50 protein-coding genes and 2 tRNA genes (1 of these 52 running past the window's edge) are annotated in these 57,671 nt (G+C 37.1%); 25 read left to right on the plus strand and 27 right to left on the minus strand.

Annotated elements, in window-relative coordinates:
• The coding region (locus REI64_RS13085; RefSeq protein ID WP_308850583.1) for an SDR family NAD(P)-dependent oxidoreductase at nucleotides 1-328 on the minus strand (328 nt) is incomplete at its 3' end.
• Between the two features lie 166 nt (nucleotides 329-494).
• On the opposite strand from REI64_RS13085, the gene lpdA reads away from it, so the two are divergent.
• From lpdA to REI64_RS13105, 4 genes are all read left to right on the plus strand, one after another.
• Nucleotides 495-1,883: a dihydrolipoyl dehydrogenase gene (gene lpdA / locus REI64_RS13090; RefSeq protein ID WP_308850584.1), complete on the plus strand. Its 1,389-nt coding sequence runs from the start codon at nucleotides 495-497 to the stop codon at nucleotides 1,881-1,883.
• A 118-nt stretch (nucleotides 1,884-2,001) separates the two neighbouring features.
• On the plus strand, nucleotides 2,002-2,844 hold the full coding sequence (locus REI64_RS13095; protein ID WP_308850585.1) for an MBL fold metallo-hydrolase: 843 nt from the start codon (nucleotides 2,002-2,004) through the stop codon (nucleotides 2,842-2,844).
• A 389-nt stretch (nucleotides 2,845-3,233) separates the two neighbouring features.
• Nucleotides 3,234-4,094 carry an RNA polymerase sigma factor RpoD/SigA gene (locus REI64_RS13100; protein WP_055130013.1) on the plus strand — a complete coding sequence of 287 codons (861 nt, stop codon included), beginning with the start codon at nucleotides 3,234-3,236 and terminating at the stop codon, nucleotides 4,092-4,094.
• A 137-nt stretch (nucleotides 4,095-4,231) separates the two neighbouring features.
• Nucleotides 4,232-5,680 (plus strand): glyceraldehyde-3-phosphate dehydrogenase, encoded by a 1,449-nt coding sequence (locus REI64_RS13105; protein WP_308850586.1) that lies wholly within the window; start codon nucleotides 4,232-4,234, stop codon nucleotides 5,678-5,680.
• Nucleotides 5,681-5,812: 132 nt separating this feature from the next.
• Here REI64_RS13105 and REI64_RS13110 read toward each other — a convergent pair whose 3' ends face one another.
• Complete coding sequence (locus REI64_RS13110) at nucleotides 5,813-6,559, minus strand: LytTR family DNA-binding domain-containing protein (protein ID WP_308850587.1); 747 nt, start codon at nucleotides 6,557-6,559, stop codon at nucleotides 5,813-5,815.
• A 3-nt stretch (nucleotides 6,560-6,562) separates the two neighbouring features.
• Complete coding sequence (locus REI64_RS13115; RefSeq protein WP_308850588.1) at nucleotides 6,563-9,445, minus strand: histidine kinase; 2,883 nt, start codon at nucleotides 9,443-9,445, stop codon at nucleotides 6,563-6,565.
• Between the two features lie 300 nt (nucleotides 9,446-9,745).
• On the opposite strand from REI64_RS13115, the gene REI64_RS13120 reads away from it, so the two are divergent.
• The gene (locus tag REI64_RS13120) at nucleotides 9,746-12,172 is read left to right on the plus strand and encodes a LamG-like jellyroll fold domain-containing protein (protein ID WP_308850589.1); all 2,427 of its coding nucleotides are present in this window, start codon (nucleotides 9,746-9,748) and stop codon (nucleotides 12,170-12,172) included.
• 66 nt (nucleotides 12,173-12,238) lie between these two features.
• On the opposite strand, the gene REI64_RS13125 is transcribed toward REI64_RS13120, so the two are convergent.
• Complete coding sequence (locus tag REI64_RS13125; protein WP_308850590.1) at nucleotides 12,239-13,222, minus strand: aldo/keto reductase; 984 nt, start codon at nucleotides 13,220-13,222, stop codon at nucleotides 12,239-12,241.
• Between the two features lie 123 nt (nucleotides 13,223-13,345).
• Here REI64_RS13125 and REI64_RS13130 point away from each other — a divergent pair, with 123 nt between their 5' ends.
• A complete protein-coding gene (locus tag REI64_RS13130; protein WP_308850591.1) occupies nucleotides 13,346-14,281 on the plus strand; it encodes a M20/M25/M40 family metallo-hydrolase in 936 nt (311 codons plus the stop codon).
• Nucleotides 14,282-14,315: 34 nt separating this feature from the next.
• Here the strand turns inward: REI64_RS13130 and REI64_RS13135 are convergent, their stop codons facing one another.
• The 5 genes from REI64_RS13135 to REI64_RS13155 all read right to left on the minus strand — a co-directional run bounded on the left by REI64_RS13135 (nucleotide 14,316) and on the right by REI64_RS13155 (nucleotide 18,288).
• Nucleotides 14,316-14,582, minus strand: coding sequence for a hypothetical protein (locus tag REI64_RS13135; protein WP_308850592.1), 267 nt, complete (start codon nucleotides 14,580-14,582; stop codon nucleotides 14,316-14,318).
• Nucleotides 14,583-14,726: 144 nt separating this feature from the next.
• Nucleotides 14,727-16,391 carry a S41 family peptidase gene (locus tag REI64_RS13140; protein WP_308850593.1) on the minus strand — a complete coding sequence of 555 codons (1,665 nt, stop codon included), beginning with the start codon at nucleotides 16,389-16,391 and terminating at the stop codon, nucleotides 14,727-14,729.
• Between the two features lie 38 nt (nucleotides 16,392-16,429).
• On the minus strand, nucleotides 16,430-17,035 hold the full coding sequence (locus REI64_RS13145) for a haloacid dehalogenase (protein WP_308850594.1): 606 nt from the start codon (nucleotides 17,033-17,035) through the stop codon (nucleotides 16,430-16,432).
• Between the two features lie 33 nt (nucleotides 17,036-17,068).
• Nucleotides 17,069-17,542: a hypothetical protein gene (locus REI64_RS13150; protein WP_308850595.1), complete on the minus strand. Its 474-nt coding sequence runs from the start codon at nucleotides 17,540-17,542 to the stop codon at nucleotides 17,069-17,071.
• 83 nt (nucleotides 17,543-17,625) lie between these two features.
• On the minus strand, nucleotides 17,626-18,288 hold the full coding sequence (locus tag REI64_RS13155; protein ID WP_308850596.1) for an ABC transporter ATP-binding protein: 663 nt from the start codon (nucleotides 18,286-18,288) through the stop codon (nucleotides 17,626-17,628).
• Between the two features lie 148 nt (nucleotides 18,289-18,436).
• Here REI64_RS13155 and REI64_RS13160 point away from each other — a divergent pair, with 148 nt between their 5' ends.
• From REI64_RS13160 to REI64_RS13200, 9 genes are all read left to right on the plus strand, one after another.
• Complete coding sequence (locus REI64_RS13160; RefSeq protein ID WP_308850597.1) at nucleotides 18,437-19,063, plus strand: hypothetical protein; 627 nt, start codon at nucleotides 18,437-18,439, stop codon at nucleotides 19,061-19,063.
• A 73-nt stretch (nucleotides 19,064-19,136) separates the two neighbouring features.
• Nucleotides 19,137-19,433, plus strand: coding sequence for a transcriptional regulator (locus REI64_RS13165; protein ID WP_308850598.1), 297 nt, complete (start codon nucleotides 19,137-19,139; stop codon nucleotides 19,431-19,433).
• Between the two features lie 61 nt (nucleotides 19,434-19,494).
• Entirely contained in the window at nucleotides 19,495-19,806 is a 312-nt protein-coding gene (locus REI64_RS13170) for a hypothetical protein (protein WP_308850599.1), read from the plus strand.
• 400 nt (nucleotides 19,807-20,206) lie between these two features.
• Nucleotides 20,207-21,880: a DUF4173 domain-containing protein gene (locus REI64_RS13175; RefSeq protein WP_308850600.1), complete on the plus strand. Its 1,674-nt coding sequence runs from the start codon at nucleotides 20,207-20,209 to the stop codon at nucleotides 21,878-21,880.
• A gap of 20 nt (nucleotides 21,881-21,900) precedes the next feature.
• Entirely contained in the window at nucleotides 21,901-22,479 is a 579-nt protein-coding gene (locus REI64_RS13180) for a hypothetical protein (RefSeq protein ID WP_308850601.1), read from the plus strand.
• A gap of 349 nt (nucleotides 22,480-22,828) precedes the next feature.
• Nucleotides 22,829-24,022, plus strand: coding sequence for an ADP-forming succinate--CoA ligase subunit beta (gene sucC, locus REI64_RS13185; RefSeq protein ID WP_308850602.1), 1,194 nt, complete (start codon nucleotides 22,829-22,831; stop codon nucleotides 24,020-24,022).
• 814 nt (nucleotides 24,023-24,836) lie between these two features.
• Nucleotides 24,837-25,127 carry a hypothetical protein gene (locus tag REI64_RS13190; RefSeq protein ID WP_308850603.1) on the plus strand — a complete coding sequence of 97 codons (291 nt, stop codon included), beginning with the start codon at nucleotides 24,837-24,839 and terminating at the stop codon, nucleotides 25,125-25,127.
• The gene (locus REI64_RS13195) at nucleotides 25,128-25,760 is read left to right on the plus strand and encodes a methyltransferase domain-containing protein (protein ID WP_308850604.1); all 633 of its coding nucleotides are present in this window, start codon (nucleotides 25,128-25,130) and stop codon (nucleotides 25,758-25,760) included. It begins immediately after the preceding gene.
• 652 nt (nucleotides 25,761-26,412) lie between these two features.
• The gene (locus REI64_RS13200) at nucleotides 26,413-27,330 is read left to right on the plus strand and encodes a GAF domain-containing sensor histidine kinase (RefSeq protein ID WP_308850605.1); all 918 of its coding nucleotides are present in this window, start codon (nucleotides 26,413-26,415) and stop codon (nucleotides 27,328-27,330) included.
• Here REI64_RS13200 and REI64_RS13205 read toward each other — a convergent pair.
• On the minus strand, nucleotides 27,297-28,652 hold the full coding sequence (locus REI64_RS13205) for a HAMP domain-containing sensor histidine kinase (protein ID WP_308850606.1): 1,356 nt from the start codon (nucleotides 28,650-28,652) through the stop codon (nucleotides 27,297-27,299). The genes REI64_RS13200 and REI64_RS13205 overlap by 34 nt on opposite strands.
• 139 nt (nucleotides 28,653-28,791) lie before the next feature.
• Here REI64_RS13205 and asnS point away from each other — a divergent pair, with 139 nt between their 5' ends.
• Nucleotides 28,792-30,228, plus strand: a complete 1,437-nt coding sequence (asnS, locus tag REI64_RS13210; protein WP_308850607.1) for an asparagine--tRNA ligase — start codon at nucleotides 28,792-28,794, stop codon at nucleotides 30,226-30,228.
• Nucleotides 30,229-30,707: 479 nt separating this feature from the next.
• Here asnS and REI64_RS13215 read toward each other — a convergent pair whose 3' ends face one another.
• Entirely contained in the window at nucleotides 30,708-32,348 is a 1,641-nt protein-coding gene (locus tag REI64_RS13215; RefSeq protein WP_308850608.1) for an FMN-binding glutamate synthase family protein, read from the minus strand.
• 181 nt (nucleotides 32,349-32,529) lie between these two features.
• Between REI64_RS13215 and REI64_RS13220 the strand changes: the two genes are divergently transcribed.
• The 3 genes from REI64_RS13220 to REI64_RS13230 all read left to right on the plus strand — a co-directional run bounded on the left by REI64_RS13220 (nucleotide 32,530) and on the right by REI64_RS13230 (nucleotide 35,132).
• Nucleotides 32,530-33,150, plus strand: a complete 621-nt coding sequence (locus REI64_RS13220; protein ID WP_308850609.1) for an L-threonylcarbamoyladenylate synthase — start codon at nucleotides 32,530-32,532, stop codon at nucleotides 33,148-33,150.
• A 24-nt stretch (nucleotides 33,151-33,174) separates the two neighbouring features.
• Nucleotides 33,175-34,356 carry a Na+/H+ antiporter NhaA gene (gene nhaA / locus REI64_RS13225; RefSeq protein WP_308850610.1) on the plus strand — a complete coding sequence of 394 codons (1,182 nt, stop codon included), beginning with the start codon at nucleotides 33,175-33,177 and terminating at the stop codon, nucleotides 34,354-34,356.
• A 236-nt stretch (nucleotides 34,357-34,592) separates the two neighbouring features.
• Nucleotides 34,593-35,132, plus strand: a complete 540-nt coding sequence (locus tag REI64_RS13230; protein WP_308850611.1) for a GNAT family N-acetyltransferase — start codon at nucleotides 34,593-34,595, stop codon at nucleotides 35,130-35,132.
• Nucleotides 35,133-35,237: 105 nt separating this feature from the next.
• On the opposite strand, the gene trpA is transcribed toward REI64_RS13230, so the two are convergent.
• The 7 genes from trpA to recR all read right to left on the minus strand — a co-directional run bounded on the left by trpA (nucleotide 35,238) and on the right by recR (nucleotide 42,735).
• Entirely contained in the window at nucleotides 35,238-36,005 is a 768-nt protein-coding gene (gene trpA / locus REI64_RS13235; RefSeq protein WP_308850612.1) for a tryptophan synthase subunit alpha, read from the minus strand.
• Nucleotides 36,006-36,079: 74 nt separating this feature from the next.
• Nucleotides 36,080-37,261 (minus strand): tryptophan synthase subunit beta, encoded by a 1,182-nt coding sequence (gene trpB, locus REI64_RS13240; RefSeq protein ID WP_308850613.1) that lies wholly within the window; start codon nucleotides 37,259-37,261, stop codon nucleotides 36,080-36,082.
• A gap of 120 nt (nucleotides 37,262-37,381) precedes the next feature.
• On the minus strand, nucleotides 37,382-38,005 hold the full coding sequence (locus REI64_RS13245; protein WP_308850614.1) for a phosphoribosylanthranilate isomerase: 624 nt from the start codon (nucleotides 38,003-38,005) through the stop codon (nucleotides 37,382-37,384).
• 81 nt (nucleotides 38,006-38,086) lie between these two features.
• Entirely contained in the window at nucleotides 38,087-39,076 is a 990-nt protein-coding gene (gene trpD, locus REI64_RS13250; protein ID WP_308850615.1) for an anthranilate phosphoribosyltransferase, read from the minus strand.
• A 188-nt stretch (nucleotides 39,077-39,264) separates the two neighbouring features.
• Entirely contained in the window at nucleotides 39,265-41,244 is a 1,980-nt protein-coding gene (locus tag REI64_RS13255) for a tetratricopeptide repeat-containing sensor histidine kinase (RefSeq protein ID WP_308850616.1), read from the minus strand.
• The gene (locus REI64_RS13260) at nucleotides 41,244-42,059 is read right to left on the minus strand and encodes an SDR family oxidoreductase (RefSeq protein ID WP_308850717.1); all 816 of its coding nucleotides are present in this window, start codon (nucleotides 42,057-42,059) and stop codon (nucleotides 41,244-41,246) included. The genes REI64_RS13255 and REI64_RS13260 overlap by 1 nt, the downstream gene beginning before the upstream one ends.
• Nucleotides 42,060-42,117: 58 nt before the next feature.
• Nucleotides 42,118-42,735 carry a recombination mediator RecR gene (gene recR, locus REI64_RS13265; protein WP_308850617.1) on the minus strand — a complete coding sequence of 206 codons (618 nt, stop codon included), beginning with the start codon at nucleotides 42,733-42,735 and terminating at the stop codon, nucleotides 42,118-42,120.
• Nucleotides 42,736-42,943: 208 nt separating this feature from the next.
• Here recR and REI64_RS13270 point away from each other — a divergent pair, with 208 nt between their 5' ends.
• From REI64_RS13270 to REI64_RS13280, 3 genes are all read left to right on the plus strand, one after another.
• On the plus strand, nucleotides 42,944-44,452 hold the full coding sequence (locus REI64_RS13270; protein WP_308850618.1) for a sodium:solute symporter: 1,509 nt from the start codon (nucleotides 42,944-42,946) through the stop codon (nucleotides 44,450-44,452).
• A gap of 15 nt (nucleotides 44,453-44,467) precedes the next feature.
• Complete coding sequence (locus tag REI64_RS13275) at nucleotides 44,468-45,175, plus strand: TIGR00730 family Rossman fold protein (protein ID WP_308850619.1); 708 nt, start codon at nucleotides 44,468-44,470, stop codon at nucleotides 45,173-45,175.
• A gap of 683 nt (nucleotides 45,176-45,858) precedes the next feature.
• Entirely contained in the window at nucleotides 45,859-46,353 is a 495-nt protein-coding gene (locus REI64_RS13280; RefSeq protein WP_308850620.1) for a hypothetical protein, read from the plus strand.
• Here the strand turns inward: REI64_RS13280 and REI64_RS13285 are convergent.
• A complete protein-coding gene (locus REI64_RS13285; RefSeq protein ID WP_308850621.1) occupies nucleotides 46,350-46,940 on the minus strand; it encodes a DUF502 domain-containing protein in 591 nt (196 codons plus the stop codon). The two genes, REI64_RS13280 and REI64_RS13285, sit on opposite strands and share 4 nt — an antisense overlap.
• Nucleotides 46,941-47,060: 120 nt before the next feature.
• Nucleotides 47,061-49,517, minus strand: coding sequence for a bifunctional UDP-N-acetylmuramoyl-tripeptide:D-alanyl-D-alanine ligase/alanine racemase (locus REI64_RS13290; protein WP_308850622.1), 2,457 nt, complete (start codon nucleotides 49,515-49,517; stop codon nucleotides 47,061-47,063).
• A 147-nt stretch (nucleotides 49,518-49,664) separates the two neighbouring features.
• On the opposite strand from REI64_RS13290, the gene REI64_RS13295 reads away from it, so the two are divergent.
• The 3 genes from REI64_RS13295 (at nucleotide 49,665) to REI64_RS13305 (ending at nucleotide 50,575) form a co-directional block, all read left to right on the plus strand.
• The gene (locus tag REI64_RS13295) at nucleotides 49,665-50,144 is read left to right on the plus strand and encodes a RecX family transcriptional regulator (RefSeq protein WP_308850623.1); all 480 of its coding nucleotides are present in this window, start codon (nucleotides 49,665-49,667) and stop codon (nucleotides 50,142-50,144) included.
• Nucleotides 50,145-50,365: 221 nt separating this feature from the next.
• Nucleotides 50,366-50,438: transfer RNA gene (locus tag REI64_RS13300), tRNA-Gly, on the plus strand.
• 52 nt (nucleotides 50,439-50,490) lie between these two features.
• Nucleotides 50,491-50,575, plus strand: a tRNA-Leu gene (locus REI64_RS13305).
• Nucleotides 50,576-50,689: 114 nt separating this feature from the next.
• On the opposite strand, the gene REI64_RS13310 is transcribed toward REI64_RS13305, so the two are convergent.
• The 7 genes in view from REI64_RS13310 to dgoD are tightly spaced (at most 56 nt apart) and all read right to left on the minus strand, a layout consistent with a single transcriptional unit that may run on beyond the window.
• The gene (locus REI64_RS13310) at nucleotides 50,690-51,541 is read right to left on the minus strand and encodes a fumarylacetoacetate hydrolase family protein (RefSeq protein WP_308850624.1); all 852 of its coding nucleotides are present in this window, start codon (nucleotides 51,539-51,541) and stop codon (nucleotides 50,690-50,692) included.
• 56 nt (nucleotides 51,542-51,597) lie between these two features.
• A complete protein-coding gene (locus REI64_RS13315; RefSeq protein WP_308850625.1) occupies nucleotides 51,598-52,566 on the minus strand; it encodes a Gfo/Idh/MocA family oxidoreductase in 969 nt (322 codons plus the stop codon).
• Complete coding sequence (locus REI64_RS13320) at nucleotides 52,559-53,767, minus strand: amidohydrolase (RefSeq protein WP_308850626.1); 1,209 nt, start codon at nucleotides 53,765-53,767, stop codon at nucleotides 52,559-52,561. Before REI64_RS13320 ends, REI64_RS13315 begins: the two co-directional genes overlap by 8 nt.
• Before the next feature lie 5 nt (nucleotides 53,768-53,772).
• Nucleotides 53,773-55,341, minus strand: a complete 1,569-nt coding sequence (locus REI64_RS13325; protein ID WP_308850627.1) for a sodium/solute symporter — start codon at nucleotides 55,339-55,341, stop codon at nucleotides 53,773-53,775.
• Between the two features lie 32 nt (nucleotides 55,342-55,373).
• Nucleotides 55,374-56,741, minus strand: coding sequence for a hypothetical protein (locus REI64_RS13330; protein ID WP_308850628.1), 1,368 nt, complete (start codon nucleotides 56,739-56,741; stop codon nucleotides 55,374-55,376).
• Between the two features lie 15 nt (nucleotides 56,742-56,756).
• A complete protein-coding gene (locus REI64_RS13335) occupies nucleotides 56,757-57,524 on the minus strand; it encodes an SDR family oxidoreductase (protein ID WP_308850629.1) in 768 nt (255 codons plus the stop codon).
• 9 nt (nucleotides 57,525-57,533) lie between these two features.
• A protein-coding gene (gene dgoD / locus REI64_RS13340) for a galactonate dehydratase (RefSeq protein WP_308850630.1) crosses the window boundary here: on the minus strand, nucleotides 57,534-57,671 show its end. Its footprint extends 1,041 nt past the window's final position; only the last 138 of its 1,179 coding nucleotides appear in the window; the start codon falls outside the window, past its right edge; it ends in the stop codon at nucleotides 57,534-57,536.

Consider the following 57,671-nt stretch of genomic DNA (forward strand, 5'->3'; position numbering starts at 1 on the left):
GCATAATACGGTCAATAGTTTCGCTGGAGCTTTGAGTAATCGCAGCGGTGCCCCCAATACCTGCGTTATTTATGATAAAATTGACCTCATAAAGATCACGGATCAGGTTAATGTGCTCCCGTAGCAGAATGCTGTCTGTAAGATCAAACTCATAAACCTGGATGTCGACACCGTATTCTAGCCTAAGCTCGTGCGCAAGGGAATCGGTATTACTGTTGGGCAGTGCAATCATGATCAGATTCATTTTTCGCTCTGCACACTGCATACAAAATTCCCGACCGAGTCCGGAACTTGCGCCTGTGATCAGGGTGTATTTAACGGCCTTCATCGTTTGTCTGGTTTGGTTCACCGCTAATATAAATATTTATCGGCAGCGAAGTACAGTTCTTTTTCAGCTTGTGATGCTATTGTAAAAGAAAAGGGTAACCTGGGTTAAATCAACATTTTTATTAATTTTGAACCGTATTAAACTTGAAATTCCATTATTTAAAGATATGAACTACGATTTAATTGTGTTAGGTAGCGGTCCCGGCGGATATGTTACTGCCATTAGAGCGTCTCAGTTAGGAATGAAAGTTGCTATTGTAGAACGCGAATCATTAGGTGGAATTTGCCTAAACTGGGGCTGTATCCCTACTAAAGCTTTATTAAAAAGTGCACAGGTTTTCGAATATATCAATCATGCTGCAGATTATGGTATTACTACTTCAGAAGCTAAAGCGGATTTCGATGCTGTAGTTAAGCGTAGTCGCGGTGTGGCAGACGGCATGAGTAAAGGTGTTCAATTCTTAATGAAGAAGAACAAAATTGAAGTAGTAATGGGTACCGGCAAAGTTAAGGCTGGTAACAAAGTTGAAGTTAAGGGTGCTGATGGTTCTCAAAAAGAACTTTCTGCTAAACATATCGTAATTGCTACCGGTGCTCGCTCTAGAGAGTTGCCTAACTTAAAGCAAGATGGCAAAAAAGTGATTGGCTACCGCCAGGCAATGGTATTGCCTCAGCAACCAAAATCTATGGTAGTGGTTGGTTCTGGAGCCATTGGTGTTGAGTTCGCTTATTTCTACGCTACTATGGGCACAAAAGTTACCATCGTAGAATTTATGGAGCATGTTGTTCCAGTAGAAGACGAAGACGTTTCAAAACAGTTATTACGTAGCTTGAAGAAAACTGGTATCGACATCATGACTTCTTCATCTGTAGAGTCCGTAGATACAAGCGGCGCTGGCTGTAAAGTTCAAGTTAAAACTGCAAGCGGCATGCAAACTATCGAAGCAGATATCGTTCTTTCTGCTGCTGGTGTTGTTGCTAACATCGAAAACATTGGCTTAGAAGAAGTTGGCATTAAAACCGACAAGGGTAAAATCGTAGTTGATGAATTTTACAACACTTCAGTTAAAGGATATTACGCCATTGGCGATGTGGTTCCTGGTCAAGCATTGGCTCACGTAGCTTCTGCGGAAGGTATCATCTGTGTGGAGAAAATTGCTGGTCAACACGTAGAGCCATTAGATTACAACAACATCCCAGGTTGTACTTATTGTTCACCAGAAATTGCTTCTGTAGGCTATACAGAAAAAGCGGCTAAAGCTGCTGGTTACGAATTGAAGATTGGAAAATTCCCATTCTCGGCATCTGGTAAAGCAAGTGCTGCTGGTGCAAAAGATGGTTTCGTAAAATTAATTTTCGATGCTAAATACGGAGAATTATTAGGCGCCCACATGATTGGCGCTAACGTAACCGAAATGATTGCTGAGATTGTTGTTGCTCGTAAATTAGAAACTACTGGCCACGAAATGATCAAGGCGGTTCACCCTCACCCAACCATGAGCGAGGCCATTATGGAAGCTGCTGCTGATGCATACGGAGAAGTAATACATTTATAGTTTAATTGTTTAAACTGTTTGAATTGGTTAATTGTTGATAATGCAATTAACCAATTTTTGTTTAAAGCTACCTCACCACAATTAACCAAATCATCAATTAACCAGTTAACCCACAAATATGAAGCTTTACACCATCAATACCGGAAATTTTAAGCTAGACGGCGGCGCTATGTTTGGCGTGGTACCTAAATCTATTTGGCAAAAAACCAATCCAGCCGACGAGAATAATTTATGTTCTTGGGCTATGCGATGCCTTTTAATTGAAGATGGCGGTAGACTAATTTTGGTTGATAACGGGTTGGGCAACAAACAAGATGATAAATTTTTTGGTCATTATTATTTACATGGTGATGATACGTTAGACAAATCTCTTGCTACCCATGGTTTTCATAGAGATGACATTACCGATGTTTTCTTAACGCACCTGCACTTTGACCATTGTGGAGGATCTATTGAGAGATACGACGACCAACTTCGCCCTGCGTTTAAAAATGCAATTTATTGGAGCAACCAACAGCATTGGGATTGGGCGGTAACACCTAATGCCCGTGAAAAAGCATCTTTTTTAAAGGAGAACATCCTTCCTATACAAGAAAGTGGACAGCTGAAATTTATTCCTACGCAGCAGAACGTACATTTTCACGATGGAATTAATATCCGCTTTGCGTATGGACACACAGACGCCATGATGCTGCCGCAGTTGCAGTACAAGGATAAAACGATTGTTTACATGGCAGATTTACTACCATCTACTGGACATATCCCTTTGCCTTATGTAATGTCTTACGATATGTTTCCACTACAAACATTAAAAGAGAAGAAGGAGTTCCTTGAAGAAGCCGCCACTAATGACTATATACTTTACTTAGAACACGATCCCGTTAACGAATGTTGTACTTTACAGCATACCGAAAAAGGTGTTCGCTTAAAAGATACATTTACACTCAACGAAATTTTATAAACTGGTTCACTCTTCTGACCTATCTAAAAATGATTTTCACAAGGTGTAGACAGAGTTGTCCTAATTTAATATCATCTAATATTAAGTTGACTGCCAGTTGTGTCAGTGTAATATCAAAGGCAAGCTAAATTACAACAAAACAAATTTAATTTCGCAGACACTAACCTCACAAAACAACACCAAAAACACTGTAATTCAATAGATTAAATAAAAAACAACAAACTATTTCCGAACTGACACGCTATTAACTTGGAATGATTTTTGCTATAAACAAATCGTTCAAAAAAGGTGACAAAACACAACATTTTCAGTAATTTAACTTTCAGAAATGCACAAAAAAATCCTATTTTTGCAATTCTGAAAAACAAAACGAGGACCAATACATATAAATGAGACAACTCAAAATAACCCAATCCATCACCAACCGTGAAAGTCAATCGTTAGACAAGTACTTGCACGAAATTGGTAAAGTGGATTTAATTACAGCCGAAGAAGAAGTAATTTTAGCTCGTAAGATTCGTGAGGGAGATCAAGCCGCTCTTGAAAGGTTAACAAAAACCAATTTACGTTTCGTGGTTTCTGTTGCCAAGCAATACCAAAATCAAGGTTTAACCTTGGGAGATTTAATTAATGAAGGTAACTTAGGTTTAATTAAAGCTGCAAAACGATTTGATGAAACCAAAGGTTTTAAATTTATTTCTTATGCGGTATGGTGGATCCGTCAATCGATTTTACAAGCTATTGCTGAACAAAGCCGTATTGTACGTTTGCCTTTAAACCAGGTAGGTTCGTTAAGTAAAATTAGTAAAGCTTTCTCTAAATTAGAGCAAGAATATGAGCGTGAGCCTTCTCCAGAAGAATTGGCAGATATTTTAGAAACTACCGTTGATAAGATCTCTGACACTTTAAGCAATTCTGGCCGCCACGTATCTATGGATGCGCCGTTTGTACAAGGTGAAGAAAACACTTTGTTAGACGTGTTAGAAAACCACGAACCTAATACAGATAGCAACTTGATTAACGAGTCGCTTTCTGAAGAAATTAAGCGTTCTTTATCTACATTAACAGAAAGAGAACGTGAAATTATCGTGCTGTTTTTTGGTTTAAGTACTAATCACCCTCTTTCATTGGAAGAAATTGGTGAAAAATTCAATTTAACCCGTGAGCGTGTGCGCCAAATTAAAGATAAAGCGTTACAACGTTTACGCCATACTTCAAGAAGTAAAATCTTGAAATCGTACTTAGGTTAAGCACTTTACACACAACTTAGTGTAATTTCAACACACTGTAAAACAATATTTTACAAGAAAAATAAAGTAAAAAAGATTGGGCACTCGCTCAATCTTTTTTACTTTTGCAGCATTTCTAACCAAAATAATTTTCTTGTATGTCTAATAAATATCAGTCAGAGTTTCAGAACTGGATTGAAAAAGAAAAAAAAGCATTAGAGCTTATCAAATGTGTTGGCCATTTATGGTATGACAGATCTATCGAATTAGTGCTCTTCCGTAAACCTTTGTTCGATGTTGGTAGCAGTGAAATTCTGGCCTATCATCAATATGCCAAAGAGATTAGCGGCAAAGACATTTCTATTTACGAAACATTAGAGCTAGCCAGTACTATCGCAAAATCGAGTTTGGCCCCTTCTCGTATCGATATTGGCCGTTTAGCTTCTGAGTGGCTCGATGACAGTAATACACAGTCTTCGATGCATGATTTCGTCATCAATAAATTAGGAAAGCACATTGGCAAGGACAAAATTAGCCTAAAACCAAAAGATGTAATTTTATACGGATTTGGACGTATTGGACGTATTGCAGCAAGAGAATTAATTGTACAGGCAGGAAAAGGCGAACAGTTACGTTTACGTGCCATTGTAACCCGCAGCTATAGTGACGAGGAATTGACCAAACGTGCAGAGTTGTTGCGCACAGATTCGATACATGGCCCTTTTAACGGCACTATTGTAGAAGACAGCGAAAATAAAGCATTGATCATTAACGGTCAGACGGTTTATCTAATCGTTGTTAAAAACCCTGAAGATGCGGATTATACCGAGTATGGCATTAACGATGCTTTGGTGATTGACAATACTGGAGTTTACCGTGACCGTGAAGGTTTAAACAGGCATTTGCAAGCTAAAGGTGTAAGCAAGGTGTTATTAACCGCACCTGCCAAAGGTGATGTGCCAAATATTGTTACTGGCATTAATGATGGAGATTTTGATTTTAAGGAAGAAACTATCTTCTCCAATGCTTCTTGTACCACCAATGCAATCATTCCGGTATTGAAAGTAGTGGAAGAAAACTTTGGCATTGAAAAAGGACATATCGAAACTGTCCATTCTTACACCAATGACCAAAATTTATTAGATAACTACCATAAAAAATACCGTAGGGGGCGTTCGGCAGCTTTAAACTTGGTAATTACTGAAACAGGAGCAGATAAAGCGGTGGCAAAAGTACTGCCTCAATTAGCTGGAAAACTGACAGGAAATGCTGTTCGTGTACCAACGCCAAATGTTTCGTTAGCGATATTGAACCTTTCATTAAATCAGGAAACTAGTAAGGAAGTTATAGAAGATGTTTTAAAACAAGCTTCTCTATTTGGCGACCTTTCAGAGCAGTTAGAATATTCTGTATCTAATGAACTGGTAAGTACTGATTTAATTGGTAACAGCCATGCTTCTATTGTAGATGGCCCTGCAACGATACTTTCAAAAGACGGTAAATCTGTTGTTTTGTATGCTTGGTACGATAACGAATATGGCTATACTCGCCAAGTGATACGCTTGGCAAAGAAAATTGCTGGTGTGGTAAGGCTAACTTATTATTAAGCCTCCCCCAACCCCTCCAAAGGAGGGGAGTTTATATTTGATACGTCATTGCGAGGCACGAAGCAATCTTAATACGATAGTTGTAAGATTGCTTCGTGCCTCGCAATGACGATTTTAGTTCCCCGATACCCCCTACCTCTTTACCAATTTAATCTTATCTAAAATAATTTGAGATTTATCAGACGATATTGGCACCGAGACTTTGTTGTTAAGGAACAGACTTCCCCCCTCACTCTTGTTATACGAAGAAACATGGCTTAAGTTAACGATGTAAGATTTATGGGGTCTGAAAAAGATGGGATTTTCTTTAAAGATATCTTCAAAATTCTTTAGGTTTCGGCTAATCATGTGCTTAGTGCCATCCTCCATATTTATTTCAGAATAAGCACCTTCGCCTTTGATAAAAACTATCTTTTCCATATCTAAAAAAACCAGCGAGCTACCAGATGGCACCGCAATTTTCCCCAGATATACGTTATTTACGTTTTCTTTTAGCAGTCCGTAATTTTGCGTTTTCAGCTGTTGTTTCTTTATTCTTAAAATAGCATCTGCCAGTTCTTCTGGCACTATGGGCTTCAAAAGGTAATCTACCGCCGAAAATTTGAATGCCTTAATGGCATATTCGTTATATGCTGTAGTAAAAATGATACTGAAATTGATTTCACTTTCGTCAAAAAAATCAAGCAGTTCCAAACCGCTATGACCGGGCATTTCAATATCCAACAATACAATTTGTGGTTGCAACTTACGAATAGCCTTTACCCCTTGCGACAAATTTTCACATTCGGCAACTATATTTACATCTGGGCAATATTCATTCAATATCAAGGCTAAATTTACCCTAGCCCGTTTTTCATCATCTATAATTACTGCATCCATATACTATTCTTCATTTAAAGGCATTTTTATAATTACCACTGTGCCAACCCCCTGCTGGTTTGCAGCCAATTTATCTTCATAACTCACCGAAATTTTATTCCGTTTATCTTTATTGAGCAACTCGATACGGCTTTGTATGGCAGCAGTAGCAAACGACTTATGCTTAAGCTGTTTAATCTGATTAAGTTCCGTACTCTTTTTTCGACCTATACCATTATCCGCTATAGTTACCACTAATTGGCTCGCTTCTTTTTTGAATGTTACCTCCAATTGCTTATTTCCTTCTTTATGTAACAGACCATGCTTAATCGCATTTTCCAAATAAGGCTGCAACAGCATAGATGGTATTTTTATATCTTCACCAGCATTAATGCCCAACATAGTAATGGAATAATTAAAATCGCTATCAAACCTAGCTTTTTCTATGTCCAGGTAAAGTCTAATTGTTTTTATTTCCTCTGCTAACGATATCTCCTCTTTTTCGGTCATTTCCAAAATAGTACGGGTAAGGTTAGCAAACTTTGACAAGTAATTTACCGCATTCTTTTTCTCGTTGGCTAAAATATACGATTGAATGGTGTTTAAAGCATTATAAAAAAAATGTGGGTTCATTTGCGATTTGATAGCCTTCAGTTTAGATTGGTTAAGGTTGTTTTCTAAACTTACTCTATCTAACTTTTGTTGATTACGTTTGTTGTTTTGCTCAATTTTATAACGATAAAGCAAATATACCAGTGTTGATACCACCAAAGCAATCAGAGTAATGAACCATACAGACAACCAAAAAGGCTTTTCTATATTAAAAGCTACTTTAGTAAGAATTTGGTTTTCACCCAGCTTAAATTGTATCTGATATTGTCCTGGAGAAATTGCGCTTAGTTTTAAGCTACCGCTTTGTTCATCTAACCTTTGCCATTTGCCTCCATTCAATTGGTAATATACAGGTAATTTTTCAAGCGGCGTATAGGCGAGCAAAGCATAGTTGATGGTAATATTATTTTGATTATGTGCTAAATCACTTAGCATATTTGGTTCTACCTTTACCTCGTTCACCAATAAATCATCAACAATAAACGTTGGCCTTACAGCTTTACTAGGCGCTTTATTAGGTTCTACAAGTACACCTTTAGAAGTAGCTATGATATAATTGCTATCATGTTCAACTATATCAGTAATTTCAAAATCCTGATAAGAATTGGGCAATTGCCTAAGGTTATTTGTTGCCGTATCAAAACAGTAAATACCTGATGTAGCATAAATAAACATTAAAGAGTTTGTAGAGGTGATACGATAAATATTGCGAATGGCATTAGCTTTAATTAGGTTTGAAACTTTTACCTGATTAGTTACTTCTATTTCGTAAAGCTTACCATTGGCCGAAAGCGCAAACACCTTTTTGCCTAAACAAACCAAATTTTTGATAAATAGTGTTTCGCCATTAAATTTAAGCTCGCCTTGTGCTGATTTATTTACATAAAACAAGCCTATATTGGTGGCATAATAAATGGTTTTATTTACGGTATGGTAAACTGTTGATTTTCCGTTTACCCCAATAAGTACCCCGACTTCATTAAAATTTGATTTACGGATGTTATAACTATTGAAAACACTATCCCATTCGCTTTTTTGCTGAGAGGGCGTGATTTTAAATAAGCCCGAAAAGCCGCTTGCGGCAAAACTATAGTACTTGTGATCTATTTTTTCGACATCTTTTATAGCAACATGGGCTTTAACCAATTTCTGGTACGAGGCCGACAAGATGTTAAATGTATTAGATGAAAACATCACTTTGCCGCTAGTGGTATCTACAAATAGCTGATTAATGGAATGATTGCTGTTTCCCTTGTGCACCAAATGTGTAGTTAAATCATCTAAATTCATTTGGTACAAAGCTTCATCCTCGGTAGCAACAATCAACTTGTTTTTATTAAGAGCCAAACGCACCGGACGGGAAGCCATTTCCACTAGCGAATTACCGAAATTCGGCACCAATATCAGCCCTTTGTTCAACGTAGAAAACCAATAATTACCACGGTTATCTTTATAGGCATACGAAATGTTATGCTGTTTAAAATAATGAGACACTTTATTGCTTTGGGTAGATAAAATGGAAGCTCCCTTTGGACTAAACAACCAAATACCATGATCAATAAATGTTAAATTTTGGGCGTACCCCAAATCATTGGGCCTACTTTTTTGAAGGAAATGCCCATCACCATACCAATAATAACTATTAGTAATTTTAGATACAAACAACAAACCTTTCGGTGTAGCTTTCATCATGATCGCTTGTTTTAACGAAGGATAAAAGTTTTGTGGCAACATGATTTTTTTAACGCCACTATCTGCTGTTACTTCATAAAGAGCATTGGCCAATACATAAAAAGCATTACCCATTTTACAGGAAGAAACAATAGTCGCTTCACTTATTTCAACATTTTTGTAAAGTTTCAACGTTTTAAGATGATAAATGGAAACCGCTCCCTTCTTAAGCACAAACAAAAAATTGGCGGTAATGGCGTAACTAAAAAAGCCTATGGGTTTTGCTTGATTTAATTTGTGTAGTTTACCTTGCTGCACATAGTACAAGTAGCCGTCAAAATTACTGTACCATATCCTTCCATACTTATCTTCCTCTATTTTAGAACCTGCTCTTGAGGTCTGCCCATCAGAATAATAGGAACTGTACTTGGCTCCATCATACCTGTTTAATCCATCATCAGTAGCAAACCACATGAAACCTTTTTTATCTTGATAAATATCATAAACACTGTTAGAAGGAAGCCCTTTTGATTTATCAATGGTATAATAATAGGGATCTTGGCCTGCCACATACTTGCAAGCAAATACCAGAAGTAATAAAACGGTTTTCTTTAGAGAAATCATCTGCTTAACAAATGTAAACATTCAATGGCAATACCAATTGCCCAGTTAACAAAACCCCATTTAGCATTAACAAAATGATTGATCTGTTTCTTTTAAAAGGGTTTAAGTTGAATTTAGTAAGCTTTTACGGTTTTCGTTAACCCATATTAGGATTTGGTAAACCCACACTAAAACATTGGAGCAACACCTCTCAAATTTGTTGTAAAACCCCAACTATTATTTAGGTATGAAAAGTATAAAATTTGTTTTTGGCTTCCTAAAATTTCTTTTATCCGAATCTATCCATTAAAAAAATTGAGTATGAAAAAACTTTTTACTTTAACTTATTTATTTAGCCTATTTATATGGGCTATAAGCACAAAAGCACAGGTTACAAACGGACTGATACAGCACTTCAAGTTTGATAACTCTTTTACCAACGAAGCAGGCAATGTTACATTTTCTGCAACAGCATTTACAACAAACAGAGATGGCGTACCTAATTCTGCAATTTTAATTAACACCTCAACATTGCAATCGGAGGCAACAATTCCTGGTCTTCCCTACGGAAACAGTGCTAGGACAATTTCTTTTTGGGCAAAATCTAACGGATTTTCAGGACTAAACTACGACCCTGTCTTTACTTACGGCACTGGAACAAACTCTAACTCGTTTAGTGGTAGTTTTAGTGTGGATAGAGTAATGGTAAATGCACACACAGATAATGTTACTTATATGCTTGGAGGTGGGACGCAAAATATAGCTGGAACTTGGTATCATTTTACCATGACCTACGATGGAACTACAGTAAAACTTTACAGAAATGGAGTAGCCATGGGTCCCGGATTGGCAAAAAACTGGAACACCATTAACAACAACGATATCTTTAAACTTGGAATTGGTGTTGGTGGAGAGAAATGGTTTAGTGGCGCTATTGATGACCTCAAAATTTTTGATAGGGCGGTAGACGCATCAGAAGCAGAGCAGTTATACAAAGGAACTATTGACGTTTGCAGTAATTTGTTAGGCTATTTTGGTTTTGACGAAAACACACTCGACCATACGGAAACTATTGCTTTTACAACTACAGATGGACCTATGTATCCAATTTCAAGAGTGGTAGGAAGACGAGGAGGAACTGACTATGCGCTGCAAACTTTTCAGGCAGCCACACAACCAAGAGAGGCAATAATCCCGGGGCTACCAACTGGAAATACGCAGAGAACAATAGTTTTTTGGATGAGAACAACAACACCTTTTACAACGGGTCAAAATTATTTTACTTACGGAGCAGCGGCTAACGCACAAACTTTCGGGCTATACAACAATGCTTCAGGAACCCTTGTTTTTCAAGGCTTTGGAAGCGGAAACGATGTAGTTGCAACTGGTGCTACAATTGGGCAAAACAGTTGGGCACAAATTGCGCTAGTTCATACTTCTTATATGGTAAAAGTTTTTGTAAATGGCGTACAGCGATACAGCTTTACCCCTACAACAACTCTTAATACAGCAAATAGCTCATTTAAAATTGGTGCATTTAATGGCGCTGTTGATGATTTGGCTGTGTACAGCAGAGCGCTAACTTTCGCTGAAATTGAAAATCTTTATAATAATAGTGCTTTAAATTGTCCTTTCCCTGTTGGCACTGGCTCTTTTCCAATTGTGTATGATTTCGACAATAGCCGCACTAATACAGCTGGTTTAAATACTTTTTCAACATCTGGAACTTCTTTTGTAAACGATAGGGCTAACAATACCCTAAAAGCAATATCGCTAACAAAACAATCGGTAGCTAATATTTCAATAATCCCGAAAGGTAATACAGCTAGAACAATTTCGATTTGGTATAAAGTTAGCAGCAACGCAAATTCAATTATATATACTTATGGTGCAAACGCTGCAAATAAATCGTTTGGACTGTATTTGGGAGGCGCAAATGGAAATCCTGTATTTTACTCAAACACAACCGACAAAAATTTTGGAGGAACCTATGCGGCAAACACTTGGCACCATGCTGTTATTACTTATGATGGTAGCACGGTAAAAATGTATATGAATGGAAGTTTGGTTGGAAGTGAGCCATACACATTGGCAACTGAGGGTAATGGCAACTTTAGAATAGGTAATGACATTACAACAGTAGCTGTAGATGATTTACGTATTTTCAACTACGCTGTTTCTGATGCAGATGTAGCCAACTTGTATATGGGCAATAATGTACTCCCAGTTAACCTCATTTCTTTCACCGCCAAAGCACATAACAACAGCGTAGCTTTAACTTGGGAAACCGGGTCAGAAACGAACAACAGGCATTTTGTAATCAAAAGAAGTTTAGATGGTATAAACTTTAGCACGTTAAACACCGTACCGGCAAAATCTGCTAACGGCGCTACCTATCAATTTACGGATAACAATCCAGCAGCTGGCACTAATTACTATCAATTATTACAAGTCGACTTAGATGGTACCCCGAAGGATTTAGGTATTAAATCTGTGAGTTTTGCATTGCAAAATACTGTAAAAGTGTTTCCAAATCCTACTACAGAGAAAGCAGAGATAACTTTTAATGCAGGTAGCTTTACAAATGCGAAACTAACCGATGTCAATGGTAAAATATTGCAAAAAATAAGTATCGGAAAATTGCAGCATAGTATTATTTTAAGCCTAATAAATTATCCTAAAGGTTTGTACCTATTACAATTGAAAGGAGATAAAGAGAAATTAACTCAAAAAATAGTCAAGCAATAAGCAATTCTTCTTAAATGTAAAAGCCCGCCGATTTTATCGACGGGCTTTCGTATGTTTAAACTGGTTTTAAAACTGCGGCACTACAGGCTTCGTTTTTACAATTGCTTCTATTTCATTCACCACATCATCAGTTAACAAAGGTAAAACTTCTAATACCTGCAAATTTTCTTGCAATTGCGGTACTTTCGAAGCGCCTAAAATTACCGTGCTTACGTTCGGGTTTTTCAAGCACCAAGCAATAGATAGTTTTGCTAAAGAAACATCTAAACTATTAGCTAATTGTTGTAGTGCATTAGCTTTCTCCATTCTATCAGCAGCTAAAGTTCTATCTTTTAGCCACTCTAAACCTTGCATGGCCAATCGAGTACCCTCTATTCCACTATTGGTATATTTACCAGATAAAATACCCGATGCCAATGGCGACCAAATGGTAGTTCCCAATCCGTGGTTATTGAACAAGTGCAAAAATTCATTTTCCAACTTGTTACGTTCGAACAAATTGTATTGTGGCTGCTCCATTGTTGGGCCAATTAAATGATATTGTTTAGCTACTGCGATGGCTTCCATAATTTCGGCCGCACTCCACTCTGATGTTCCCCAATACAAAATTTTGCCTTGTTGCAAAAGTGCATTCATGGCAAAAACGGTCTCTTCAATTGGTGTGTTTTTATCTGGGCGATGACAGAAGTACAGATCCAAATAATCTACCTGCAAACGCTTTAATGCTGCGTTACAAGCTTCAATAATATGCTTACGCGATAAACCTACTTGGTTAGGACCTTTTCTCTCTGCACCAAAAAACACCTTGCTAGAAACTACAAAGGTATCACGCTCCCATTTTTTTGCTTTAAGGATGTTCCCCATCACAATTTCCGATTTACCTTCTGCGTAACCTTCAGCATTGTCAAAAAAGTTAACGCCAGCATCGTAAGCCACGCCCATCAATTCATCAGCTGTCTTATCACTAATTTGATTACCGAATGTTAACCAGCTACCAAAAGATAGCGCACTCACCTGTAATCCAGATTTCCCTAGTCTTCTATATTCCATTTTATGAAAATTTTATGTGGCAATTTACTTACTTACCAGCAAATGAAAAATGAACTAACAAGTTTTTACAAAAACAAAACTTTTTTGACGGATATTCATAACTTTAAAACTCAATTGAAAAGCATGAAAAGATTATTATTGATTATACCGTTGGCGTTGCAGCTAGGTTGTGGTTCGGTTAAAGAAGCAAAAACTGTCAACAGTCAATTACTAAAAGACGTAGAGATTTTATCATCAGATGAGTACGAAGGACGTAAATCTGGAACTAAGGGCAGTGAACTATCGAGAGCTTATTTGGTAAAACGATTAAAGGAGATTGGCGTAGAAGCTCACCCCAATTTTGGCAAATACGAGCAGAATTTCGAAATTAAGACCAAGAACAGTGTTACTAAGGGCATCAATCTTGTTTCTTATGTAAAAGGTAAATCTGACGATGTGATTGTAATTTCGGCACATTACGACCATATCGGTATCATTAAGGATGAAATTTACAACGGTGCAGATGATAACGCTTCTGGCGTGGCAGCACTGTTGAGTTTTGCAAAGTATTTCAAGGCAAACCAACCTAACTACACCTTAGTGTTTGCTTTATTTGATGCAGAGGAAGTGGGTTTACAAGGCGCAAAAGCATTTGTTGCTAATCCACCAGTTGGTTTAGAAAAGATCAAGCTAAACATTAATATGGATATGATTAGCCACAACGATAAAGGAGAGCTATATGTGGCTGGAACATTTAAATATCCTGAATTGAAAAAGTATTTGATTACCACTAATCCGAATATCAAATTGCTTGCTGGCCACGACGACCCAAAATTAGGGCATGATGATTGGACCAACCAAAGTGACCAAGGTGCTTTTAATGCAAAGAATATTCCCTTTCTTTATTTTGGTGTAGAAGATCATAAGGACTACCACAAAGCCACAGATGAGTTTAAAAACATTAATCAAGAGTTTTACACCAACGCCGTAAGTGTAATATTGGAAGTAGTTAAGAATATAGACCAGAAGCGGGATATAGAAAGTATTTTTAGAGGCAACTTGCAAATGAATAAGCAATAAAAAAGTCCCAGCTAAACCAGCTGGGACTTTTTTATTAGAAGTCTATATCAACTATTGAATTTATGGGCACATGAACATTGTTCTTTAACTGCAGGTATTTCTCAGTAACCGACCACACGGTGGTGCTTACCTTTTTTATCCCTTGCTTTGTATTAAAGGCAATATAGGCTTTAGATTTAAATTCGTTACCTAGCCTTTGAGCATAGGAAAGCTTTGATAACATCTCTTCAGACAATTTTATGTCTGCAGGCAAAAACTCGTGTACGTTTATTTCTTCCTTTTCAATTAATTCCCCAATCATAAGTATTATATTTTTGTTTAACAAGCTTAACAATTTTTTAAAAGAATAACAATAAAGCAACTTATTTTTTAGACAATTGATTGTAAAAATTTAAGTATAAAAAAAGCCGCAATTGCGACTTTTCTCGGTAGTAACTTTTTTTTTTTATTTATTCACCCTATGTCTATCTTCAATCATACCAACAAAACTATTGTCTCTTACCGGTTCCATTTTTTGTAAGCTTTTTACACTAATTGTTTGGCCCTGTACAGACATGGTAGATCTTGCCTTGTCTGTGGTAATCGTAGCACCTGGAGCTAAAATTTTAAGTGCAGTAGCTAGATAGCCCTCTTTCACATCTCCAAAATCATATCTTGGATCATCCCAAATGTCTCCTGTTTTATCTAAGTCTTCATCATAATCAGGGTCGGGCTTTATACCATCATAATAGGATCCTTGTCCAAGAGAGTTTTTAGTATCAAACATTGAATAATAAACCTTATATCTATTTTCAATTACTATTGGAAAAAAACCAATAGGTTTACCATAAGTTGTAACTCCAACTACTTTTACATTCAAATATGGTTTTAATGAATTAATCACTAACTCACTGGCCGAAGCTGTGTTATCAGTAACAAGAAAAACAACATTTTGAATACCATTGAGACTGCCTTTTTTACTAAAATAGCTAGTATTATTTGCTACTGAATAAGGATTTGATTTGTAATCAAAATAATTATACAATTTACCATTTGGACCAAATTGAGCCTTGCCGTTTTCGTCTGGTATTGCTTGGTTCTTCAGAATAGTGGCTTGGTTATTTTGCATAGTACTATTGTAATGTTCCGAAAACATCACTTTACCATTAGTAGATGATGGAGCAATCAAATTGATTAAATATTCGGCAGTTTGAATGTATCCACCACCGTTGTATCTTAAATCAATAATTAAATCTGTTACTCCTTTATTACCAAATTCATTAAAAGCTGCATCCAAATTTACATCTGCCGGGTTGCTGGTTGAAGATGTGCTTAGCCTAGAAAACCTTGCCATTGCAAAATAACCAATTTTTTTTGCTCCAGTGTTAAATACCTTTTGAGCATATACAGGACTACTCTTTGTGTAAACAGCCTTAGTTAAACTTTTGGTAAACGGAACGTTGTCAATATACCCTCTGCCTTCTAAATTAACTACATTTTGTGCTAATTGAGAATTTAAATTAGTACGTTCGTTATCGTAATTAGCTCCTATAGCCGATCCATTCACCTTGGTTACTACCATGCCGCGTTTAATGCCAGCAGCCATTGCGGGTGACTTATCATAAACAGCAGTTACGAATAACAAATACGAACGCGTAGTTGCATTGGTGATATACGGAACCAAACGCAAACCTATATCATTTCCATTACCCTCTAGGTTTACAGCTAAGTTTTTATCTATTACAAATCCAGTGGTAGACGGATTTTCTTCAGTTTTATCCGAAATATATGAAAATTTAGAGCCCGTTTGCCCAACTTTCCATTCTCCTGGATTAGAATATTTGGTGAGCTCAAATAGTGCTGCCTTATAATTTAAAAAGCCGGTAGAAAGCGAGGTATATTTTCTAGGATTAAAATCTGCGTAAGTTGGTAATTTTTCATTCCAATAATATACTTCTTTAGCGTATAGAAATATAGAATCTAAACTCAAAGGCACAGTTGCTGTACCAGGAGTTGTTGGCGTTACTACAGGTGGCTCCGGTGTAGGTGTTGGCTCCACCTTATTCTTTTTACACGCACCTAGAATTAACATTGATGCCATAGTAAGCATCAAAAAATATTTTTTATTCATTTTATAATTAATAAGCACACTAATTAACGAAATATTATCTACAATATTTCTGTTACAGAAAAACATTTTATATCTGAATTTACGATTTTAAATTCGCTTTGGTTTTTAGGCACAATCAACACAAGGTCATCTTTTTCAAGACCTTGCTCTTTTAATAATTGATCAACGGTTAAATGAAGTGAATTTTTATACTCTTTTGTAAAATACAATTTCAGGTACTGCTCTAAACCATTCCACTCTAGTTGCTTTATTTTATTAATGGCAATTGCCGGATTTCCCTCCGCAAGAATAAAAATCTGTTTCCTATCTATAACTGCCTCCTGTAATAAGTTAAGTACTCCTTGAAACAACAATAGCTTTAAAGGTAAACGAGCTGTTTCATGAAGCAGATCAAAATTGTGCTGGTATTTTTCTGGAATGGAGAATTTGTCCGCAGTTTTCTTAAAAATATCAATACTACCCGCTTTCTCGTATTCGGCACTCATAAAATCTATAATTACCTTTGCATCAATCTGCTCAGAATACGCCATAAATTCAGAGAACAAATAATATACTTGCAATAAATAGTCTTTCTGAGGATATAATGCATCGTCTAGAACAATAGCGACCGCCTTTTTATCTGTTAAGAATTTTTCAAATGCCATGAGATGATGTTAAGTATTAGCAAATACTATTTTTTAAGGATTTGGAATGGATACTAAGTTTAACTCCTTAGTTTCGGCATCAATGTTATATACGCCGTTTAACGTAGCTTGCTCGGTTAGATTGAGATTATTTTCTCTACTACTATAAAGCAACTTTCCGTTATCGAAAACAAGCCAGTCCGTAACTTTTATAGATTTGTATTGTGGATTTGCTGGCAACAATACATTCAATCCAAACTCTTCAAATAATACCAACGACTTTGCCATTGCATTAATTTCAGCTTCATAAAGTGAAACTAGCATATCTATTCCATAATCTAAACATTTAGTGAGCAAATTGTGAGCTAGCACATCAGCATTCCAATCTCCTAATTCTACGAAACTGTAAGCGCTAGTAGTTATGCTCGGCATGGCTCCATAATCGCCTAAAACTACTTCCGAACCCTCAAACGCTTTAACCAACTTTAAAGCCGTGGCTGTTTTACCTCCAGTAATTAATATTTTCAATTGTTGTATTGCTTTATTGTTATATTGCTTTATTGTTTGGGTTTCGACACGCTTAGGCTAACAAACTGCCTACTGTAAACTGCTTACTGAGAACTGCCAACTATTAACCCGTCTTTCATGGTGACTACCCTATCGCTTATTTTAGCTAGTTCGTTATTATGAGTTACGATAACAAAAGTTTGCTTAAAGTTATCTCGTAAACTGATGAATAACTGATGTAGGGCATCTGCATTTGCTGAGTCTAAATTTCCAGAAGGTTCGTCAGCAAGCACAATAGAAGGGTTATTTACCAAAGCTCTAGCTACAGAAATACGTTGCTGTTCGCCGCCTGAAAGCTCATTAGGTTTGTGATGGGCCCTATCTTTCAAGCCAAACAAATCCAAAAGTTCCGCGGCTCTTTTCTCCGCTTCCTTTTTACTTTTTTTTGCAATAAAAGCCGGAATGCAAATATTTTCCAAAGCATTAAACTCTGGCAACAAATGATGAAACTGAAACACAAAGCCGATATTCTGGTTTCTAAAAGCACTTAAGCCGCTACCCGAAAGTCTGCTAACTTCTGTTCCTTTTAACATTACCGTACCGGCATCAGGCTGATCTAATGTTCCCAAAATATGTAATAAGGTACTTTTGCCAGCGCCAGATGCGCCAATAATACTCACAATCTCCCCTTCATTTACTTCAAAATCTACACCTTTTAAAATCTGGAGACTACCGTATGCTTTTTTTATCCCTTTGGCTTGTAACATAATGCAAATGTAGGTTAATTGTTGAAAGGTTGGAAGGTTACAAAGTTGAAATGTTAATTGAGCGGCAGAAAAGAAATCGATAATTTCTAAAAATAAACTTGGAAATCAAAAAACTGTTATTAACTTTGAAACACAAAGCACTTTAAAAATGAACCAACAAGAGCAATTAGAAACGCTTAATGATATCAGGAATATCATGAACCGCTCATCGAAATTTATTTCATTAAGTGGATTATCGGGCATTTTTGCTGGAATTACAGCTTTATTAGGTGCCTATTTTGCACACCAAGCTTTAAAAGATTATTTAGCGGGCAACATCGGATATGGTTACGATGCTCAATCTGATATCGAAATTGAGCTCTTAAAAATTGGGGTGCTGGTTCTTGTTGTTGCATTGTTAGGTGGCATATTCTTTACTTACAGACAAAGCAGAAAGAAAAATCTTCCACTTTGGGACAGCACCAGTAGAAATTTAATTGTTAATCTGGCAATTCCCTTGGTTACTGGTGGACTATTTGTAATTGCACTACTTTTAAACCATAGCAACGCTGTGGGTTTAATTGCGCCAAGCACTTTAATTTTTTACGGATTAGCACTCATCAACGCTAGTAAGTTTACTTATTCTGATATCAAGTTTTTAGGCGTTTGTGAAATCATTTTAGGTATTATCGCTATGTTTAATATTGGATATGGTTTGTATTTTTGGGCCGCTGGTTTTGGCGTACTACATATTTTGTACGGCAGTATCATGTATTTTAAATACGAAAAAAGGTAGAACGTAGAAGACTTACGGCATTTAGCCCAACACGCTAATCGCAATACGCAATCTCAATACGCAAAAGATAAAAATGAAAAACCCAATAGGCTCACTTAATAAGATTTTTGACAGCAGGATAAGGCTAGGTGTGATGTCGGTGCTTATTGTGAACGATAGTGTGAGCTTTAACGATTTGAAACAACTACTGGAATTAACAGACGGTAATCTTGCCTCCCACCTAAACACTTTGGAGCAGGCAGCATATATTAAGATGCACAAAGCTTTTATTGGCAGAAAAACGAATACTACTTATACCATTACCCCTTTGGGCAAACAATCTTTCCAATCTCACTTAGATGCGCTAGAAAAGATGATTAAAGGCATTTAATTTTTTTTGAACTTTAGCTTTGAAAAACAAAGTACTTTATATTAACTTTAATAATCAAATCATGGAAACAATGACAAATTTAAAAACAACATCAAAACAAAGACTGACTGCAACATTTGGCATCATTGCGTTTTTATTGGCAATTCCGGCTGTAGCAATGCAGTTTACAAATCAAGTAGATTGGAAATTAGGAGATTTCATCATTATGGGTGCATTATTGACCATTACTGGCTTAGCTATAGAGTTAGTGACGCAGAAGGTTAAAACAGCCAATGGAAGAATTTTATTGACTATAGTTATGTTAATTGTTCTGTTCCTGATCTGGGCTGAATTAGCCGTGGGTGTATTCGGAACTCCTTTCGCTGGTAGCTAGCCAGTATTTTTTTTGAAAATAAACTTTGAAAAACAAAGCACTTTACATAATGCAAAAACAAGCTGATTTATTTGTTGTAACTGTCGCTAAAAAATGTGCAAGAATATCGCTATTGTTAGGTATTTGCATCTTTCTAGCGTTCGCGATAGCTATAGAAGAACGGATAATGGTGCTTGGCGGGATATTCCTACTCGTAGCTTTTATGGTTAACGGACTAATTCTGCTCATTTTGATGCTGCATTTGCTAGGTCCGAAAATAAATCATCAGCAAATATTTCGTGCTATTGTAATCATGCTTGTAAATATCCCCATCGCTATTTTTTTCGCCTGGCTTTCTATACAAATTGCCAACTCACAACACATCAATATATAACACTCTAAACCCAAATCTTCAAAACAAATGATACAAAAAATTGATTACCGTCTCCCGCTCATTTTAATTGGCGGCTTCCTATTTCAATTCCTATTTTGGGATGAATTTCTAGGTTTGAATTTATTACTGTACTCGCTGTTTGTGTTTGCAATTACCTTTACAGATAAGCAAATTCCCTTTCATAAAACGAAATTATACACGGCAATACCGCATTTAGCTATAGCTATTTACGTTACTTACAACAATTCTGTTCTTGCTATCATTACTTGGTTTATCACCTTGCTAGTGTTTTTGGGAGCAGCGCATTTTGTGATGCTAAAATCGGCAACTACAGCATTGGTTTGGGGCTTTTTGCAGGTCATTAGCGGTCCATCGGGAATAATTGGCAAATTAAGAGCCACGAAGATTGGTAAGGTTAACATCAAACCGGTACTTAAACCGATAAAATACATTGTTATGCCGCTGTTAATGGTAATTATCTTTTGCTCGCTCTACAGCTTGGCTAATCCCATTTTTGCAAAATATGTGAATGCGGTAAATGTTGAACTAAGCCGGTTTTTTAGCAGTATTTTCAGGTTTTTGTTTGTAGATATCAGCTTTGCGAAACTCTTTATTATTACTTTGGGCTGCTGCATTACCGCCGGAATAATGGTAACCGTAAAGAGTAATCTGTTAGAAGATATTGAAATTAAGGAAACTGACGAACTGACGAGAAAACGCCGAAGTAATAAAAGCAATTTACTTTTTGAGGATTTTAGAGCCCTATTTGCTGGCAGCCAGACCAAGAAGCTCCTAGCACTTAAAACCGAAAACATTATCGGCATCATTTCTTTTGTAGCGCTTAACATTTTGCTGTTATTTTTAAATGGAATTGATGTTTCTACCTTATGGTTAAACAACAACGTTAATGCTGGAAAAGATTTTTCGGCAGAATTGCATGATGGCACCAATACCTTGATTTTCAGCATCGTGATTGCGATGTTAATTGTTGTTTACTTCTTCAGCGGCAACCTCAATTTTTACAGTAAAAATAAGTTCATTAAAGCACTTGCTTATGTTTGGATTGCGCAAAATGCTTTCTTAGTGCTTTCTGTTTTTCACCGCGATTACGACTATATTTTTTACCACGGATTGACCCACAAACGAATTGGCGTAGCAGTTTTTGCCACACTTAGTATGATAGGTTTGCTCACCGTCTATCTCAAAATTGCCAGACAGCGAACAATTTTCTTTTTGTACCGCATTAACTCCAAAGTTTGGTACGTGCTATTGGTAGTGTTAAGTTTTGTAAACTGGGATGTGCTAATTGTGCGCTACAATTTTGCTAACGCGGATAAGATTGGCGTTGATGTAGACCATTTAATGAGTTTCTCAGATAAAACACTCCCTCTACTCGTTGAAAACCGAGAACTACTTCTGAAACATGCGGTCATAGAAGCAGAAAAAGATTGGTCAAGCCACGATGAGTTAACAGCGGAAGTAGATTCTGTTGCCACTGGAGTTGCTGTAGTTACCACACAAGGTACAAATGCGGCACCACCGTTGAGCAAAGCAGAGCGAAAAGCATTAGCCATTAAAAGCGCAAAGGAGACCTTTAACCAAAGAATGGATAATAAAATTGAGTGGTTTTTAGAAAAGCAGAAAACTGGTTCTTGGTTGTCGTTTAGTTATGTGGAGTGGGAAGCGGCAGAGAGTTTTTAGACAAAAAATAGAGGGAAGCTATGGATATTCTTGGGTTTTTAATTGTCGTTTCGTTAGTTTTTATCGGACTTCCTACTGCTATAGGGTGGCTAATTTATATCATACTTAAACGGCTTAACTACCGTAAAACAGCAAAATGGCTGGTGTTGATTTATGCAGCTTTCCTGTGTATTATCATTTTGGAAACAATATTTAACGATGAACTTTTTACAAAAGGTGATGCGAAGAAATTTGCAAAGCAACTAAATATCGAATTATACGATAATTTTAATTTAATTGAAAACCAATCTAAATGGTCGGTCGGTGATTATTACCAAACTTTTAGTCTCAGAATTTCAAAAAGTGACAAGGAAAGAATTATTCAATCTATTAAATCAGATACGAATTTCATAGCATTAGGCAAACCAATAACTAATTTTCTCTACGACCCCAACGTAGATAAATATAACGGAAAGAAAGTGACTCAAAATTATGAAGTTGATGATGCCTTTGTTAGGGAGTTATTTATACCTAACGGCGATGGCTATGCTCCTACCTTTTATAAAATTAGCATATATAAAGTTGGTACGATTGTAGTTTTTGAAGATATTGACAATTAAACTAATCATTGCCGTCGGCTTTAGCCGACGTTTTTTATGCAATTTGATTTGGGCTTTAGCCACATTGGTTGATAGCCATATAGGTTTTTCTTAACCAAACCCGATTGAGCGGATTAGCCCGGAAGCAAGTGTAACGAAGCTGAGGACTATGAGCGAAAGCGGGGCTACATTAGCCAAGAACCACCGCCCCTACATTTTCAAAAAATAGACAAATATTTGAGCCAACAATTTAACAATCCATCCATTTCACAATAACATCTTGCTAACATTGCGATTTCTTTACATTTAAATCTATTTTGCTATTGGCATAAAGGATTTGAAATTGTAGATTTGGGCAAATTTTAAAGAAATGAACATCCACGAATATCAAGGTAAACAAATTCTAAAGAGTTTTGGCGTTGCTATCCAAGAAGGCATTGTTGCTGATACAGTTGACCAAGCTGTTGAGGCCGCTAAACAAATGAAAACTGACTTTAACTCTGACTGGGTTGTGATTAAAGCGCAAATCCACGCTGGAGGTAGAGGAAAAGGCGGCGGTGTGAAGTTGGCCAAAAACTTAGACGAAGTTAAACAAAGAGCTACCGATATTTTGGGAATGCAGTTGGTAACCCCGCAAACTGGTGCCGAAGGTAAAAGAGTGAACAAAATTTTGGTTGCCCAAGATGTTTACTATCCAGGTCCAACGGAAACTAAAGAATTTTATGTTTCTGTTTTGTTAGATCGTGCTGCTGGCAAAAATATCATCATGTACAGTACCGAAGGTGGTATGGACATCGAAGAAGTTGCTGAGCACACACCTCACTTGATTTTCAAAGAAACTATTGACCCTAAAGTTGGTTTACAAGGTTTCCAAGCTCGTAAAATTGCTTTTAACTTAGGTTTAAGCGGTGCGGCACATAAAGAAATGGTGAAGTTTGTTTCTGCTTTATATAAAGCTTACGATCAAACTGACTCTGCAATGTTTGAAATTAACCCGGTATTAAAAACTAGCGATGACAAAATTATTGCTGTTGATGCTAAGGTTGATTTAGACGAAAATGCATTATACCGTCACCCAGATTATGCAGCAATGCGTGATAAATTAGAAGAAGACCCAACTGATGTTGAGGCTAGCGAAAGCAACTTAAACTATGTAAAACTTGACGGAAACGTTGGTTGTATGGTTAACGGTGCTGGTTTAGCTATGGCAACTATGGATATCATTAAACTTGCTGGTGGCGAGCCTGCTAACTTTTTAGACGTGGGCGGGACCGCTAACGCTACTACAGTTAAAGCTGGTTTCAATATCATCTTAAAAGATCCTAACGTAAAAGCAATTTTGATTAACATTTTTGGTGGTATTGTACGTTGCGATAGAGTTGCACAAGGTGTAATTGATGCTTACCAAGAAATTGGCGACATCAGAGTTCCAATTATTGTTCGTTTACAAGGAACTAACGCAGAAGAAGCTAAAAAATTAATCGACGAGTCTGGCTTGAAAGTTTACTCTGCAATCTTGTTAAAAGAAGCTGCAGATTTAGTAGAAGAAGTTTTGGCTAAATAGTTGTAAAAGATATATTTCGTAAAAAGACCAGTTGAGCAATCAGCTGGTCTTTTTTGTTTAAGCCCTGCCTGTCATGCAGTTGCAACTAAGCATCTAATATTTTTTTGAAAAGCAGTTTCAGTAATTCTTCGTTTACATCAGCCCCGCCTGCCTACCGCAGGCAGGCTTTCCGCTGCAATCTTTTTGCCCTAGCACAAACCTCATAGGTTTTACTAGCAAATCGTCTATAAACCTATGAGGTTTTACCATACACAACAAAAAGTATTTCCACTGCAATACGGGTTTAAATAACAAAAGCCATTGCAAGAAAATCAAAAACCTATCCCATCCAAAATATAAGAGGATTTTTGTAAATTTAACATATAAGTAAATAGTATGACTGAAGAACAGAAACTTGAACTTAGCGAATTTGTAAAAAAAATGGAAAAATGAAATTCCGGAAAAAGACATTTATCTTTTAATGGACATGGCCACTTGAGATATATCAATGCTAATAACGTAGGACTAATTAGATTTGGCTTAAAAAATATCGAAACAGCAATTTTTCAGAATAAAAGTATACGAACTTGGGCGGCGAATATGCTGAAGAAAAATGGATTAAATAACAAGATGAAGACCTAAGTATTCATTATATAGAAAAAATCAATGATAATATTGAAGAATATATTTTAAGCCGAGGAAAATACCAAAAGGTAGGCAAAAAAAATGGCAGAATAGCTTTAGCTTCGATTGTTATCACCTTAATGGGATTAATTGGTTTATCATCTACTTATTTATTTACTGGTTATACACTAACTAAAATCGATTACCTTAAATGAAATATCGACTAACAATATTATTATTATTATTGCTATCCACCCTCTCACAGAGCTGCAAAAATGAAACGTTGATTAATAAAAGTAACTGGAAATATCGAGAAGGCTACTACATTGGCGATTGGCTAGATTTCAAAAAAGGCATAATCTTACGTAATGACACAATTTTTAAAGACAGCATAGCTATAGCAAAGTTTATAAAAATTAGCAAAGGATACTTGGAATTTCCCACAACACTGCAAATTGCAGATTTAAAAACTAATGAAATTGGAACTTATATTGCAAAATAAATGAACCACAACCAGCACAATTTAAACACTTGGAATAAAGTTGCCAAAGCTTACGAAGACAAATTCATGAAAATGGACTTGTACAACGAAACCTACGATTTCATTTGCCAAGCTATTAAAAAGGAAAATGCTAAGCTTTTAGAAGTTGGTTGTGGCCCGGGTAACATCACTAAGCACCTATTAAACAAAAGACCTGATTTTAAAATCCATGGGATAGATCTAGCGCCAAACATGATTGCCTTGGCACAGAAAAACAACCCAGAAGCAACATTCGCGGTAATGGATGCCAGAAAAATTGGAAAACTAGTAGACAAATTTGACGCTATTATCGCTGGTTTTTGCCTCCCCTATTTCTCTTCTTCAGAAAGCGAACAATTCATTCTTGATGCTAATCAACTGCTAAATAATGATGGCCTTATATACATCAGTTTTGTAGAAGGCTTACCATCGCAATCTAAACTAATGACCAACAAAAACGGCAACAGTGTTTATTTCAACTACCATGAATTGGAAACTTTAAAAGACGTGCTTGGAGCAAACGGTTTTAAAGATGAGCATATTTGGAAAGTAGATTTCAAAAGATCAGAAAATGAAATTGAAGTGCATACTATTTTAACAGCGAGAAAAGGTTAGCCTACAAGCCTTATTTCTATTTAGTGCATTACGATTGCCAGTCGAGCTGGCAATGACGGCGAGCAGAACCCATACTAAGTCATAAAAAACAAAAGCCTCCTGAAAAATCAGGAAGCTCTCTATAGGTTGTTTAGGTTTAGTTTAAAATCTTTTCAAAAGTCATTTCACTTGTTTTTATGAAAAAGCTCTGGCCATCCAACCAGAGCTTTAATCAAACCAAATATAAATGTACTTTTTTGTATGAACACAACAAATATATAGCAAAATTTTTAATTTCAAAACTTTTTAAATTAAAAAATCAACTTTTTTTTATTAAAAAATCAAAAAACAACGTAAAAATCAAAAAATAAATAGCAAACAAAATAACAAATAGACATAAAAAATCAAAAACAAACTAAAAAAACAACCAAAAAGAGAATAAAACAAATAAAAAAAACAAAAACACTACAAAAAAATATATAAAAATTAATTTTTTAATAATAAAAACTAAAAATTACTAAAAAAATAACCCAAATTAACAAAACGTATATTTGTATACTCAAAATTTTTTCTAAATGCGATGGTAAATCCCGAAGTTAACTTGCTCAGTAAATCACTCCATAAATCACTAAGTGTGATAACAAGTTTATTGCCCAAGAGCATAGATGTAACTATGGCTAAAATTGTATTTTTTCATAATGCAAAGTTCTTTGTTATCGACAACGAACCAGCAAAACAATACCGTTTTAATCTAGCAGAAGAAACTATTAAGGAAGATATCAATAAAAAAGAGGTTGTTACATCCGAAAAATTCCCTTCAACAGAATTTAACGAAGAAATTAATTGCTACGCCAGCATCCCTCTAATTAATACAACAGGAAACTGCTTAGGCTCTCTAATTGTTTTCGACACCAAAACTTACAGCTTTTCAGATCAAGATATAGTTTTGCTTAAAGATTTTGCGCAAATCATCGCAAACACAATTGAAAAACACTTAGAAAATGAAAAAACACAACAAGTGCTCATCGATTTCCTACATAAAACTATCCACGACCTTAAAAACCCATTAACATCTATTTCTTTAACATCAGAATTATTAAAACGAAAAGCAGACGACCCAAAAACCGTAGCCAGCTTTTCGGAACGATTGGAAAAAGCTAGTCAAAAATTATTTACCAACCTAGAAAACCTAAAATCTGCATACCCCGTAGAAAACAGTGGCTTTAAGCTAAATATGGCAGAAGTTAATATGAATGATTTTTTAGTAGACATCCAGAAAAGCATCAGCACTGCGGATATTAAAATTGAAAACACCTTAACAACCCACATTTACGCCGAACATAACCGACTAAAAGAAGCAATAATTCAGCTAATCACACACATTTTGCTAAACAATCCAACTAGCCACGTCACCATAAAATCTTATAAAAAAAACGAGGAGGCCGTTATCGAAATCATCTGCGGACAAACAGACAACTCTAATAGCAGCTCAGCATTAACAATTGCCAAAACATTGATTGGCATGCACAAAGGAACGCTAACTATCACACCAGATAGCTATTTGGCCTCACTACCTTTAACAGTATTGTAAAGCTTAAAGGCAACCACAAAAGTACTTCCTTTATCACTGTTGGGCTCATACCAGATCTCTCCATCTTGCAACTCCGTAAATTCCTTACAAAGCAACAAGCCCAAGCCCACTCCTTTCTCATTGTTAGTACCGAACGTCGAAAGCGCTTTCAGCTTGAACAGGTTTTCTCTTTCCTCTGTACTAATACCTAAACCATTATCATTCACCCTTACGAAACAACGCTTATCATCATAGGTGAAAGATATGTGCACTCTACCACCTTCTGGCGTAAATTTAATTGCATTATTCACCAAATTACGAACTACAATTAAGAACATATTCAAATCTGCAGCAATTAGAATACCTTCTTCCAATTCAAGTGCTAGCTCGATATTTTTTCTTTCTGCGATATTGATTTCTAAGCTTAATCCCTTTCGCAACTCATACGCTACATCTACGGCAACAATATCAACTCTAGCGCCATCTAATTGCGATTTAGACCAGGCCAGAACATTCGCCAACATTTCTGCGGTATCTCTAGTAACGTGAAGTAAGCGTCGTTTAATCGTATCGTTTTCTTCTGGCGTGATATCCATTACGGCAAGTATCTCTAAATACCCCAGAATAGAACTCAGGGGCGAACGTATGTCATGTGCAACAATAGAAAATAGCTTTGCTTTTTCAGAATTAAGTTTTTCCAACTCTTTATTCTGCAGCATAATTTGATCGCTCTGCGCTTCAATCTCCTCCGTTTTTTGATTAACGGCCTCACGTTCCTTATCGTAATTATTCCTGATGAAACTTATGCTTAAACAAATTAGCAAAGCGGCTACAATATAAGTTACAGCAAAGTCTACTGTTTTAGCCAAATCACTAGTGTAAACGTTCGGTATAGCTTCTGGGTTAAGGTATTCGTAAGTTAAGACACCGAAAACAGTAATTAAATTGAGTGAAATCCATACCAACAATTCCTTTTTAGGCACTACCACTATGGTAATAAGAAGAATGAGGCAAAACAGCACCAAGTTAGGACCGTAAATTCCTGAATTAAAGAAATAATTGAGCAGAAACGTAAAATTGGCAACAATGCCCAAACTACGTATCGCTATTTTAGTACTGCGCTTGATACGTGATAGATAATACAGTACTGCAGAGAACAAACTCCCGAAGAAACAGATGGCTGCTACTTCTTTTAATCCGATATAGTAATTGAAGAAAATTTCGAGAAAAAGTGCTATAACGGCAATTACGCAAAACGTATTAAATATCCTCTCTTCGAGTGAAAATTTTCTAGGGTTACCAATAATATGGTTAGCACTGAGCCACGAGCGAAATTTTGCCACAGTTAATTTAGAATAATTTTAAACACAAACATAACCATATTACCGGAAAGATACGCAAACTTAGTTTAAAATTAAGCTAGGTTAAATACCTAAAATTAAACGTAAATCGTTATTTTTGCGGCTTTTATAATAAAACAATATGATTAAGAGACAACAAATTAAGGATTTATTAAAATCTACAGATTTTAACACTGAAGTAACGGTTATGGGATGGGTTAAAACCTTCCGTAATAATCAGTTTATTGCGTTAAACGATGGTTCTTGCATGGGCAATATCCAAGTAGTGGTTAATTTTAATAATACCGACGAAAATTTGTTGAAGAGAATTACTACTGGCGCAGCAATTAAAGCTACTGGAAATTTGATTGAGTCGCTAGGTAAAGGACAGAGCGTAGAGATTAAGGCTACAACAATAGAAATTTTAGGCGATAGCGACCCCGAAAAATTCCCTCTACAACCAAAAAAACACAGTTTGGAGTTTTTAAGAGAAATTGCGCATTTACGTTTTAGAACCAATACCTTTAATGCAGTTTTCAAAGTTCGTCATGCTTTGGCTTTTGCCATCCATCAGTTTTATAACGAAAGAGGATTTGTATATATGCACACGCCTGTAATTACGGCAAGTGATGCAGAAGGTGCGGGCGAAATGTTCAAAGTAACTACGCTAGATTTTGACAGCACCCCTCGCACAGCAGATGGAAGTGTTGATTATAAGGAAGATTTCTTTGGCCGTGCAACTAATTTAACTGTTTCTGGTCAGCTAGAAGGCGAGTTAGCAGCAATGGCTTTTGGACAGATTTACACGTTTGGCCCAACTTTCAGAGCAGAAAACTCGAATACTACTCGTCACTTGGCAGAGTTTTGGATGATTGAGCCAGAAGTTGCTTTTGCAGATTTGGAAAACAACATGGAGTTGGCAGAAGACATGATGAAATATGTAATCAACTATGCTAAAGAAAACTGCAAAGAGGAATTAGAATTCTTAAACAACCGTTTAGCCGAGGAAGAAAAGCAAAAGCCTCAAAACGAACGCAGTGAATTTTCATTATTGGAGAAATTAGATTTCTGTTTAGCGAACGATTTCCAACGTTTAACTTACACAGAAGCTATTGATATTTTAAAAGCATCGAAACCAAATCAGAAAAAACAGTTTAAATATCTGATTGATAGCTGGGGAGCTGATTTGCAAAGCGAACACGAACGTTATTTGGTAGAGAAACACTTTAAACGTCCAGTGATTTTAACGGATTACCCGAAAGATATCAAATCGTTTTACATGCGTTTAAATGATGATAACAAAACGGTTGCAGCTATGGATATCTTGTTCCCAGGTATTGGAGAGATGATTGGTGGTTCGCAACGTGAAGAACGTATGGATGTTCTAAAACAACGTATGGATGAAATGGGCGTTCCGCAAGAAGAACTTTGGTGGTATTTAGATACTCGCCGTTTTGGTTCTGCACCACACGCTGGTTTCGGTTTAGGTTTCGAGCGCTTGGTACTTTTCGTAACTGGCATGACCAACATTCGCGATGTGATTGCTTTCCCTCGTTTCCCTAAGAGTGCAGAGTTTTAACCCCTAAATCCTCCCGAATACTCGGGACAAGCTATAAAGGGGACTTTTTAAAAACCTTATAAAAAGTAAAGCCACTTAAATTTTAAGTGGCTTTGTTGTTATCGACGGTCGTCATTTCGAACGAAACGCAGTGTAATTGAGAAATCTTTAAGTTTAACTTACATTATTTGTTGTTGGTGATAACACCAACAACAGACAAATTTCAACACGCCATTCCCCTCTTTTAGAGGGGTGCCCATAGGGCGGGGTGTTTTTAACAACTTATCAAAGTAGCTTTTTTCTTTTCAATATTTAGCTGATGTTGACCTTTAGCGTAGCGAAAAGCTACGTGGTAAAATAAAATACAGACTTACGAAGTTTTAAAAACTTCGTAAGTCTAAAATATTTGTCGGTTACTACACTTCAAGTTTTTACAAGTAAGTTCCTTACAATTCTTTCCCTTTTGGGGAGAGATCCCGATTTATCGGGAGAGAGGGGCTTTACTCATGATAAGGATTAGCAGTCTGATAATCTACCTCCGTAACTTTATAATCAGTAGGCAAGAAACTTGCAGAGGTACTTAAAGTCATACCGAGTTCAAAACGAGAAGGATAAGGTGTTTGCAATAACGAACCTTCTGGAAGATATGGGTACGTTTCTCGGTAATTCTGTATCACATTTGGGCTAACCCTTCTGTTGATGTAAGCTCGGGTTAACTGACTAAACTCCCTAAGTCCGGCAGCACCCAATAGTTCTACGGCACTTGCCACTGTTTGGTTATGGAAGTTTTTCACCCGCACTTTCTTATCCTCAACCACTAAACCTTTCATTAAGCTTTGGTCTTGTGTTGCCACACCCGTTGGGCAAGTATTGCTATTACACTCCAACGCTTGAATACAACCCAAGGCGAACATCATTCCTCTGGCAGCACTACACATATCCGCCCCTAAGGCAATATTTTTAACGATATCAAAACCAGTTGAAACTTTACCAGAAGCGATAATTTTAATATGTTTTTTCAAATCGAAACCCACTAAAACATCGTGAACAAATGCCACGCCATCTCTTAACGGCATACCCACCGAATTAGAAAACTCTTGTGGTGCAGCACCTGTACCACCTTCTCCCCCATCTACGGTAATAAAATCGGGATAAATTTTAGTCTCTATCATCGCTTTGCAGATGGCAAAAAACTCACTTTTACGACCGATACACAATTTAAATCCTACTGGTTTTCCGCCAGATAAATCTCTCAACTGCTTTACGAAATTCATCAATTCTATTGGTGTAGAAAAAGCTGAGTGAGCTGGCGGCGATAAAACGTCTTTACCTTCTGGCACCAAACGAATACGAGCAACCTCTGGTGTTACTTTTTTGCCTGGCAACATACCTCCGTGCCCAGGCTTAGCCCCTTGCGATAGCTTAATTTCTATCATCTTTACTTGGTCGGTTTTCGCACGCTCGCCAAAGGCTTCTCCGTTAAAAGTTCCGTCCATATTTCTACAACCGAAGTAACCAGTACCAATTTGCCAAATCAAATCGCCGCCAAGTTGACGGTGATAATCGCTAATTCCACCTTCGCCAGTATTATGAGCAAACTCGCCTAGTTTAGCACCACCATTTAGCGCTAACACCGCATTCTGACTTAAAGAACCAAAACTCATTGCAGAGATGTTGTACACACTTGAAGAATAAGGCTGCTTACAATCTGGGCCACCCACCATAATTCTAGGTTTCAAATTTAAATCGTGGTGACTGATGGCCATAATGCTATGACTTAACCACTCGTAACCATTTTCGTAAACATTTAACTGCGTACCAAAAGGAATGGTATCTAGTTCTTTTTTAGCACGTTGATAGATTAAAGAACGATTTAACCTATTATAAGGAGTTCCATTGGTATCACTTTCTACGAAATACTGGTAAACTTTCGGCCTCATGTGCTCCATGAAATAGCGCAAACGACCAACAACCGGATAATTACGCACAATGCTTCGCTTAGGCTGAACCATATCGTAAATCCCCAACAATACTACTGGGCCAGTAAATAAAAATGTCCACCATAAAAATGGATGGTAAAGTCCTAACATTACCGTAAATGCAACCAAAAAAGCTGCAATTGCCACAAATGCTTTTCTCATCTCAGTTAATTAATGTTCTTTTACCACCTTAGACATTTTAGAACATTCAAGCCTTTGTTTTGAGTAAGGCTAAAATGCTCTCAAGTATCTTAGGTGGTTAATTTAATGTTCGTTTTTGCTAAAGTAGCAATATAAACCCCGATACCGAAACAAGTACCACATCATTTTGTTATTTTTACACATGCTTATCAGAATTTATCCAGAAAACCCAAACCCTAAGGCCATAGAACAGGCCGTTGAAGTACTGAAAAAAGGTGGAATTATTATTTATCCCACCGATACGGTATATGGTTTGGGTTGCGACATCACCAATCATAAGGCTATAGAAAAAATCTGTAAAATAAGAGGCATCAAGCCTGAAAAAGCTAATTTTTCATTTATTTGCTCTGATTTGAGGCATATTTCTGATTATATCAAACCTATAGACACTACTGTTTTCAGGGTATTGAAAAAAGCTTTGCCCGGTCCGTTTACTTTTATTTTTAATGCGAATAACAATGTACCAAAGTTGTTAAGCTCCAACAAAAAAACAGTAGGTATTCGTGTGCCTGATAATAACATTGCCCGTCAAATTGTAGAAGCTTTAGGCAACCCAATTATTTCTACTTCCATTAAAGATGATGACGAAGTGATTGAATACTCTACCGACCCAGAATTAATCCACGAAAAATACGAAGACTTGGTTGATTTGGTAATTGATGGCGGCTACGGCGATAACGAAGCTTCTACCGTTATTGATTGCACAAATGGTGATTTTGAAGTTATCCGTGAAGGAAAAGGAGATATAGAAGAGTACTTATAGCAGCTTATTCCGTAAATTAGCGGAATGAACAAAAGCAATACTTCTGTTTTTAAAAACTTCTTTAACTCTGAAAAAACTGGCGGCATTATATTGCTGTTTTGTGTGTCAATTTCACTCATTATCGCAAATTCTGATATTGCCATACATTTTGAACATTTACTTAAGACCTCGATTGGTTTCAATTTAGCTAACGCCTCATTAAACTACTCAATTTCTGTCTGGGTTAACGACGGTTTAATGGCCATTTTCTTCCTTTTGGTTGGTCTAGAAATTAAACGAGAATTAATAGGCGGAGAACTTTCTAGCGTACAAAAAGCAAGTTTACCAGTATTGGCTGCACTAGGCGGGATGTTGGTTCCAGCAGGGATTTATTTTGTCATTAATAACGGTACTGAAACCGCTGGTGGATGGGGCATTCCGATGGCTACGGATATTGCCTTTGCTTTGGCAATTATCGCCATGTTGGGTAAAAATGTACCATCATCCTTAAAAATATTCTTAGCTGCTTTGGCTATAGCCGATGATTTAGGAGCAATTTTAGTGATTGCTATTTTCTATACCGAACAAATTCATTGGCAAGAACTGTATATTGCCGCAGCCATTGTAGCAGTACTTTTTGCGCTGAATTATTTTAAACTTAAATCACTTTGGCTCTATCTCATACCGGGCATTTTTCTTTGGTATTTCATGCATCACTCGGGTATTCATGCAACCATAGCTGGTGTTTTATTGGCATTTACCATCCCGATTGGAAAAGAAATCGCTAATTCTCCTTTAGAAAAATTGGAGCATGCTTTAACTAAACCTGTTAACTTTTTAATAATGCCAATTTTCGCCTTAGCAAACACCAATATTACTTTTGAAAAAGGAATGATTAATGGTCTAACATCTCCATTAGGCTTGGGAATTATCTTAGGTTTATTTGCGGGAAAAACCATTGGCGTGAGTTTGTTTTCTTTCATCGCAGTAAAACTGAAACTGGCTAAACTACCTACAGCAGCTAATTGGAAACATGTAATTGGAGTTGGCATGTTAGCAGGTATCGGTTTTACCATGTCAATTTTTATTTCGATGTTGTCTTTTTCTAATCCTCAACACATTATTACCGCAAAATTTGCTATTCTTTGTACATCTATATTTTCTGGCGCAGTAGGTTTTGTTTTCTTGAAATCCTTAAGAAAACTTGGTAACCACATAGACACATAGTACTTATAATAATATCTACCTCTTGTGCATTTGTGAGATTTAGCCACAGATACACAAATGAAATACAGATTTAAAACAAACAAAAACTAAACTTTTGAATAAAAACCTTTTATTGAGCGACAATATTTCGCTTCAATTTCATTCAAAACCAAAAAAATCTGTGCATCTGTGGCTAAATGCACAACAGATATATCTATATGGTTTAATTATCATCGGAATTGCATAACTCTTAAAATATGGCTAACACTATCATCGAAACCGAACTCTTTTACATTAGACCTTTAGTGGCTAAAGATGTTTCAGGAATATTCGAGTTGGACAGTAATCCAAAAGTGCATACTTATTTAGGTAATAGTCCTATTAAAACTTTGGCAGAAGCCGAAAATGTAATTCGATTAATTCAAAAGCAATATGATGATTTAGGCATTGGCCGATGGGCGATTATCGAGAAAAGCACAGGAAATTTTGTAGGATGGACTGGGTTTAAATACATCGTTGAACCAATAAACGGCCATGTAAATTATTACGATTTAGGATATAGATTAATAGAGCGATATTGGGGGAAAGGCATTGCTACAGAAACTGCAAAAGCTTGTTTGAAATATGCTTTCGAGGAATTAGTTTTAAATGAAGTTTACGGTATTTGTGATGTAGATAATGTTGGTTCTAGGAATATCCTGCAAAAATGTGGATTGAAATTAATTGAAACTTTTGATTATGACGGCACCCTACATTATTGGTTTGAGATTAAAAAAGAAGACTGGAAAAACATATAATAGGCCAAACTAAATAATACTTTGTCATTCCGAGGCACGAGGAATTTATTTAACTAGATTTTTCGCTGCGCTCAGAATGACGGGGAGCATACAGATAAGGTAAAATTACCTAAACTGCTTCATAAAACTCTTAATACTTCCTTCTAAGTTGTCTTTATCAATATTCTTCACAAAAGCACTACCGATAATTGCACCACTTGCATATTCATTTGCAGCATCGAAAGTTTCTTTGTTAGAAATACCGAAACCTATTACAAACGGGTTTTTCAATTTCATATCCGCTATACGTTTAAAATAAGCTGTAGCACTTTCAGAAACTGATAAATTACCTCCAGTTGTTGCTGCCGATGATACCAAATAAATAAAGGCATTACTCAATCCATCAATTTTACGGATACGTTCTTCTGAAGTTTGCGGCGTTACCAAGAAGATATTGCTTAAACCGTACTTTTCAAAAGTAGTTTGGTACATTTCTTCATATTCGTACATCGGTAAATCTGGAATAATGCAACCATCTACCCCTACTTCTTGGCATTTTTGGCAAAAAGCCTCTACGTCATACTGCAGCACTACATTTACGTAGCCCATCAATAAAATTGGAATACTTACTTTTTGACGCAAATCTTTCAGTTGCTCAAATAAAATTGGCAAGGTCATCCCGTTGTCTAAAGCTTCCTTGCTGCTCGCTTGTATCACTGGTCCATCAGCTACAGGGTCTGAATACGGAAAACCTATTTCCAAGAAATCAGCTCCCGACTGCTCCAAAGTTTCAGCAATCTTTAAAGTATCGTTTAAACTTGGATAACCTGCTGTATAATAGATAGAAAGTAAGCCTTTCTGTTGTTTTTCAAATAATTGTTGAAGTCTGTTCATTGTGCGTATTGCGTTGGGCGTTTAGCGTTAGGCGTACTGTTCTAATCGCCAAACGCTAAACGCTTATCTCTTCACTATAAATTAAAATATTTCATATAAGTTTCCATGTCTTTATCCCCCCTACCCGAAAGACAAACCACGACATTTTCTCCACCTTTAAATTCCATTTTTTCTAGGTAGGCCAAAGCATGCGCACTTTCAATTGCAGGAATAATCCCTTCGTACTGCGTTAACAGCAAACCTGCCTGCAAAGCTTCATCATCTGTAATTGAAGCGTACAATCCTCTACCGGTTTTAAACAAATGTGCATGTTGTGGGCCAATTCCAGGGTAATCTAATCCAGCTGAAACTGAATGCGGTTCTACCACCTGACCATCTTCAGTTTGCATTAAGATACTTCTACTGCCGTGCAACACACCTTCTTTACCTAGCGTAGTTGTTGCAGCAGAAAATCCACTGCTAACGCCTTTACCTGCTGCTTCAATCGCAACTAATTTCACACTTTCATCATCAATAAAATGATAGAACATACCCATTGCATTGCTACCACCGCCCACACAAGCTAACACGTAATCTGCTAGTTCGCTGCCCGTTTGTTCTTTCAGTTGCTTTTTGGTTTCAAAAGAAATTATAGACTGAAATTGTGCTACCATATCAGGATAAGGATGCGGACCAACCACCGAACCGATGATGTAATGCGTATCTACCGGATTAGCAATCCAATCTCTCATGGCCTCGTTAGTAGCATCCTTTAAAGTTTTACTACCCGAGGTTGCGGGAACCACCTTTGCTCCTAACATTTTCATCCTAGCTACATTTGGTGCCTGACGCTTAATATCAACCTCACCCATGTAAACCACACATTCCAAACCACGTAAAGCACAAACAGTTGCAGTTGCCACACCATGCTGCCCAGCACCAGTTTCGGCGATGATACGTTTTTTGCCTAGTTTCTCTGCTAATAAAATCTGGCCAATGGTATTATTAATTTTGTGTGCTCCGGTATGATTTAAATCTTCTCTCTTAAGGAAGATATTTGCTCCGTATTTTTCAGACAATCTCTTTGCCAAATACAATGGGGACGGGCGACCAACATAATCTTTCAACAACGCTTTAAACTCTTGCTGAAATTGCTCGTCATCGATTACTGTTTGATATTTCTGACGCAGTTCTTCTACGTTTGGATATAGCATTTCGGGGATGTACGCACCGCCAAAATCACCATAATAACCTCTTTCGTCTACAAAATAATTCATTTTTTTTATGCTTACCGTCATTTCGAGTGAGCGTAGTGACGAGACCGCGTAGCAGCTACTCAGTAAAATCTAGCTATTTGTTAGATATCTCCTCGTTCCTCGTCGATATGACGAAATTGTTTAATTCAATTCTTTAAAAAACTCTTTCAATTTATCTACATCTTTCAAACCCGGCTCCATTTCAAACTTGCTATTGATATCAACTGCGTACAATCTTTCATCGTTTATGGATTTTATCTGTTCAGCATGGTTTAAATCTATTCCTCCACTCAAAAAGTAAGGTTTGGATAATTTGTAATTCTCAAGTAATGTCCAATCGAAAACTTTGCCTGAACCACCGTGTGCAGGCGTTTGTGTATCGAACAAAAAATAATCTACTGCTGGTTCATAAGCTGCTAAAATGCTAAAATCAAAATCTGGATGAACGCCAAAAGCTTTGATTACTTCCACTCCTGTGTGCTTCATCGCTTTGCAAAAATCAACGTTTTCATTCCCGTGTAATTGCACTGCTTTTAAATAATGCTTTTGCACTAAAGCTTTCACCGTTTCCAAATCCTCATTTACAAAAACACCCACCGTTTTAATTTCTTGCGGTACGTATTTAATCAATTCTGCAGAAACTTCACTAATGTATCTTGGCGATTTTTCATAAAAAATGAAACCCAAATAATCGGGACGTAACTCTGCTACGGCAGCGATATTGGCTGCATATTTCATTCCGCAAACTTTAATTTTTTGTTTCATTTTATTTTTCTTGCCGTCATTGCGAGGTACGAAGCAATCTTTTTATCGCTTTAAGATTGCTTCGTACCTCGCAATGACGAGTTAGGCGCCTACCAAACTCTTAAAACTACCCAATGCCTTTTTACTCAACAACGAATTTTCTGCTTCATAATAGCAATCTGCAAAGCTAGCATCCGATTTTATAGTTTGGATAGCCAAAGCTGCGTTACACAACACCACATTATTTTGCGCATCGGTAGCATTACCATTTAACACATCCATAAATATTTTAGCAGATGATTCAACCGTATCCCCACCTTGAATTTGATTTTCTTGCAATTGCTCAAAACCCAAATCGGCAACTTTTACCAAAGCCTCCCCTCTTTTGCTAAAGGTTTTAAAATCGCAGGTTAGCGAAACCTCATCAAAACCATCTACTGCATGAACTATGCTATAATTTTTATCTGTTTGTTGATACAGATAAGCATAAATACGAGCTAATTCTAAGCTAAACACACCTACCATTTGGTTCTTCGGCTTTGCCGGATTACACATTGGGCCTAACATATTAAAGAAAGTTTTCACTCCCAATTCTCTGCGGATTGGTGCTACGGTTTTCATCGCTGGGTTAAACAAAGGAGCATGTAAGAAACAAATACCAGCTCTGTCTAAACTACGCTTCAATTCACTTTCATTGTTAGTAAAAGTATAGCCCAAATATTCCATCACGTTGCTAGAACCACAGCCCGATGAAACACCATAGTTACCATGTTTAGCTACTTGATGTCCGGCACCTGCAACCACAAAAGAAGCTAAAGTAGAAATATTGAAAGTATCTTTACCATCGCCACCCGTGCCACAAAGGTCTATCAGCTCAAAATCTGAAAAATCTACTTTTAAAGCTAATTCCAACATCGCATCGCGGAAACCTTGTAGCTCTTCTACGGTAATATTTCGCATTCCGTAAGCCGTAATAAAGGCAGCAATTTGCGAATGGTTAAACTCTCCCAAAGCTATAGAAGTCAATATTTTTTGCGCTTCAGCTCTGCTAAAAGTTTTATTCTCGAATAAATGGTTAAGTATCTGCTTCATGGTTGTTAAACAAAAAAGGTTGCCTCATCAGCAACCTTTTAAAATATTCTTATAAAAAAATAAACGTACAAAAGGTTACATCACGCTATTGCGTTATGCCACCACCAAATTGTATTTACGTTTACCTGTCTCATTCTGTTAGCAAATATGTAATTGTTTTTTTGCAAATGCAACAGCGATTTAATTTTTTATGCAATCTTTTTTAAAAAACCTTTCATAGTAAAAGAAAATATAGTGCCTTGTCCTACTTCACTGCTCACTTCCATCTCACCTTCGTTGGCTGCAACAAACTCCCTACAGATAATTAATCCTAGGCTGGTACCCTCTTCAGATTTAGTTCCTTTGGTCCCCATTGCAGACAATTCAAACAGTTTTTTTATACGAGCTTGACTAATCCCCACACCGTTATCTCTCACTTCAAATTTTATTTTATTTCTATCTACAGCCTCTGCCTTCAAACTCACTTCACCATTACTATTAGTGAATTTAATAGCATTTGCAGTTAAATTTCTGATCACAAAATCAAAGTGATCGGCATCTGCCTGGAGCATAATATCACCGGGAATATCCACATTAATTGCTATGTTTTTTTGTGCAGCGGCTTCCTGGAACAAAGCTAAATTCCTTAATATATTAGGCAGAGGGTCAAATTCCGAGATATTTAAACGCACTCCTTTAATCTGCATTTGGCCCCACTTTAACAACTTATCTAAAATTTCTAAACTACTATCGCAATGCAGCATTAGCTTATTCACCATTTGATGTTGCGTTTTCTCATCAAGTTCCTTATCATTAATCAGCCTCAAAATACTGATAGTAGATACCAGGGGCGAACGTATATCATGCGCAATAATAGAAAAGAATTTATCTTTAATCTCATTGCTTTCTTCGAGCTCCAGGTTAGCTTTTTTAAGTAATTTATTAAGATGTTTAGACCTAAAATAATAAACCAAGGTAATTACTAGCACCATAAAAATTGCTATCGCTACAAAAAGAACAATGTTGTAAAAAATCTGCTGTTCTCTATTTTTCAGTGTTAGTTCGTTAAGTTGAGCCTTCGACTTCTCTAGCTCATAAGCACTTTCTAAACTCGATACCTGCTTCATCATATCGGTATAGAATACCTTCTCGGCAAGTTCACTGCGCTTCTCTATATAAAAAAGCGCTTTTGCCAAGTTTCCTTTGGTTTTATAAAGATCTCCTATCTTATCCAAAGCCGTAATCTGCTGACGGTACATTTTATGTTTTTCAGCAATTTTTAATGATTGCAGAAGGAAAAATAATGCGCTATCTGGCTGTTGTTTTGCGTAAACCTCAGAAAGTTCTACCAAAGTAGTTTGTTCTCGCAGTACATTTTTTATTTCTCTTGTAAAACTTAATGCTTGCCTATAAACTTTTATGGCATCCTTGGTTTTACCTTGCATAAAATAGGTGGTAGCTAATTGCCTAAGCAAGCTTATTTTAAGACCGTTGAACTCAACTCTATTACTTTTTGAAAGCCCATTATTGACATAAGAAATCGCCTTCTCATACTCTCCCAACTTTGTATATACGTAGCCAAAATTGATGTACATATTCAAAGAAAGATTAGACAATGGAATTTGTCTATCAATCTCTTCAGCAATTCGAAGGTTGCTCAAGGCATTTTGATATTCACCTAAACTGTAGTAGGCTTCGGCAAAAACTACCCTACCTTCTAACATTCCCAATTTGTGATTATTTTTTTCGCTGATATTTAGTGCCTCCATGAAATAAGCTAGGGCTTTGTCATAATTACCCTTGCGTTTTTCTACTACTCCCAATCTAACTATAGTTGCCGCCAAGCCAACATCATCACCTTTTTCTCGGTAAATAGCTTCTGCCTGCAAATATTTTTCCCTCGACTCTCGGTACCTCGTTGCATTATCGTCAATCATTCCGTGTTGATTTAGCAATGCTGCTTTCCCTAAATCATCACCTTGTTGTTCTGCTATTTTCAGACCTTGTTTTACAAAAATTAAGGCGGAATCAGGATTTAGATAACGGTAATATTTGATGATACGGATATAATCGTCACTGTTTTTTGGTGTTTTAGGTAGTTGCTGAGCAAAAACATTAACACATAGAAAGATATTTAGGATTACTCCCAGCAATACAAAAGCGAGCGTTTTGTATAAGTATTGCTTCATTACTTAATTAGTGGATTTTTCTCCTTCGTGAAGAGTTCGAAAACCTTTTTATCTGCAAATTTTGGGAATAACTTATTTACCCAAACAGCTAACTTCCCTTGTCGGGTCATAATCAAGGTTCTTTTACGCTGTTCAATGCCGTCGCAAATTCTTACTGCAACCTCTTCGGCGCTCATCATCTTTCCCTCTTCCATACTCGTTTCGCCATGCGCCTGCCCATCTTGAGATAATGCCGCAACGCGGATATTAGAAGTGGTAAAGCCCGGACAAGCTACCATTACATGAACGCCAGTTTTTAATAGTTCGGTGCGTAAACACTCCATAAAACCATTCATAGCAAATTTAGAAGAAGAATAACCTGTTCTTCCCGGCAAGCCCCTATAACCAGCAATAGACGAAACCGCGACTACGCTACCCTCGGTTTTAAGGATTTCTGGCAAAGCATGTTTGGTGCAATAAACCGTTCCCCAAAAGTTTACATCCATCAGGTTTTTAAGCACTGTCAAATCTACATCCTTAAACAAAGCCCGCATAGATAATCCTGCATTGTTAATTAAAACATCTATCTTGCCAAAAGTAAGTGTTGCTTGGTCAATCAGGGCTTTGCAATCTTCTTCCTTTGTTACATCAGCTTGAATAGCCAATGCCTTAACTTTATACTTCTTTTGTAATTCTGCGGTAATTTCACATAGCGTAACGTACTGACGAGCACCTAATACCAAATCAGCTCCTCTTTTAGCCATTTCTTCTGCTAAAGCTCTACCAATTCCAGATGATGCCCCTGTAATTACAACAATTTTATTCTTCAAGCTCATAATTTCAGTTTCCTTTTTGTTTTTCAATTCAGATGCTTCTTTCGGTAAATTAAGATAGCTATTTTAACATAGATGGTTCGTAAGGTACTCTTGTTACGATAGAACGTCCCAAAGTAATTTCATCAGCATATTCCAACTCGCCACCAAAAGCAATGCCTCTGGCTATGGTAGTAATGGGAATATTAAACTCTTTCAGTTTTTTGTGGAGATAAAACAACGTAGTATCCCCTTCCATATTGGCACTCAAAGCTAAAATAATCTCACGCACTTCGGTTGTTCTTACACGTTCTACCAAAGTTTCTATATTCAAATCTGATGGACCAACGCCATCCATAGGAGAAATTAAGCCACCTAACACATGATAAACGCCAAAATACTGGTTCGTATTTTCTATCGCCATCACATCTCTTGTATCTTCTACCACACAAATCACATCTTTTTCCCTTTTAACGGCAGCACAAATACTACAGGTTTCAAAATCAGAAATATTATGGCAAACCACGCAATTTTTGATTTCATTTTTCAGTTTTATTAAAGTATTTCCAAAGTTAGCCACCTCGGCCTGCTCTTTATTTAAAAGATGTAAAACCAAACGCAAAGCCGTTTTTTGTCCAATACCAGGCAACTTACCAAACTCGCTTACTGCATCTTCGAGCAACTTTGAAGAAAAATTCATGATGCAAATTTATTAGTTATTTGCCACAGATGCACAGATTATTTATCTCTGATAGATATATTTTACAAAATAATTTTACCCTACGTAAGCTGTATATTAACTACTAATTATCAACTCCATTTATTTTTACTAACTTTTGCTGATTTTAAAAACCAAGTTGCAAGTTTTAGCAAGTTTTTGCTACTTTTAGCAACAAATCAAATTATATATGAGTTCTACACTATTGTTATGTTTTTTAATAGGCTACTTCGGCCTCTTAATTACAATCGCATTTGCGACATCAAAAAATTCATCAGATAACTCTACATTCTTCTTAGCCAACAAGAATTCTAAGTGGTACTTGGTAGCTTTCGGGATGATCGGTACTGCACTATCTGGGGTAACTTTTATTTCTGTACCTGGTGAAGTTGGTGCTCCTGCAGGAAATCAGTTCCAGTATTTCCAGTTCGTGCTAGGAAATGCTGTAGGCTTTATCATTATCGCAACAGTGCTTCTGCCTTTATACTATAGAATGAACCTGACATCTATCTATAGTTACATAGAACAACGTTTAGGGCACTACAGCTACAAAACCGCTGCTTCTATCTTTTTGCTAAGCCGTACTTTAGGCTCGGCAGCGAGATTATATCTAGTAGTACTTGTATTACAAAGATTTATATTCGATTCTTACGGCGTTCCTTTCTGGGCAACGGTGTTAATATCTTTAGGTTTAATATGGTCTTACACCTTTAAAGGTGGCTTAAAAACCATCATCATTACCGATACCCTACAAACTTTCTTCTTGGTACTATCTGTATTTTTAACCATTTACTTCGTAACAGACAGTTTAAACCTAACTATCGGACAAGCATTTGAAACCATCAAGAATAGCAGTTATTCAAAAGTTTTCTTCTACGAAGATTTTATTTCTAGCAAGTTCCACTTCTCTAAGCAATTCATAGGTGGTATTTTCGTAACCATTGCCATGACAGGTTTAGACCAAGATTTAATGCAGAAGAACTTGAGTATGAAAACCATTGGAGAAGCACAAAAAAACATGTTTACCTTTACCGGTATCTTCGTAGTGCTTAACATCTTTTTCTTAAGTGTTGGTGCGCTACTTTATATTTTTGCTGCAAAAAATGGTATCGATATTCCTCAAGACCTAGTGACAGGAAAACCAAGAACCGATCTTTTATTTCCTACAATAGCGCTAAACCACTTGGCAACTATACCAGCCGCTGTTTTTATGTTGGGTTTAACCGCAGCTACGTTTGCTACAACAGATAGTGCTTTAACCGCATTAACGACATCATTCTGTGTAGATTTTTTAGGAATGGGCAAAAAAGAAAACGCAGATAAACCAGGAGCCATTAGAAAAAGACACATGGTACACTTAGGTTTTTCACTACTATTGTTCATTGTAATTTTATTTATTAATGCTTTAAACAGCGCCTCTGTAGTGAGCTTAATTTTCCTAATTGCATCTTACACTTATGGGCCATTACTAGGACTTTACTCATTTGGCTTGTTTGTAAAATCACGTGGTTTACACGATAAATTAGTGCCAATTGTTTGTATCATTTCACCATTTTTATGCTATCTATTCGCTACAAATGCACAAAAACTACTTGGCGGATATGTTTTTAGCGTAGAGCTAATTTTAATAAATGGATTCATTACTTTTATGGGCTTAATGCTGATCAGCAATAAAACAGATCAGCAAACTAGATTTTAACCATAATATTAGTCTATGAACAGTGAAGAGAAGATAAGAAGTGCATTTGCCAACAAAGATTGGCAAGAAATTAAAGTAACAGATAGCTGGCAGATTTTTAAAATCATGGCCGAGTTTGTGGATGGATTTGAGAAACTTTCGAAAATTGGTCCTTGTGTAAGTATTTTCGGTTCGGCCAGAACGGCAGAAACCAATCCATATTACCAATTAGCTGTACAATGCGGTCAGTTGCTAACCGAACGCGGCTACGGTGTAATTACAGGTGGCGGCCCGGGTATTATGGAGGCTGGTAATAAGGGAGCGCATTTAAACGGAGGTAAATCTGTAGGTTTAAATATCGATTTGCCTTTTGAGCAGTTCCACAATAAATACATAGAACCTAGTCGTTTGCTCACTTTCGATTATTTCTTTGTACGTAAAGTAATGTTTATGAAATACTCGCAAGGTTTTATTGTATTACCGGGCGGTATGGGTACAATGGACGAGCTTTTCGAAGCATTGACTTTAATCCAAACCGGCAAAATTGCCCGTTTCCCAATTGTATTGGTAGGTACCGATTATTGGGGCGGCTTGGTAGACTGGATCAAAAACACGATGTTAGAGAAAGAGCATAACATTCATGCCGAAGATTTGAACTTATTTAGGTTGGTAGATACCGCCGAGGAGGCTGCAGAGCACATCTTTAGGTTCTACGATAAATATGTACTAAAACCGAACTTCTAATACAATACCCAACTCAATTAACGTGGAGTGTAAGTTTTTGCTTACGCTCCTTTTTTGTTTTTAGAAGCGTAGGTTTAGTATAGCTATTTTCGGTAGTCCGGCTTTACACTCTAATCTTTTTGTCAGCTTTCTCTTTATACGAACGCATCTGCTTAAACCAACACAAGCGCTACTATTTTCGATTTCTCAACAAAAAGTATTTCCGTTTCAATCCGGGCTATTTAACATTATTCGACACTAAACACTTAATTTTTTTTCCCTCAATACGCAGAAATAATATAACGCACTTATCACGCCGCCCTGTCATCCAGAGCGCAGCGAAGGATCTAATAAATAAACATCCCAATAACGTTATGATTAGCAGATCCCTCGACTCGGGATGACAGGAAGCATAACCCAGCTGATTACCTTAATCAATTCGAGTAAGCATTTGCAGGAAAAGTAGCGAAGTTTGTTGCACAGCAAGTGCCACCTAAACCCGGTTGCAGTGGATCCCGATTTTTCATCGGGAGTAACGAAAAACGAGACTTTCGGAAGATAGTAGCAAACAATAGGCTTTTCTGAATTTTTAACAAACAACATCAATTTGAGTACGTTCTGTAATATCAAAGTCAACTAACGCTTACTATAAAATTTTAAATGTAACGAATAGGGTTTCAATTTATCTAAAAAGAAAAACTATCATGGAAAAAGTAGTAACATGGACCAAAGGCATTTTTGATAGTTCTTATCAGATTTTTTGCAATGGACAGATTTGCGGCAACCTTATTTTCGAAACGTGGAATAATCACGCTTTTGGAATCATGTCGCAAAAGAACTACCATTTCAGATGTAAAGGTTTTTCAAGCATTGTAAGTACCATTTACGGCGATAACCAGGAGGAATTAGGCCATATTACTTTCCACATGTGGCAGTTTAGGGCTGTGATTAACCTTAAAGGACAAGCGCCGCTATCCTGGAATTACAGCAATAGTTGGTTAAGCAGCTGGAATTTGACCAACTACCAAGACACTCAATTGAATTTCAAGGCTTCATCTGGCACTGGAATGATTATAGGCAACAATTTAGATAACGAACTGGCTTTACTTGCGGGACTATATGTAAAGGAATTCTTTTCTCGTATACTGGTGACCTTTATAGTATTTGTTGCCATCATGGTGGCATTGCGTGGTGTTTAAATCTGAGTCACACCTCCACTAACCACTAACTTCATAGCATCGGCAGCACTCATGTTCAAAGGTTTTATTTTTTCCTTTTTCACAATATAGATTTGGCCTGCAAACGAGTATGAGAAGGGGAAATAAACGATCGCTTCGCCCGGTAAATCTAGCTTGCTCAAATCATTTTGCGTTAAAAAACCAATGCGCTTCATATCTCCTTCGGTTTCTACTAGCACCGGGTGGTTAAATTTCTTTTCATCGCCAACAAAAGCTTCTGTTAAGTCTTTAATAGAGGTATAAATAAAATTGAACAACGGTAATTTGTTGAGCCAACGCCTAAACCAATTGTACATTGGTTCCGTTACGAAATAAGTTACAAAAATGCCTGCCAACAAGATAATAGCCAATACCAACACCAAACCTAAACCTGGAATGTTACGACTGGCACCTGTATTTGGATCTACCCCTAAAATATTGTTGATGTTTAACCAACTGTCTACCGTACTTACTGCCCAAACCACAATAAAAATACTTAGGGCAATGGGCATTACAATTAGCAAACCTTTAATTAAATAATTTAACAGCGCTTTTCCAATCTTATTCATACCACAAAATTAACTTTAATTTGGGAATAAAGACTAAAGGAGAAAGACTAAAGGGAGAAAGACTAAAGGATAAAGACCAAAGCTGAAAGATTTAGACTTAATAAGTTAATACTAATGATGTTATTCGTAATAATAAACCCGCTTTACACGTTGTGAAACGTTGGTTAAAATCTCGTAAGGGATGGTATTAATTTCCGCCGCTAAATCGACTATGCTAGGATTTTGACCGAAAACAATAACTTCATCCCCTACCTCAACTTCTATATCTGTTACATCTAACATACACATATCCATACAAATTGAACCCACCGTTGGAGCTAATTTTCCGTTAATCAACATTTTGCCTATCCCGTTACCGAATGCCCTGCTGTAACCATCGGCGTAACCAATTTTTACCGTCGCTATTTTACCACCATCTGGCAAACTACCTTTACGACCGTAGCCTACAGTTTCCTTTGCAGCAAGCGTTTTAATTTGTGATACGGTTGTTTTTAGCGCAGCTACGGTTTGCAACCCTTCGTTATGAGGCAGCGCAGCATCAAAACCATAAAGTCCTATGCCAATACGCACCATATCAAAATGGTATTTTTGCCAACGTGTAATGCCTGATGTATTTAAAACATGCTTTAGTGGCTCATACCCCAACGCGTCCGTTAGCTTCTTGTACATTTCTGAAAAGATAGCTACTTGGGTTTCTGTAAAATCATCGTGTTGCTCATCGTCTGCAGCCACAAGGTGTGTAAAAACAGAAACCACTTTTAACTGCTGATGAACGGAAAGCAAAGATGTTAGCTCACTTATTTGCTCAAGCTCAAATCCCAATCTGTGCATTCCAGTGTCTAACTTCAAATGGATAGGAAAATCAAGAGCATCGGTGGGAAGAAAGTGCAGCAAGCTCTGCAAAACCTCCAAACTGTAGATTTCTGGTTCCAATTTGTATCTCAACATGGCATCAAATGCAGAGGGTTCTGGACTCATCACCATAATAGGCAACGTAATACCAGCTTTGCGCAGAGCGATGCCTTCATCGGCATAAGCCACTGCCAGATAATCCACTTTGTGGTATTGTAGCAGATTAGCGATTTCGAAACTTCCACTACCATAAGAAAAGGCTTTCACCATCGCCATCGTTTTTACTCCAGCTGCCAATTTCGATTTATAGAACTGCAGATTAGACAACAAGGAATTAAGGTTAACTTCTAATACGGTGTCATGTACTTTCTGCTCTAAACGTTTGATAATTCGTTCAAAGCCAAATCTACGTGCCCCTTTAACTAAAATAGTTTCGTTATTAAAGTTCAGTTGAGCTACATGAGATAAGAAATCTTCCGTATCTTCAAAAAAAAATTTTTCTAAGTTAAAAAGATGAGCATGAGCTGAAATGTTCTCGCCAACCCCAATTAAGCGATGTATTTTTTTCTGCTTTAGCAAAAGCGAAATTTCCTTATATAATTCTGCTGCCGTTTTACCTGTTTCTTGCAAATCAGACAACACTAAAGTTCGCTTGGGATGTTGGTTTTGCTGATTAAGAAAATCTAAAGCAATGCCTAGAGAGGAAATGTCGGCACTATAACTGTCATCTATCAACGAGCAGTGATCAATAGCATTTAATAGCTGTAAGCGCATCCCTACCCTAAGTAAACGCGACAATCGTGAAGCAACTTCATCTACCTTGTAACCCATCGACAATAAAGTTGCCCAACAGATAACTATATTTTCAACGGCAGCCGCATCGCTGAAAGGTACGGTAACACTAGTGCCTTCATCTTTATAAATTGCTTTGATTTCGGCAGTAGTCCCTTTAAATTGTACATCAACGATTTGTAAATCGGCTTTACCGATGAAACTCCATGTAAAATGCTTTTTGCCAGGCAGTGGCACCTCTGCTACAATGTGCTCGGGAGCATAGATAAACGTATCAACTTCGCTGAAAAGCTTGAGTTTCTCTTTCAGTTTTGCTGCTTTATTTTCAAAACCTTCGTCATGCGCTTCTCTTATATTGGTCAACACTCCAATAGTAGGCTGGATAATTTTTGCCAATTTTTCCATTTCATTCGGTGCAGAAACCCCTGCTTCGAAAATGCCTAAGTTATGATGTTCATTTATTTGCCAAATGGAAAGCGGAACGCCTATTTGAGAATTGTAACTCTTGGGGCTGCGTACCACATGGTAATCTGTAGAAAGCAACTGATACAACCATTCTTTAACAATAGTTTTGCCGTTGCTACCTGTAATCCCTATCACATCTAAACGATGTATTTTTCTATGATGGGAAGCAAGCTTCTGCAGAGCTAAAAGCACATCATCTACTTTAATCCAATTTGCTTCTGGGTAGTTTTCAATATCCATTTCATTAGAAAACACAAAGTTTCTAATGCCATTTTGATAAGCGCTGCTGATAAATTGATGCCCATCGCGTTGTGCTTTAATTGCAAAAAACAAGGCATGGGGACTATCGCTCAATGTACGGCTATCGGTCACTAAACTTTTCACTGCTGCCGTTCTATCGTGGAAATAGCCTTCTCCTCCAACAATTTCAGCAATTTGTTCAACAGTGTAGTTAGTAGCTTTCGACATGACAATGATGGCTTAATGATATTTTTTTACGAATTTCAGCAAATATTTATGAACTGTAGTGAATAATCTATAACATTCAACAAATATAAACACAATAAACCAAGCTAGCGCCGAGATCATTAGTAATCGCTTAAGTATAATCAACGGATGACTATCGAGAAAGAAAAGAAATATAATTACGATAAAAAGACAGCCTTACAAAAGGCAGCGAATTGGTGTGCTTATCAGGAAAGATCGCAGCAAGAAGTAAGGGACAAACTGTACGAATGGCAAATGAAGCCTACAGAAATAGAAGAGATTATTTCTACGCTCATCTCGGAGAATTTCCTTAATGAAGAGAGATTTGCATTGGCTTATGTATCTGGCAAATTTAAAATTAAAAAGTGGGGCAAGATCAAAATTAAGCAGGGCTTGAAACTAAAAAGAGTTCCTGAGCCTATTATAAAAAAAGCACTGAGTAGCATTGATGGTGATGAGTATTTCGAGACATTAAAAGCTTTATTCGAAAAAAAGCAACAGGTAGAAAAGGAAAAGAATGCCATTAAACGGCAATTCAAGCTGGTAAATTATCTTTATAGCAAAGGCTATGAAAAAGATTTAATTTTTATTTTACTGAAACCATCATGATTTTTTTTGTGGAAACACGGCTTAATTATGAAATCATGATAGCTTCATTTCCATTGAATAAAAATTATAAATATGAAAAACAAGGACTTAGATTAAGATGTTAAATTTTTATTAAATATTTCTTGACAGAAATATAAATGTGCGTATATTTGCATCACCAAAACGAAAGGGAATTATTTAAAAGCCCAGCAGTTTTAAAGATATCGGATGATATCAACAATGCGAAAGTAGCTCAGTTGGTAGAGCACGACCTTGCCAAGGTCGGGGTCGCGAGTTCGAATCTCGTCTTTCGCTCTAGATGCCTTCCTACCAGGAGGCATTTAATTTTAAAAAGCATTTATTGCTTGCTGAAGTGGTGGAACTGGTAGACACGCAGGACTTAAAATCCTGTGCCCTCAACAGGCGTGCGGGTTCGATTCCCGCCTTCAGTACAAAAAAATCCCTTAGTTACAAAACTGAGGGATTTTTTTATGCTGTAAAATGTAAGAATTTTCAGTGATTCAAAACAACAAGAATTGATATTCGAATCACTGAATTTTATCCAATTAACTAAACGACACTACTGTTTGTCTAGAAACGCCTAAACCATCTGCTCCTAGCTCTACTACATCACCAGCTTTTAAATAAACTGGCGGTTTATAACCTAAACCAACACCAGCTGGAGTTCCTGTAGAAATTACATCTCCGGGTAACAAAGTCATGAATTTAGATACGTAAGCGATCAGCTCCGGTACTGAAAAAATCAAGTTTTTCGTATTGCCATCCTGGTGCATTTCTCCATTTACCGACAGCCATAGAGCTACGTTAGAAATATCAGGCATTTCATCTCTAGTTACCAAATACGGGCCCATTGGCGCAAAAGTATCACATCCTTTTCCCTTATCCCAAGTACCACCTCTTTCTAATTGGAATTCACGCTCTGAAACATCGTTGATAAGCACATAACCTGCTACATGTTCCAATGCGTTGGCCTCCTCTATATATCTAGCAGTTTTACCAATTACCACACCAAATTCCACTTCCCAATCGGTTTTCTCAGAATCTTTTGGCAACATGATATTGTCAAACGGGCCAACAACAGAAGTAGTTGATTTGAAGAAAATAATAGGTTCTTTAGGAATAGCAGCTCCTGTTTCATTGGCATGATCCAAGTAGTTTAAGCCAATGCACACAATTTTAGAGGGACGGGCAATTGGAGCGCCTAGCCTACTATCTGCAGAAATTTCTTTCAACTGATTTTTATTCTCGTTGATGTATTTAGTTAAACGTTCAATTCCGTTATTCTCAAAAAATTGCTCATTATAATCTTCTCCAAAAGCCGAAAGGTCATAATATTTAGCATCAATTTGGACACCAATTTTTTCTTGTCCCAAATTTCCGTGACGAATTAATTTCATGTGTTATGTTTCTATTAAAAGCTAGCTTTTTTCGACTAGCTGATTGATAAATATCTCTAATTATTCAAAAGCACTTTAATGCCTCCATCTATTTTACTTTGATAGGCAGCATCTATAAATTTACAGATGGCTAAAGTTTCTTCTTGTTTAACTGGTATTACGCCTGTTTCGAAAAAGGAAACAATCTGTTTAAGCAAAGGATTGTAACCTTGAAAGCTTCCTAGCTGAACCACCTTATCCTGCATAAATACTGTACCGCCAAAGCCGTCTGCTCCTTTTCTAATTCCTCTCAACGTCCCTACCTTTCCATTAGCCCATTCACCTGTATAGATATCGAAATCTTCAAAGTGCTGTGTTTGCACACTTAAACATTCTGGTCCAAGCAGCGTAAACAGCATCTCAACTCCATGTATACCGTACCAATACAAATCTTTGTGCGAAGGCTCGGTGTAAGCAGGCGAATAGACATCAGCACCCAAAACCGTTTTCTTGTCTATTTCTCCAATACCAGAAATATATCTCAGCGAACTGGTTGAAAATATTGGAGTTTTGTACTTGTCAGACAATTCAAATATCTTCAAAGCATCCTCGTAGCTGTTTGCAATAGGTTTATCAATAAACAAAGGCTTTTTGGCTTTAAGTATGATTTCTGCTTGTTCCAGATGTTTATTGCCATCGTTGGTTTCCAACAACACTAAATCTACTTTTTTAAGCAATTTTTCCAGGCTGGATACAACCTCTACACCCAGCTTTTTAATATCTTCAGTAAACTTTGGGATACGCTGTGCATTTAACGGAATGCCTGGACTTCCCATTGGATAAGCTGCAACTACTTGATAACCTTTGTAGCCGTCATTTTCGATATTTGCATTTAATTCTTTGGTAAAAGCAATGGCATGGGAAGAGTCCAATCCAACTATTCCAATGCGTTTTTTTTGTGTTGATTGAGCTAAACTCTCTGAACCGTAAACCATGGAAGCTAAACTTAAAGTTCCAGCGGAAACTACAAACTTTCTTCTATCCATTCGCTTCCTCCAAAAAATCAAGACAACCAACAGTCATTGCTTGCATCGCAGTTAAAAAAGCCTGTTCATCTAAATCGAACTTGGCGTTATGAAGTCCATATTGCACTCGTTGCTGCTCATTTTTTATCCCTACTAAAAAGAAAACAGAAGGATATTTATGCGAATAATAGGCAAAATCTTCTGCTGCCATCCATTGCGGTACGTCTTCTAAATGTGCAGCGCCAAAGTGATTAATAATAGAAGACTTGAAATACTTGCTCAAAGCATCATCGTTTATGAGCATTGGATAGCCATGTTTAATTTCCAGTTCTGCTGTTGCACCTAACATTTTTACAGTACCGTAAACAATTTCTTCAAAGTGCTTTAATGCTTGTTTGCGCCATTCCTCATCCATGGTTCTAAAAGTACCTTCTAGCCAAACATGGTCTGGAATTACATTGGCAGCGCCATTCCCTATAATCTTACCAAAAGTTAGCACACTTGGCATTAGCGGATTTGCCTTTCTACTCACCACTTGTTGTAAGCTAGTCAGCAATTGTGCAGCAACCATAATGGTATCTACTGCCCTATTTGGCTCAGCAGCATGGCCACCACTTCCGTTTATTTTTAAATAGAACTCATCTGCCGAAGCCATGAAACGACCAGCACAAAGTCCAATCTGTCCAGTATCTAAGCGTGGACTAACATGTAGCCCAAAGACCGCCGAGATTGTACCGCCCAATTTCTCTAAAATTCCAGATGCGATTACCGCCTTTGCACCGCCAGGAACTCTTTCTTCTGCAGGTTGAAACAAAAGCAATACCTTTCCCGAAAATGTATGTGTTAACTGTTGAAGTATTCTTGCTACGCCCAACAAGTTCGCAGTGTGAAAATCGTGTCCACAGGCATGCATTAAACCTTCTTTTTGAGAAACAAATGAAGTTTCATTTTCCTCTTTAATGGGCAATGCATCAATATCAGCTCTTAAAACAATGGTTTTTCCATTGGGCGATTTTGCTCCTTCAATTACGCCAACAACTCCGGTATTTGCAACCTCCTCGTAGGGAATTGCCAATTTTTCAAGTTGAGTTTTGATGAATTTAGAGGTTTCATATTCTTGAAAAGACAATTCGGGATTTTGATGTAAATGTCTTCTATAAACTATAACATCTTCATGCACCGCTTTTGATAATTGAATAATTTCTTGAGAAACCTCGCCCATAATTGCTAAAAATATCTAACGTAAAAGTACAATACTGCAGCCGTAATAATTGCCCACCACAAAGTTGGATTTTTTAATCCTTTATAAGATGGAGATTGATTAGCTAACGCACCACCACCTTTTCCATAATTGATGACCAAGTTATCTAATTCTAGACCTTCTTTTGGTTTAAACAACAAACTTACTACAGCACAAACTACCATACAAGTCCAAAACACAATTCCGGTACGGTTAAAGAACGGCATATCTGGGAAAGAAAACTCCATAATTAAAGATAACGGAATGGTTAAAAGTCCTGCTGCCAAAGCGCCTTGAGATTTTGTCTTTTTCCAGAAAACACCCATCAAAAACATGGTAGCGATACCTGGCGTAAACAAACCATATAAGTTCATTAAATAAAGAAATATTGGCTTTTCGGAATAACTTAATAGCAACACAGCACTACAAATCCCGAAAAAGATAATCGCTACGCCAGACCTTTTGCCGAAACGGATGGCTTGTTCATCTGTAGCATTTTTATTGATATACTCGCTATAAACATCTACCGTTAAAATGGTGGTACAAGAGTTAATAGCTCCGGAAATATGCGACATGATTGCAGAAATCAACCCCGCCATTACCAAACCTATCAATCCGCTTGGCAATAAGGTTTTAACTAAGGTTGAGAAAAGCAAATCGGGCTGTTCTAAAGCTGGCAAAAATGCTGGTGCCACCAAAGCAGGAATGGTGATAATTAGCGGCACAAAAAACTTTAGATAATCGCCGAAGATTACACCCATACGTCCATGCCATTCGTTTTTTGCAGCCAAAACACGTTGTACAATAAACTGGTTTGTAGCGCAGTAAAATACACTGATACACAACAAACCACCTAAATACATCGTCCATGGAAAATCTGGGTCACTGGCTGGATAGAACATCTTCCAATCTTTCGAAGATTCTACAATAGCCCCAAAACCACCAGCTTTATCAATAGTGGCGAAAGTAAGCACCAAACCTCCCAGTACTAATATCACCAATTGTACCATTTCAGTCCATATTACTGCTTTTAACCCACCTAAAACAGTATACAAGCCCGTTAACAAAGCCATGCCGATGATGCTATAGAAAATTGGGATATCGAAAAGAGCGTGAAGCGTTAAACCACCTAAATAAAGTACCGCACCAATCTCTACGAAGATGTAAGTAAATAAAATCAGCACGGCATATAATACACGGGTAGAAGTTCCGAAACGCTTCTCCAAATATTCGGGAACGGTGTAAAATCCATTTCTGATATAGAAAGGAAGGAAAATCCACAACAAAGCATTGAAACCAATCAGTATTGCGCCCCATTCTAAAGTAATAGCTACGAAGCCTCTATCGTAAGCTGCACCCATTGCGCCAACTAAGTGGTGACTACTGATATTGGCAGCGATGATACTTCCTCCAATCATCCACCAAGGTAATTTATCTCCCGCTAGGAAATAATCTCTTTTTGACTTGGAACTTTGCTTGGAAGCATACAATCCCAACGCAACTATACCTATGATATAAATGGCAAAAATTGCGATATCAATTATTTCAAGTTTCATTTCAGGTTGTTTGGTTTTAGGTTTTGGTTGTTTTACGAGGTTGTTGTTAGCTGTTCTATTTTTGCAATTATTTCAGCAATCAGCAGTTCTAATCCGCCTTTTTCGAAAGGCGTTTGCCATACCGCATAAATGTCTTTTCCATACAAATCTTGTGGCGGCAAATAACCTAAATAGCCATTGGCGATGTTTATAAAAGCGATAGACCTATCTTTAAAATGTGCTCTAATTAGCTCTTGCCCTATAGCATAAACTTCGTTGGCTTGCGCTACCACAAATGCATCGCCAAATTGCCAAATCCATACTGGCAATACCGCATGAGTTTGGTTACCGATAGATTTGCGGGTGTTTAATTTTCGCCACAAACGGTCTTTCATTACCCTATCTTCGCAAGCATTAAACTCTTGCTCAATTTTTTCGATACTGTCTAACTGTTTGTAAGGAATACTTACTTCAAATTTTATTTGCCTAAAAACCTGGCTAGGAACAATCTCTTTTTCGGCATAAATAGCCAAAGGCGCACCAGACTGCAAGGCGTGGTCAAAAGTCCATTTTTTGCCAACAGGCGATGTATTTTCTAGAGTAGCCAAAATAGCATAACCCAATTTTCTACCATTGGCATCTACTACTTCTGGCTCTTTAACGTATTGTTTTTGGGGTGCCAAATCTCCGGATGCTCCTTGCAAAAACACAGTCGGCACGTTTAGTTTTTCAGCAATCAGTTCACGCATTGCTCCCACATAATCTGGAGAAATGAGCGTATTTTCGTGAGCAAACGTAGTTGGATGACAAGCGTAGTTGCAAATTATCGCTTTCAGTTCTCCATCAGTATTACTTAATCTTCCAACTAAAAGTGTTTGGTCAGCATTTGCAGATGGGTCGTAACCTATCAAATATTCTCCACCGAAGTTCAAATCTCTTTTAGTGGCCAAATCACAACAGCCGTGCTCCCAAGACAAAAAGCCGTCTACTAGATTTCCTTTTGCTTTATTGATGCTCTCGATGGCTGTTTTCTTCAAAAACTCCAGATATGGAATGATATGTTCGCCGCCATTTTGGTCTTTATCGTTAGAACAAATGCTTGGCCCAGCATGGGTGTGTGACAGACAAAACAACAACTGCTCTTCTTTCAATCCACATGCTTTGATGATTGCAGTTCTTAAATTGCGTTCATCATCATTGTTTTTCCACCAACCTAAATCGGCAGCTATAATTGCACCTAAAGTCCCGTCATCACTTTGTGTAACTAAACACGATAAGAATAATGGCTTATGTACACCCGAAGCCACATCAAACTTAGCAGCGCCCCAATTTCTCGAATAAATTCCTTTCGGAGGCGTAATATCTGCCTCAATAATTTGAAATTTTAACGAAGTAACTGAGTTTGGTGATACAGTAGCCATATTAATTGCGATAGATTAAGGTCTAAGCAGCGATAATCCGCCATCCATTAAAAAAGTAGAACCTGTGACGTGCTGGCATTGGCTTGAGTTTAGCCACAACACTTGTGCAGCTACCTCATCGGCTTCCATAATTTTGCCTAAAGGCACTTTAGTTTGTGAAATAGATTTCTGCTCTGGCAATTCGCTCCACACGGTTTTACTTAAGCCTGCATTTACATAACCAGGTGCTATTTCATTAACTCTGATGCCATTTGCAGCATACTCTAGCGCCATGGTTTGGTTAATCATACGCACAGCGGATTTGGAAACACTATAAGCTGGTAAATTTTGATGAACCGCATGTGCAGCCCAACTTCCCAAGAATAGAATGCTTCCCTTAACTTGCTTTTGCAACATACTTTTCGCAGCGAAATTGGCAAAATAGAAAGCACCATCTACGTTTACACGCATTTCTGTAGACCATTCTTCCGGACTTAAAGTTTTAAAATCTTTGATAGTTACTCTAGCAGCGTTAGAAATGCAGTGGTCTATGTGACCATATTTAGCTTCAACTTCGTTGATAAAAATTTCTACCTCCTTATAATCAGAAACGTTTAGACATTTGTATTCAAAATTACCATTGTAATCTTTTAACAAAAGCAGTTTATCTCCCGCTTTATCAAAAGGCACAATATCGCTTAACACCACAATAGCCTTTGCTTTTAAATAAGCAGTGGCTATGGCCAAACCAATATCGCCCAATGCGCCACTAATAATAACTACCTTATCTTTCAATTCCTGCATATTTTGTGATTACCAGTCGCCTACGCTACCATCTTTATAAAATGTTCTCTGCAAAACTTCTTGCTGAAAAGGATGCTTTTTAACCTCCTCTTCGTTAATCTCGATACCCAAGCCTGGTCGGCCATTAGGCAATACAAGCCTGCCCTC

This window comes from Pedobacter sp. (genome assembly GCF_031119335.1).
In the GTDB taxonomy this organism is placed as follows: Bacteria; Bacteroidota; Bacteroidia; order Sphingobacteriales; family Sphingobacteriaceae; genus Pedobacter.

Excerpts from the sequence above, each read along its gene's own strand:
- lpdA (WP_308850584.1), top strand. The coding sequence starts at position 495 with ATGAACTACGATTTAATTGTGTTAGGTAGCGGTCCCGGCGGATATGTT.
- REI64_RS13095 (WP_308850585.1), top strand. The coding sequence starts at position 2,002 with ATGAAGCTTTACACCATCAATACCGGAAATTTTAAGCTAGACGGCGGC.
- REI64_RS13100 (WP_055130013.1), top strand. The coding sequence starts at position 3,234 with ATGAGACAACTCAAAATAACCCAATCCATCACCAACCGTGAAAGTCAA.
- REI64_RS13105 (WP_308850586.1), top strand. The coding sequence starts at position 4,232 with ATGTCTAATAAATATCAGTCAGAGTTTCAGAACTGGATTGAAAAAGAA.
- REI64_RS13110 (WP_308850587.1), bottom strand. The coding sequence starts at position 6,559 with ATGGATGCAGTAATTATAGATGATGAAAAACGGGCTAGGGTAAATTTA.
- REI64_RS13115 (WP_308850588.1), bottom strand. The coding sequence starts at position 9,445 with ATGATTTCTCTAAAGAAAACCGTTTTATTACTTCTGGTATTTGCTTGC.
- REI64_RS13120 (WP_308850589.1), top strand. The coding sequence starts at position 9,746 with ATGAAAAAACTTTTTACTTTAACTTATTTATTTAGCCTATTTATATGG.
- REI64_RS13125 (WP_308850590.1), bottom strand. The coding sequence starts at position 13,222 with ATGGAATATAGAAGACTAGGGAAATCTGGATTACAGGTGAGTGCGCTA.
- REI64_RS13130 (WP_308850591.1), top strand. The coding sequence starts at position 13,346 with ATGAAAAGATTATTATTGATTATACCGTTGGCGTTGCAGCTAGGTTGT.
- REI64_RS13135 (WP_308850592.1), bottom strand. The coding sequence starts at position 14,582 with ATGATTGGGGAATTAATTGAAAAGGAAGAAATAAACGTACACGAGTTT.
- REI64_RS13140 (WP_308850593.1), bottom strand. The coding sequence starts at position 16,391 with ATGAATAAAAAATATTTTTTGATGCTTACTATGGCATCAATGTTAATT.
- REI64_RS13145 (WP_308850594.1), bottom strand. The coding sequence starts at position 17,035 with ATGGCATTTGAAAAATTCTTAACAGATAAAAAGGCGGTCGCTATTGTT.
- REI64_RS13155 (WP_308850596.1), bottom strand. The coding sequence starts at position 18,288 with ATGTTACAAGCCAAAGGGATAAAAAAAGCATACGGTAGTCTCCAGATT.
- REI64_RS13160 (WP_308850597.1), top strand. The coding sequence starts at position 18,437 with ATGAACCAACAAGAGCAATTAGAAACGCTTAATGATATCAGGAATATC.
- REI64_RS13165 (WP_308850598.1), top strand. The coding sequence starts at position 19,137 with ATGAAAAACCCAATAGGCTCACTTAATAAGATTTTTGACAGCAGGATA.
- REI64_RS13170 (WP_308850599.1), top strand. The coding sequence starts at position 19,495 with ATGGAAACAATGACAAATTTAAAAACAACATCAAAACAAAGACTGACT.
- REI64_RS13175 (WP_308850600.1), top strand. The coding sequence starts at position 20,207 with ATGATACAAAAAATTGATTACCGTCTCCCGCTCATTTTAATTGGCGGC.
- REI64_RS13180 (WP_308850601.1), top strand. The coding sequence starts at position 21,901 with ATGGATATTCTTGGGTTTTTAATTGTCGTTTCGTTAGTTTTTATCGGA.
- sucC (WP_308850602.1), top strand. The coding sequence starts at position 22,829 with ATGAACATCCACGAATATCAAGGTAAACAAATTCTAAAGAGTTTTGGC.
- REI64_RS13190 (WP_308850603.1), top strand. The coding sequence starts at position 24,837 with ATGAAATATCGACTAACAATATTATTATTATTATTGCTATCCACCCTC.
- REI64_RS13195 (WP_308850604.1), top strand. The coding sequence starts at position 25,128 with ATGAACCACAACCAGCACAATTTAAACACTTGGAATAAAGTTGCCAAA.
- REI64_RS13200 (WP_308850605.1), top strand. The coding sequence starts at position 26,413 with ATGGCTAAAATTGTATTTTTTCATAATGCAAAGTTCTTTGTTATCGAC.
- asnS (WP_308850607.1), top strand. The coding sequence starts at position 28,792 with ATGATTAAGAGACAACAAATTAAGGATTTATTAAAATCTACAGATTTT.
- REI64_RS13215 (WP_308850608.1), bottom strand. The coding sequence starts at position 32,348 with ATGAGAAAAGCATTTGTGGCAATTGCAGCTTTTTTGGTTGCATTTACG.
- REI64_RS13220 (WP_308850609.1), top strand. The coding sequence starts at position 32,530 with ATGCTTATCAGAATTTATCCAGAAAACCCAAACCCTAAGGCCATAGAA.
- nhaA (WP_308850610.1), top strand. The coding sequence starts at position 33,175 with ATGAACAAAAGCAATACTTCTGTTTTTAAAAACTTCTTTAACTCTGAA.
- REI64_RS13230 (WP_308850611.1), top strand. The coding sequence starts at position 34,593 with ATGGCTAACACTATCATCGAAACCGAACTCTTTTACATTAGACCTTTA.
- trpA (WP_308850612.1), bottom strand. The coding sequence starts at position 36,005 with ATGAACAGACTTCAACAATTATTTGAAAAACAACAGAAAGGCTTACTT.
- trpB (WP_308850613.1), bottom strand. The coding sequence starts at position 37,261 with ATGAATTATTTTGTAGACGAAAGAGGTTATTATGGTGATTTTGGCGGT.
- REI64_RS13245 (WP_308850614.1), bottom strand. The coding sequence starts at position 38,005 with ATGAAACAAAAAATTAAAGTTTGCGGAATGAAATATGCAGCCAATATC.
- trpD (WP_308850615.1), bottom strand. The coding sequence starts at position 39,076 with ATGAAGCAGATACTTAACCATTTATTCGAGAATAAAACTTTTAGCAGA.
- REI64_RS13255 (WP_308850616.1), bottom strand. The coding sequence starts at position 41,244 with ATGAAGCAATACTTATACAAAACGCTCGCTTTTGTATTGCTGGGAGTA.
- REI64_RS13260 (WP_308850717.1), bottom strand. The coding sequence starts at position 42,059 with ATGAGCTTGAAGAATAAAATTGTTGTAATTACAGGGGCATCATCTGGA.
- recR (WP_308850617.1), bottom strand. The coding sequence starts at position 42,735 with ATGAATTTTTCTTCAAAGTTGCTCGAAGATGCAGTAAGCGAGTTTGGT.
- REI64_RS13270 (WP_308850618.1), top strand. The coding sequence starts at position 42,944 with ATGAGTTCTACACTATTGTTATGTTTTTTAATAGGCTACTTCGGCCTC.
- REI64_RS13275 (WP_308850619.1), top strand. The coding sequence starts at position 44,468 with ATGAACAGTGAAGAGAAGATAAGAAGTGCATTTGCCAACAAAGATTGG.
- REI64_RS13280 (WP_308850620.1), top strand. The coding sequence starts at position 45,859 with ATGGAAAAAGTAGTAACATGGACCAAAGGCATTTTTGATAGTTCTTAT.
- REI64_RS13285 (WP_308850621.1), bottom strand. The coding sequence starts at position 46,940 with ATGAATAAGATTGGAAAAGCGCTGTTAAATTATTTAATTAAAGGTTTG.
- REI64_RS13290 (WP_308850622.1), bottom strand. The coding sequence starts at position 49,517 with ATGTCGAAAGCTACTAACTACACTGTTGAACAAATTGCTGAAATTGTT.
- REI64_RS13295 (WP_308850623.1), top strand. The coding sequence starts at position 49,665 with ATGACTATCGAGAAAGAAAAGAAATATAATTACGATAAAAAGACAGCC.
- REI64_RS13310 (WP_308850624.1), bottom strand. The coding sequence starts at position 51,541 with ATGAAATTAATTCGTCACGGAAATTTGGGACAAGAAAAAATTGGTGTC.
- REI64_RS13315 (WP_308850625.1), bottom strand. The coding sequence starts at position 52,566 with ATGGATAGAAGAAAGTTTGTAGTTTCCGCTGGAACTTTAAGTTTAGCT.
- REI64_RS13320 (WP_308850626.1), bottom strand. The coding sequence starts at position 53,767 with ATGGGCGAGGTTTCTCAAGAAATTATTCAATTATCAAAAGCGGTGCAT.
- REI64_RS13325 (WP_308850627.1), bottom strand. The coding sequence starts at position 55,341 with ATGAAACTTGAAATAATTGATATCGCAATTTTTGCCATTTATATCATA.
- REI64_RS13330 (WP_308850628.1), bottom strand. The coding sequence starts at position 56,741 with ATGGCTACTGTATCACCAAACTCAGTTACTTCGTTAAAATTTCAAATT.
- REI64_RS13335 (WP_308850629.1), bottom strand. The coding sequence starts at position 57,524 with ATGCAGGAATTGAAAGATAAGGTAGTTATTATTAGTGGCGCATTGGGC.